We start from the raw sequence: 54173 nt of genomic DNA on the forward strand, positions 1-54173 counted from the left end.
GTGTGGAAAGAGGGAGGAACGGATGGTCAGGTTTGCCGGGAGAGAGACACTGCGGGCCTTTCTCTCTCTTTTGCGTAAAATAGTAAAATATAATAATTATTATTATAATTAAAGGTATTTTTGGATTTAAAGGATGATATGAGGTTTGTTGTGTTGTCAAACGATTCGACAAGTATCTGACAAGTCGACAAACAGGTATGTGCGGTCAAACCGGTAAACCATCTCAACCATATCTCAGAGCTCTACTGAGATATCCTCATTCCAGACAGCAGGATTCTCGTCGATATACTCCTTCATCATACCAATCAGCTCCGGATCATTCAGGATCGTGACCTTCACGTCCCGTGAACGCAAAAAATCGACCTCGCCCGGATAATTCACATCCTCCCCCACGACCACTTCCGGGATCCCGTACAGGACGATCGCGCCGGAACACATGATACACGGAGAAAGGGTGGTGTACAGCGTGCATTCTCTATAGAATGAAGCGGAACGGCGGCCGGCGTTCGTAAGAGCATCCATCTCCCCGTGCAGGATCGGATCGCCTTTCTGGATCCTTTGGTTATGACCCCGGGCAACGATCTCCCCGTTTCGAACGATAACGGCCCCGATCGGGATCCCGCCCTCGCTTCGCCCGGCGAGCGCCTCCTCATACGCGGCCTGCATATACTGATCCATCGACTCCTTCTTACTGAGTTCCGACATATCCAGAAATGGTATTGGAGAAATGATAAACATACGTTTTTCTGCCGGAGACCGCGGACCCTCCCCCAGGAAACTCACTTCAGACCTTTCCTGTACCGAAATACATATGCCTTGCAAAACCAAACCTGTAAAGAATATTTAGATATGACCGTACCCGGGAAAAAGCCCGGCATAACCATATCTGGATGCCGTAAATAGAGTTGGAAAATACGAGGAAAGGAAGGAATACATGAAAGTTATTTACAGCGACGGAACAATCGGCGAGTGTCAAAAAGAAGAAGAACTCCACGTAATACGTCATACTGCAGCCCACGTGCTGGCCCAGGCGGTCAAACGCCTCTACCCGCACGCAGCGTTCGGCTACGGTCCGGCGACCGAGAAGGGTTTCTATTATGACGTAGACCTCGGCGACACAAAACTCTCCGACAGTGACCTTGCCGCGATCGAACAGGAGATGCGGGAGATCATCAAGGCCAATCTGCCGGTAAAACCGTTCATCCTCACCCGTGATGAAGCGGTCAAACTCATGACGGAACGCAACGAGCCGTACAAAGTCGAGCACATCGCCGACCTGGACGAAAACGTGCCGCTGAGTTTCTATGAACAGGGCGAATACATCGATATGTGCACCGGCCCGCACCTTACCTATACCAAGACCCTCAAAGCCTTCAAACTCACCGGACTGTCCGGCGCATACTGGAAAAACGACAGCAAAAACAAAATGCTGACGAGGATCAACGGAACGGCATTTTCGAGCGGAAAGGAGCTTGAGGATTTCCTCAAACTGCAGGAGGAGGCGGAACGCCGCGACCACCGCAAGATCGGAAAAGATATGAAGCTCTTCATGTTCTCCGACGAGGGTCCGGGATTCCCGTTCTTCCTGCCGAACGGGATGATCGTGAGGAATGCTCTGCTCAATTACTGGCGTGAACTTCATGCAGAGAACGGGTATCAGGAGATCTCGACACCTCTGATCATGAACCGCTGTCTCTGGGAAACCAGCGGGCACTGGGATCATTACAAGGACAATATGTATGGAACGAAGATCGATGACGAGGATTACTGCATAAAACCGATGAACTGTCCGGGCGGCGTGATGGTCTATGCAAACGAGCCGCACAGTTATCGGGAACTTCCGATGCGCCTCGCCGAGCTCGGACTCGTTCACCGCCATGAGCTGAGAGGCACGCTGCAGGGACTCTTCCGTGTCCGCTGTTTCACGCAGGATGATGCCCACATCTTCATGAGGAAGGACCAGATCGCCGACGAGATCGCAGGCGTTGTCCGGCTCATCAATGAGGTCTACACAAAGTTCGGCTTCGAGTATTTCCTCGAACTCTCCACCCGCCCGGAAAACAGTATGGGCAGCGATGAGGACTGGGAAGCGGCGACCAACGGTCTGAAGGATGCACTCGACCAGCTGAAGCTTCCCTACACGATCAACGAAGGAGACGGAGCATTCTACGGTCCGAAGATCGATTTCCACTTAAAGGACTGTCTCGGCCGAACCTGGCAATGCGGCACGATCCAGCTCGATTTCCAGATGCCGATCAACTTCGATCTTTCCTATGTGGATGAGAACGATGACAGACAGCGGCCGATCATGATCCACCGGGTCTGTTTCGGTTCGATCGAGCGGTTCATCGGTATCCTGACGGAACATTTCGCCGGCAGGTTCCCGGTCTGGCTCGCGCCGATGCAGGCAAAGGTCCTTCTCGTTACAAAGAAGAGCGAGAGTTACGCAGAGGAGATCTATGCGATGCTGAAGGATGCAAAGATCCGCTGCGAGCTCGACAACCGGAATGAAAAGATCGGCTATATGATCCGGCAGGCGCATTACACCGAGCGTGTCCCCTATATGATCATCATCGGCGAGAAGGAGCTGGAGGATCACACCGTTTCGATCCGCACCCGCGATGGAAAGACGGTGACGATGACGCCGGAAGAGTTCCTGACAAAGATCAAATACGAGATCGAAAACAGAGTCTAGACTCTGAAATTTTTCTCACTTTTTTTATAGAGCTCTGAACACCCGCAGTCGCAGACCTTCGGTTTGCTCTCCGACTCGGGTCTTTGACCCTCGCTTGTTCACAAATCCGCAGTCGCATACCTTCGGTTTGCTCTCCGACTCGGGTCTTTGACCCTCGCTTGTTCACAAATCCGCAGTCGCAGACATTCGGTTTTGCTCTCCGACTCGGGTCTTTGACCCTCGCTTGTTCACAAATCCGCAGTCGCAGACCTTCGGTTTGCTCTCCGACTCGGGTCTTTGACCCTCGCTTGTTCACAAATCCGCAGTCGCAGACCTTCGGTTTTGCTCTCCGACTCGGGTCTTTGACCCTCGCTTGTTCACAAATCCGCAGTCGCAGACATTCGGTTTTGCTCTCCGACTCGGGTCTTTGACCCTCGCTTGTTCACAAATCCGCAGTCGCAGACATTCGGTTTTGCTCTCCGACTCGGGTCTTTGACCCTCGCTTGTTCACAAATCCGCAGTCGCATACCTTCGGTTTGTTCTCCGACTCGGGTCTTTGACCCTCGCTTGTTCACAAATCCGCAGTCGCAAATCAGAGATTTGGCCGCAAGGCAAAAAAAAGGCTAAGTTTCCCCAGCAGTTATGCGGATGCGGATTTTGCCATGAATGCTTCGATGATCGCCACGATACCGAATGCAAAGAAGAAGATGCCCGCGATCTCGATGATCGTAAATGCCGAAATGACCGGGTTGATCAGGAACAAAACACCGAGGATAATCCCCAGGATACCGGAAACGGCGAGAAGACCGCGGTTGAACTGAGCGGATTTTCCCATCAACGCAACGGCAAGATCCGTCACTCCGCCGATCAACGCAGCGGCCGCAAGAACATACATTGCATACACGAGCATGATCCCCGGGATAATCAGCGTAAGGATACCGAACAGGATCACCAGGACACCCAGAACGACGACCCACCAGGTGCGTTTCGCCTCGCCAAAGAAGGTCGTTCCGGCGGTCAGAAGAGTGATACCCACAAAGATCAGCAGGATCGCAAGAAGGATCTCACTCGCAAACAGAGATGCCAGGGTGAAAACCATCAGCAGGATACCGAGAATGATCATCAGTATCCCTTTTGCCAAAAGCGACCCGAAGGTGCTTGCGCACATAGGGCAGGAATTTTCAGTCATATAATGAAAATACATCCGCAAACGTATTAAAACATCGTATACCGTGTTGACATGTATAAATAGTTAGGAGGAGAAACAGTTAACCTATTAGTCTATGTCTCCCGTAGAGATGCACGCAAACGAAGTTCAGCATTACGCATCACCGATCCTTGTCAAGAACCGGCAGTTTTTTGCGACGCTGACAAGCGAACGCCTTATCGTTGAGGGAGGTCCTTCGCCCAGGGAATTCAAGGTCAGCAGCATCCTTTCCGCGGAGCCCTGCAGACTGGAGTCCGGCGAACCGGGTCTGAAACTTGTCGTTTCCACCCCGGAAGGACAAAAGGAGATGATCTGGGCGTTTCCCGTAGGGAATGTCTTCAAGGCGGGCGAGCAGCAGGCCTGGCTGGATCAGATCACCGAAGCGGGCGGCGAAAAACCGTTTGCCGAAGGGGGTGCAGGAGAGTCTGCACAGCCCAAAACTGCGGCTCCGCCGCGAAGTCCTGCCCCGGAACTGAAGATCAAACCGGTTGTTCCGGCACCGGACATTCCGGTGAACACCGTCCGCCCGGAGTTCGTCTCCGGCGAGTCGGTCGTGATCGAAACGGCCGGCGTGCGGGTGAAGCGGACTTTTTATACGATATATCTGACCAATATCCGGCTGATCCTCCAGAATACGGCAGGGAAAATCGGGCGGGAGTTTGCGATCGCCGAGCTGATGGATGCCGCGGCGTTCGAGACGGAGGAGGGAGAACCGGCGATCGCTCTTTCCGTCGGATCCCAGACCGGGGCAAAGCAGATGGTTCTGTCGTTTCCAACCGATTCGGCACGGACCGCCTGGATGAGGGAGCTGAAAGAGCGGCTGCCTTCTCACCAGGCGCTGATCTCGGCCGCGCCTGAGCCGGCGGTGGTGACCTGTACGGGGATATTTTCACCTGAAGCGGGTGAGCGTGTGGTTCTTTCGACGGGCGGCGTTAGGATCAAGCGGAATTTTGTTACGCTGCATCTGACGAACACGCGGCTGGTGATCGAGGGGAAGACCTCGATTATGGGAGAGTTTGCGCTGAATACGCTTTGCCGCGCGATCCGTCTTGCAGGCGAGGTGGGAGAGCCGGGTATCGCTCTGCAGATCGCGGGACGTGAGGGGGAGAAGGAGATGCATCTGCTGTTTTCCGGGATGCCGGACCGGGAGCAGTGGATCCAGAAGCTTTCCGAGCTTCTCCCGGAGGAGGAGCCGATGTATGCCCCGGAGGCCCGGCAGTATACGGTAACGACGGTGGCGCCGCCTTCCCGGAGGAATTCGCAGGATATGTACTGTCCGGCATGCGGGGCCAGAAATCATGTGGATGATGAGGTGTGCGCTTTGTGCGGGACGCTTCTTCATCGAAATGCGGCGGCGTCAGAATCTTCGGATATTTCCCCGCGCCGGGAGAGACGGGCGAACACAGATCGGCCGGCGAAGCGGGAGCGGCGGGAAAAACCGCCGTATAACGGCGGGCTGATCGGATTTCTGACCCGGCCGTCTGATGCGTATTCGTTTTATCTGCATGAGCGGCCGCGGGATGCTCTTTGGATGTTTTTGTTGTCGGGAGCGTTGTGGGCGGTTGTGTCGGTTTTGATGATCGCGTATGCGGCGCCGGCGGTTTTGCGGATCTCGCCTGAAAATTTCCCGATTTTTTCGGCTCTGCAGACCGATCTGATGCTTCTGGTGCTGTTTATTCTGGTTCTGTATCTGATATGGCTGGCAGCGGTGATGATCCGGGCAGTGGTGACCGGGATCACGGCGCGGGTCTGTGAGCCGGATGTCCGGTTTTCAGAGATTACGGCGATCGTGATGCGGAGCACACTTTCATATGCGGTGATTGGCTGGATCCCGATCCTGGGTATGTTTGCGGCCGGTATCTGGTCGGCGGCGGTGACCTGGAAGGGTCTTGTCGCCGGTCAGGATATGCGGACGGGCCAGGCGGCGGTTTCCGCGTTTCTTGGCCTGATCATTGTGTATGTGCTGCTGTTTGCAGCAGGGTCGATGTAGAGGAGGTACAAAAATGATTCTGAAACGATTGATACTGGTGCTTCTCGCGATGTTCCTGGTAATGGGATGCGCGGGGGCAGTGAGCGCGGAAGATATAAGTAATGTCGCAATTTCTGTAACTGAGCCAAGTACCGGAATTCAGCCTAGCAGTGAGGTAAGTATTACTCAAGGGACAGCAGACAGTTTATCATGGAGTCCGGCGGATGCTCTCTTTGCTCCTGGTAAAAATTATCGAGCTACGGTAATGGTCTCTACTGATTTTGGGAATAATTTCACAGAGAGTATAACTGCAACTATCAATAATCATGCAGCTACCGTCACTAGAAATTCAAACATCTCACTTACCGTTACTTATGAATTTGGGGCAACTGAGATGTCGAGTATTTCTACTGTTGATCTTGTTTTGCCCTCTCCGAGAACCGGGGAAAAACCCATTACCGCCTCATCTGACACGAAAGGTGTTGGAACACCAAGTGTATCATGGTCTCCGAGTGCTACCACATTCAACGCCAATGAAGTTTACACAGCTACAATTACGGTTCCTGCAGCACCTGGTTATCTGTTTGGAGACTCTCCAACGGTAAAAGTGAATAATATGAATGGTGAAAAAATAACTGTAGCTGCTAACAAGAAATCGCTAACAGCAGAATGTAGTTTCCCGGAAACCACCTCCATTGAAATTTCTTCCCCTATCGCTCTTACTTTGACTCCACCCACGACCGGAAGTTCACCAACATCGCCGAGTTCAACCACAACAGGAGTTGGAACTCCAACTGTAGTATGGAGTCCGTCAGTCGGTACTTTTGTCGAAGGGCAGGTATATTATGCCAATATAACTATTCCTGTATCATCAACGAATTACATTTTTACAAGTTCATCGGCAGTAACCCTGAATGGAGGTGATGTATCTTCAGAGATTGTCAACAGGACAGGCAACCAAATTATTCTTAACCATTCTTTCGACGCAACCTCACTGAAAACACGCATTGGCTCAGTCAACATCTCCGGAGTTACTGCTCCGGTTTATGGCGCAAATCCGGTTACGTCTGCCGCATCTTCTACTGATGGGATAAGCAGTGTTTCCGTCAGTTGGAGTCCGTTCGTATCTTCAAAATTCGCAGCTGATACAACGTACAACGCTACGATCATTGCTCGGATCACTGACTCCCGTTACGCGTTCAGTACATCAACTCCTTCTGTTTCTTTGAATGGAGCAACAGCATCAACTGCTAATGTCACGAGGAATTCCGACACAGAAATTACCATTGTGTACACCTTCGAAAAAACCGAATCAAAGATCCTGCCGACCATCACGCTTTCCACAAATATTACCAACAATATCGGCACCGTACCGCTGTCAGTTAAATTCACCTATACGGCAACCAATTTTGATAACTGTACATTGATCTATGGTGACGGCGCGTCATCGCATCTCACCTCATCAAGTGGGAATATTACCCACACTTATACAACTGCAGGATCTTATACTGCGAGTCTCATTGCCAAAAATCTCAACGGTACGACATATGAAAATAGAAGTATCACTGTGAATAAAGTAGGGCTCGCCGCCGCTTTTACCGCATCACACGAATCGGGAATGGCACCCCTGGTCGTTTTATTCATTGATAAATCCGCAGGTTCCCCCATAAAGTGGGTCTGGGACTTTGGCGGACTTGGATCTTCAATGGATAAGAATCCCACCTTCAACTTTACCAAGGCAGGAACTTATATCGTCAAACTGACGGTAATCGACAGTACGGGAGCAACGGATTCGTATTCCCGTGTCATTTCTGTGAAGGCTCCGCTCGCTACTTCAACCCCGACCCAGACCGCGGCGGTGAAATCTCTGACGACAGCATCCGCCGAGACAGGCAATATGAGCATGATCCCGGCTCCTCTTGACATCATCAAAGAGTTCATGCATCTCTTCTACAGCATCTTCGATCCGGCAAATTATCTCTTTGCCGTGAACGAGAGCGGAAATACAAGCTGAACGCGGGCGTCCTGACAGCGGCAAAACAAAAATACCTGCCCGGACGGATCCCTCTTTTTTCCCGACCCTGCGCAAATATCTTCAGCCGCACACCTCTCTTCGTCTCCTCCCCCTCCTTACTCTGCTCCCATCCCGAACAGAGAGTTACATAACCCAAAACCGCGAATAGTACCTGCAAGAAATACAATGATCCAGATAAAGCTTCCAGAAGAGGAGATCGCCGGCGTCCCTCTCAAAAATCACATGCTCCTTGCAGCAGGGATCCTCGGGACCACCGGCGCATCATTAAAACGAATGCTCGCTCTCGGTGCAGGCGGCGTCGTCACAAAATCCATCGGCCCAAACCCCATTCCCGGTCATCACGGTCCGGCCCTCATCCCGGTCGACTGCGGACTCATCAATGCCATGGGGCTGCCAAACCCGTCCAAAGACTTCGTCGAAGAGATCTCCCCCCTTAAGGGCGAACCGGTCGTAGTAAGTATTTTCGGCGGCACTCCAGCCGAGTTCGGCGAAGTCGCATCCTGGTTTTCCAATGCCGCCGCATTCGAACTGAACCTCTCCTGTCCCCACGCGGAAGGATACGGCGCCGCCATCGGCGTCGACCCGCGGATCGTACAGGAATGCACCGAGATCGTCAAAACATACAATAAACCCGTCTGGGTCAAACTCACCCCCAACGTAACCGATATCAAAATGATTGGAAAAGCTGCAGAAAAAGGCGGAGCCGACGCGTTAGTCGCAATAAACACCGTAAAAGCAATGAGGATATCCACCGAACTTTGCCGCCCTGTTCTCGGCAACGTCTTTGGCGGGCTCTCCGGCAAAGCGGTCTTCCCGATCGCCGTTCGAAGCGTCTATGACCTTTACGAAGCCGTCGGCATCCCGATCATCGGCTGCGGCGGGATAACGACTGCAGACAATGTCGTAGAAATGATGATGGCAGGCGCCTCCGCCGTCGAGATCGGCAGCGCGATCTACGACTCGGTCAATGTATTCTCCGAAATCGCGGCCGATCTTTACGCCGAAGACGGAATACCCGCCGAAGAGATCGTGGGGTGCGCCCATGTCTGAGATGCCTGAGGTCGTGACGATCACAACAGTCGTCGATGAAACGCCCACCGTCAAAACGTTCGTCTTCGACAAACTCTTTGCATTCCGCCCCGGTCAGTTCTGCATGGTCTGGATCCCGGGAGTCGATGAGATCCCGATGGCATTTTCTGCCGCGAACTCCATCACCGTCATGAAAGTCGGGGATGCCACACAAGCGCTCTTCTCCCTCAAAGCCGGCGACAAACTTGGGATCCGCGGCCCGTTCGGGAACGGATTTTTCCCGAGCGGAAAAGTGCTTGCCGTTGCCGGCGGAATCGGGGTCACCCCGCTCTTTACGCTGGCGGCATCCGGAGAAGTCGACACCTTCATTCTCGGGGCACGGACCAAAGAAGAGCTCGTCTTTGCCGAGGACCTCGAAAAAGTCAGCGATCTAAAAATCGCCACAGATGACGGAACATACGGATTCCACGGATTTGTCACCGGGATCATCGATCAGATCGATATAACATCATATGACACGATCTGTGTCTGCGGTCCCGAGATGATGATGAAAGGCGTTCTTGACCGTCTGGTGGCAAAAGGGATCGAAAACCGCGGCCAGTTCTCGATGCACCGGTACATGAAATGTGCGGTCGGGGTCTGCGGGTCCTGCTGTATGGATGACCACGGACTCAGAGTCTGCAAAGACGGGCCGGTTTTCACCGGAGATCTGATAAAATCCGGCGAGTTTGCGCATCACCACCGCGGACCAAGCGGGAGGAAAGAGTAATGAAATCAGAAGTACAAGTCATCACCTGCCCAAAATGCGGGTCAAAACAGGAGTTCACCCTCTACAGAAGTATCAATGCCGCAAACCACGACATTCGCGAGAAGTTCCTCGACGGATCCCTTACGATGCTCGTCTGCGACAACTGCGGTTTTTCCGGGGCTGTTGAATATCCCCTCCTCTATCATGATCTGAATGAAAAGTTCTCCCTCTATTTCCAGCCGGATTCAACTGAGCGGACGATCAGTCTCCCAAATGTTTTGCCAGCTCATCTTCTATCTGAGATCCGGATGAGACTTGTCCACACGCAGGACGATATGCGCGAGAAGATCTTTATCTTCCGCGACAAGCTGGATGACCGGATCATCGAACTCGTAAAAGATTCGATCCTGAAAGAGATGGAGGCAAAAAAGGAGAAGATCATCCCCGACGCTCTCTATTACGCCGAGGACCGTTTCGCCTGCGAAGGCAGGTCGCTGATCTTTGTCCCCCGTCTCGGGACCGAGTATCTCGATCCGATCAAGATCCCGTTTGATACTTATGAGAAGATCAAGATGCTTATGCATGTGATCTGGGAACGTCCCGTGGAAGGCTACAGCGTCGTCGATAAAGAGTGGATCCGCGTATGATCACCGATGAAGATGTTGTGGTCTGTCCGGTCTGCGGGCATGAACAGACGATCACGATCTGTCCGTCGGTGAACGTGACGACCGATCCGGAGATGCGCGAGAAGGTGCTGACCGGGGAGCTGTTTGAGTTCAGCTGTGATGAATGCAGTTTTGCCGGATATGCCGGTTACCCGTTCGTGTATGAAGATAAGGAGACGAACGGCGGATTTCTGATCTATCTTGAACCGGATTGTGAGGATCGCGAGGTCGGTATCGAAGGAGATATCGCCGATCAGGTGATCTATCACGAACGACCGATGAGGCTTGTTGCGGATATGAATGCGCTGAAGGAGAAGATCTTCATCTTCGAAGCAGGACTGGATGACCGCGTGGTTGAGCTGTTTAAGGTCTTAACGCTTGCAAAGATGCGGGACGATGATCCGGAAAAGATCCCGGATGAGCTGAAGTTCACGAAGCGCGATGTGGTCGACGGCGAGGAGGTGCTGGTGTTTACGGCGTTCCGCGATGAGGAGCTTATGGGGACCCTGGAGCTGCCGTATGCTTTGTATCAGACATGCGTCCTCACCGGAGAGCCGATCTGGGATGTGCCGATAACAGAGTGCGCGGCGGTCGATTCAAAGTGGATCCTGGAACGTCTTGGCGATCAGGACGGTTCAGACGAGGAAACCGTCTGATTTTTTACAGACAGATTGGGATAACCCTTTCTGTTTTTTAGATGAGGGTCCGGTTTTTTCCAAAAAAAGTATGGCATTCGCTGCATTCATTGTCACGCAGCGAGATGATCCCTTCACATTTTTGACAGGTCCATTTTTCCGTTCGGCCGCAAGAAATGCGTCAAGTCCCTGGTCCCTTGCCAGGATGCTGTTTTCGATCAGACTTTCAGCGTATCGATCCCGATAGCGTTTATCCATTTTATATAGCAGGCTGCAGGGAAAATTTTCGCAGGAAAAACAGTAATGGAGGCCTTTTTGCCGGAGGCATGCCAGTATCCTGCAGTTTTTGGAGCCTTCGGTTTTTCTGTCCGCATCCATGAGGCATCCGCCGCAGGATTTTTTTGGCAGACAATGCCTGCAGCAGACCATACAGTTCATCCCGCAGGGGGCAAACATAGCTTGTGGAATTCTGTCAGGCATTTTCATGTACCGCACACCGCACAAGAAAATAGTATTTTTCAGCAGATACATAAAACCATCGTATGCCCCTCTGGTTTCTGGGTATATTAATATAGAATACGGGTGTTTGATTGTGAATATGACATGACTGAAAATATGCACTATTATAATAGTGTGTTTTCAGGGTCGTGAACGCCAAAACCCATTCCCGCTTATGTCCTATCTCTATTCTGGGAAATACGCGTCCGGCCAGGGCTGAATGATCAGATGATCTGCGTGAAAATACCGGCTGCCTGAAAGAATACAACAGAAAACTGCGGGTCGAAGAAACGAATGCCTGTTCCTTCACCGCCGCTAAATGGTTATAGGAACAGGCATTAATTTATACGCTTTGCCAAGGGAAAAAGAAATCGAAAAGAGCACGTCCGCGAAATCTAGGCCGCCTCTTTTTTTCTATAACATCCAAGCTCTTTCACGCCTGTGATCTCCTTCAGTTCGGTGATCGTCTCCTGCCATCCCCGGTTCGTTTCGAAATCGATGAAAAAGACATATCTGCCGATCCCTTCCTTCGACGGGCGCGACTCGATACGTGTCAGATTGATCCCTCTGCGTGCAAAGATCCCCAGGATCCCGTATAAAAGACCCGGCCGGTTCTCTCTTGGGATGATAACGACACTGCATTTTTCCGGATCGTTTGGCTTTGAAACGCCGGCTGTTATCTCAAGAAACCGGGTGGTGTTGTTCTGCGCGTTCTGAATATCTTTTTTCAGGATCGAAAGGCCGTACAATTTTGCGGCGCTTTCCGTTGTTACGGCCGCAGAGCCTTGCACCGATGCCGCCTCTTTTGCGCTTTGGGCGTTGCTGCTCGTATGGATCAGGGAGATATTTTTCAGACTGCGCAGAAAGACGCTGCACTGTTCATGCGACTGGGGGTGGGTGTAGATGACCGATATCTCATCCGGCCCGTATCTTGATACGAAAAAGTGCCGTATCGGCATGTAATATTCTGCGGTGATACTGCATTCTGTCTGCAAAAGGCCGTCCAGGGTCTCCCCGACGCCGCCCGCCTCGCTGTTTTCTACAGGAACGATGCCCCGGATATTTTTCTCGAGAACCGCGGTGAAAACGTCCCGTATCGTCGGATAGAGAAGTATCTCTTCATGTTCTTCCCTGATTTTTTCGGCAAGTTCACAGGAGAACGTGCCTTTCGGGCCTAGTACTGCTAATGTCATTTCATCTTCACCAGAGTTTCGATCAGTCTGTCCGTCTCTTCAGCCGCTTGGGGGATATAGGATCTGAATGCCTCACTGTTTTCCGTAAAGAAGGCGGCGAACTTCTCCGGATCCTTTGATTCGACGATCGTTTTCAGCGAGGCGACCGAATCTGCGAGGGTTTCAAGGACGCCTGCCGTTTCCGGGTTCATCTGCAGGATGTCTGCATAGAGTGAAGGATCCTGTCCGAGTATCCTTCCGACCAGACCGAGTTCGATCCGGTACACCGGGCTCATCACCGGAAGGATTGATTCCAGCGGGATGCCGGTGTTTTTTATCGTCTCGGCGACGGACAGGGTCGTAAAGTGTACAAGACCCTGGACGATGCTCATGATTTTGTCATGCTCCTTTGGATCCATCGGACAAACCTTGGCTCCTTCGTTTGTGAATATCTGATAGAGCATCTCCCGGGTTTTTTCCTCACATCTGGCGGGCGATGCGGCGATCGTCTGACCGAAGATCGTGGAGACCGAAGGGCCGAACATCGGGTGGAGGCCGATGACCTGCGCTTTGGATCTCAGCATCGCTTCGACCGGAGCGGTTTTTATGGAGGTGAGATCGCAGAACACCTGCTCTTCGCTGAGAAGCGGGGCGATCTCTCCGATCACCCGGACCGTGTCGCGGATCGGAACAGAGACGATGACAATATCGCAGGTCAAGGCGATATCCTCATTTGAGACGGGCGTTTTTCTTCCGGAACAGAGGACTTTGTATCCCGCCCTCTCGAAGACAGCCGAGAACAACCGTCCCATGCCGCCGAATCCCCCGATTATTCCGACGGTATCCTTTCGGATCATCTTCTTTTCTCCTGCGGCTGGTTCCATATCCTGCATTCCTGATGATTTTCCGGTTCGTTTTCTCTGTCTTCAATCCTCGGCGAGCAGGATCTCGATCGCTTCTTCTGCAGTTCTGCGTTCATGGACGATCATCGCGGCGGCTCTGACGAATCGGTCCGGGTATTTGTGCTGGAATGCGTTTCGCCCGATCGATACGCCGGCAGCGCCGCCTTCCATCGCCCCTTCGATCAGCTGCATGGTCGCCAGATCGCTCATTTTCGAGCCGCCGGCGATAACTACGGGTACATGGCATCCTTCGGTGACTTCCCTGAATGAATCCGGGTCTCCGGTGTAGACGGTTTTGACGATGTCTGCCCCAAGTTCTGATCCGACCCGGGCCGCGAGTTTGACGGCTTCCTGCATGTTCTCGGATCTGATGTCTTTTCCCCGGGGATACATCATCGCAAGAAGCGGCATTCCCCATTCGATACACTCGATCGCGACCCGCCCAAGGTCGCCAAGCATGTTTGCTTCATTCTCGGCGCCGATATTTACATGCATGGATACGCCGTCTGCTCCCATTTTCAGGGCATTCTGCACGCTGTTGACCAGGACTTTGTTGTTCGGATCGGGTCCCAGATCCGTGCTTGCGGATAGATGCAGGATCAATCCGATGTCAGGGCCGCCTTTCCGGTGACCGTGCAGCGCGAGTCCCATATGGCCGATTACTGCGTTGGCTCCGCCTTTTGCGACCAGATCGACCGATCGTTCCAGATCGATCAATCCGGGGATAGGTCCGCTGGATACGCCGTGGTCCATTGGAACGATGACGGTCGTTCCGGTGTCTCTTTTCATGATTCTTTCGAGTCTGATCTCTTTTCCTCTCATTGTTTTCTCCTCCGTGGTTTTTTTATTCAGGTGATTTGGTAAAAATCCGGTATTCACTGCACCAGAGGAGTTCCCGATAAAAGGCTTGAGTTATTTTATGGAGATCTGTTCTGGTGCAGTTTGACTACTGTCTAAACCAGAATACATAGCTAATGCTGAAAATAACAGCAATGCTGACGTATACAGATACTAGGCCGTCTGCAATCACAGACAGGATATTTTCAAAAGATGCATTGTGCGATGTGCTCTGTACAGAGCTTCTGCTGGCTGCGATCCCTCGCTTTGCCGGCAGACATCCGTCACACATACCAGTACCATTTCACGTGATGGGTAATAAAACCATGTGCCCCGGATGTTTATTCTGCAGAGCAGTTCGATAAAAATCGTAAAAAAAGTGGAGGGGAGATTCAGTTCTTTTTGAACTGGGGCATCATTGCACGAAGTTCTGATCCGACTTCCTCGATCAGATGCTCTTCATCTGCCCGGGTAAGTGCGTTGAAGACCGGTCTGTTGACCATGTTTTCAAGGATCCATTCCTTGGCAAATTCGCCGGACTGGATCTCGTAGAGGATCTCGCGCATTGCTTCGTAGGATTCTTCGCCGATCACACGCGGGCCGCGGGTGATGTCACCGTATTGTGCGGTGTTGGAGATCGCTTCACGCATTTTGGTGAATCCGCCTTCGTAGATCAGGTCGACGATGAGCTTCATCTCGTGCAGAACTTCGAGGTATGCCATCTCGGGTGCGTATCCTGCATCGACGAGGGTGTCGAATCCGGCTTTGATGAGCGAGGTGACTCCTCCGCAGAGAACTGCCTGTTCGCCGAAGAGATCGGTTTCGGTCTCTTCTCTGAAGGTCGTTTCAAGGACGACTGCTCTGGTCGCGCCGATTCCTTTTGCATAGGCAAGAGCGAATTTCTTTGCGTTTCCGGTGTGGTCCTGCTCGATCGCGATGAGTGCGGGGACTCCTTTTCCTTCTTCGTAGGTTCTTCTGACCATGTGGCCGGGACCTTTGGGTGCGACCATGATGACATCGACATTTGCCGGAGGAACGATCTGCCCGAAGTGGATGTTGAATCCGTGGGAGAACATGAGGCATTTGTTCTCTGTGAGGTAGGGCATGATCTCGGCTTTGTAGACTGCCGCCTGGGTCTCGTCGGGGACGAGGATCATGATGACATCTGCTTTCTTTGCAGCTTCGGCGACATCGTAGGTCGCAAACCCGTCTTTCTTTGCGAGATCTCTGCTCTTTCCTGCTCTGATCCCGATGATGACGTCAAGGCCGCTGTCTTTCAGATTCCGTGACTGACCTCTTCCCTGTGATCCATAGCCTATAACCGCGATCGTTTTTCCTGAGAGATCTTTCAGGTCCGCATCCGTTTCATGATATTTTTCCATCATTTTTTTCCTTCCTTTTTTGGTAAATACTGTGTAGTTTAACCTTCTTATGATTAAATAGTTTATCTGTCGAATCCGCCTGAACGGTACACGACATTGAGGGCATTCACCATCGCCTCGGCGGATGCGATCACGATGTCACTGTTTGAAGCAGCTGCATCAAAGATCCTGCCTTTCTCGTCCTCAACTTCGATGGTGACACAGCCCAGAGCATCGCTCCCTCCTGATATCGCCTCGATTTGAAAGCTTTTCAACTGAACTTTTCCCGGCGCGATCGCTAAAAGCGCTTTCATTGCCGCATCCACCGGCCCGTCACCCGTTCTTGAGCAGGTTTTGTTTTCCCCGTGGACCACGACCCGTACGCTTGCCGTCGGGATCGCATGGCTGCCGGTGAATACCGAAATGTCATCCAGCTCGATCATTTTTTTGTCATTATGACTGCCGGTGATGCTTTTTGCGATCTCGAACAGATCGAACTCGGTTACTTTTCGTCCGCGTCCGGAGATCTCCTTGACCTTTGCGACGATCATGTCCAGCTCCGGGTCGGACGGATTTACGTTTACGTCTTCCAGCATCTGCCGGACGGCATGTTTTCCAACATGCTTTCCAAGCTTTAAGCGTCTTCGGTGACCCACCATTTCGGGCGTCATGATGCCGGGTTCAAATGTTCCCGGGTTTGCCATTACGCCGTGGGAGTGGATCCCGCTTTCGTGCGAGAATGCATTGTCGCCCACTACCGGCTGGACAGGGAGTACGGCGATCCGGGAAAATCTGGAGACCAGTCTTGATGTCTCTACCAGTTTTTCTGTCTGAATGTTGGTCTCCATTCCATAGATCGCCTTCAGGATCATGACCGTCTGTGCGAGATCGGCATTTCCCGCCCGTTCGCCGATACCGTTTACGGTGACCTGGATCTGATCTGCTCCACCTTCTACCGCGGCGATCGTGTTTGCGGTCGCCAGACCGAAATCGTTGTGACAATGCACGTCGATTCTGCATTTGACGTTTTCCCGGATCATTGCGACGAGGGGTTTCATCATCGACGGCGTGCTTACCCCGACGGTGTCGGGAATGTTGATGATCGTCACGCCGGCTTCATCTGCTGCTTTACAGACTTCGATCAGCTCTGACGGTTTTGTTCTGGTCGCATCCATTGGTGAGAACATCACAATATCGCACTTTGAACGTGCATATGTAATGATCTCGCGGGTAATGGCCAGGACTTCGGCATGACTTTTTTTGATGGTATAGGTTCTCTGGATCTCAGATGTGGGAATAAACACATGGACCATATCAACGCCGGCCTCGATACAACGATCTACATCCGCTTTTACTGAGCGTGCGAGTCCGCAGATCTTGGGGCGGATACCCTCTTCAGCACAGATCCTCCTGACCGTTTCAAATTCGACATCCGAAGATGCCGGAAAGCCAGCTTCGATCACATCAACGCCGATGTCGGACAGCTGATGCGCAATTTCAATCTTCTGCTCCAGTGTGAATGATACACCGGGAGTCTGTTCACCATCACGAAGGGTGGTGTCTAAAATAGTCACTCGTCTATTCGTGTTGACTGTACTTTCATTGCAATAGAATGCAATCCGCCACTTTCGCAGTGACTGCTCCGATCCCATCTTCCTGAGACATACCACATATCAATGCACCGCGATTATATAATACTTTCTTTTCAGCACTGAAAAACGGCCCCCATATTGCGTATTCTGCGCTATTCGTAAAAAATCATAGTTGGGGGCGCGGATTTCTGCTGATTTTCCAAAACTTATATATACCAATCGAAGTTAGACTATCTAACCGGAGTTTAATCCCATGAGTGATTGTTTTATTTGGCTATAAAAACATCCGTTTCCTGGACACGACCCTTCGTGACGGGGAACAGACGCCGGGCGTCTCTCTGACACCCGTACAGAAACTGAAAATCGCAGAAGAACTTTCCGCAATCGGCGTGAATGTGATCGAGGCTGGATCCGCGGTCGCATCCGAAGGCGAAAGAGAGGCTATAAAGCTGATATCTGATGCGGGACTCAACGCAGAGATCTGCACATATGCGCGGGCCAAGACCGAAGATATCGATCTTGCCGTGAAATGCGGTGTGGATTCGGTGCATCTTGTCGTTCCGGTTTCTGACCTTCATATAACCAAAAAACTCGGGAAAACCCGCGAAGAAGTCTATGTAATGGCAATGGAATCCGTTGCATATGCCAAAGAGAGAGGGCTTACTGTCGAACTCTCGGGCGAGGATTCTTCAAGGGCAGATCAGGAATATCTGGCCCGGCTTTTTAGAGATGGAGTAGCACACGGAGCTGACAGGCTTTGTTTCTGTGATACCGTCGGGCTGTTAACGCCTGAAAGGACCGCAGAGGTCATTCCGCCGTTATGCTTCGCACCCTTAAGCATCCATTGTCATAATGACCTTGGACTGGCTCTTTCAAATACCATCGCGGCGTTACGATCAGGAGCGACCTGTGCCCACACGACCATCAACGGGATGGGAGAGCGTGCAGGAAACGTGCCCTTCGAAGAGGTCGTGATGGTGCTTGAAAAGCTGTACGGCTATGATACCGGGATCGATACGACCAAGATCTATGCACTCTCGACCCTCGTATCCCAGCTGACAAAGATCCCGCTCGCAGCCAATAAACCGATCGTCGGCGGAATGGCATTCACGCATGAAAGCGGGATCCATGCGCACGGACTTATGCGGGATCCGACAACCTACGAACCGATGTCGCCGGAAACGGTCGGAAGAAAACGAAGGATCGTTCTTGGAAAACATTCAGGATCCGCATCGGTCCAGTCGGCTCTTAAAGAGCTCGGGTATGAACCTGGTGAAAAACATCTTGCCGAGATCGTGGCGCGAGTCAAAAAAGTCGGTGATATGGGCATGAAAGTGACCGATGCCGATGTTATGGCGATCGCAGATTCGGTGATGCTTCTGGAATGCAAGCCGGTGATCAGCCTTAAACAGTTTACGGTCGTGAGCGGCAGTAACGCCATTCCAACGGCTTCGGCAACGATGGTCGTAAACGGGACGAAAGTAACCGGCGCAGCTACCGGAACAGGTCCGGTAGATGCGACCGTCAAAGTCCTCCAGCAGTCGGTCGCCCAGTTCGGCGACATCACGCTTGAGGAGTACCATGTGGATGCGATCAACGGCGGAACGGATGCTTTGGTCGACGTAACGGTGAAACTGAGAAAAGACGGGAGGGTTTTGACTTCCCGGGGTGCCAGAACAGATATAATTGAGGCAAGTGTCGAGGCGGTAATAGCAGGCATGAATAGATTACTGAGAGATGAGAATGAAAACAGGCGCAGCAATACTGATTGAAAGTTTAAAAGAAGAGGGTGTTGAAATCATATTCGGCTATCCGGGAGGCGCTGTCCTCCCGATATACGACGAGCTCTATGATGCACAGGTAACGCATATCCTTGTCAGACATGAACAGGCAGCCGTTCATGCAGCGGACGGATATGCCCGGGCCAGTGGACGCGTCGGTGTTTGTCTTTCGACATCCGGTCCGGGAGCCTGCAATCTCATTTCAGGTATTGCCACGGCTAACATGGATTCGGTGCCGATCGTTGCCCTTACCGGTCAGGTTCCAACGGGAATGCTCGGAAATGATGCATTCCAGGAGTCTGACATCACCGGAATAACGCTGCCGATCACCAAACACAACTATCTGGTAAAAGATGCGCGGGATATCAAAATGACGGTGAAATCCGCGTTTTACATCGCAGGAACAGGACGAAACGGCCCGGTCCTCATCGATCTGCCCAAAGATGTTCTGACGGCGAAAGTTGCCGCGGAAGAAGTTCTCTCCGGTGAGCCTGAACTCAGAGGATACAAGCCGACATTAAAGGGGCACGCCAAACAGATCAAAAAGGCCCTTGACCTGATCCTGAGCGCGAAAAAACCTGTCATCTATGCAGGCGGCGGCGTCATCGCAGCCGGAGCGTCGGAGGAACTGATCAGGACTGCCGAGCTCTTCTGCCTCCCGGTCACGACGACCCTGATGGGTCTTGGAGCGATCCCGGCAGATCACCCGTTAAATCTCGGCATGCTCGGGATGCACGGGACAGAATATGCAAATTACGCCGTATCCGAGACCGATCTCCTTATCGCGGTCGGCGCACGGTTCGATGACCGTGTCACCGGAAAGCTGAGCCATTTCGCTCCGCATGCAAAAATCATCCATATCGACATCGATCCCGCCGAGATCGGGAAAAATGTCAATCCCGACGTGCCGATCGTGGGCGATGCCAAATCGGTTCTTGCCGACATGATCTGTATGGCGGAGAATAAAGGTTGTATCTCTGAACCCTGGCTGGAACAGGTGAAATTATGGCGGAAAAACCATCCGTTACGGGTCGTAAACGACGGGAAAGTCCATCCGCAGAATATCATCCGCAAGCTCTCCGAGCTCCTTGACGGCGGCGGGATAATTGTGAGTGAGGTCGGCCAGAACCAGATGTGGGCCGCCCAGCACTACGGATTTACCCGACCCCGCCAGTGGATCAGCTCGGGCGGTCTTGGAACGATGGGGTACGGATTCCCGGCTGCGATAGGGGCCTGGTTTGCGAAGCCCGAAGAAACGGTCGTTGTGATCGCCGGTGACGGAAGTTTCCAGATGAACATCCAGGAACTTGCCACCGTTGCGCAGTACAAGATCCCCGTCAAGATCGTGATCCTGAACAACATGTATCTCGGGATGGTCAGACAGTGGCAGGAACTCTTCTACGACAGAAGATACTCCTACACGGAACTGCCGCCCGTGGACTTTGTCGGGATCGCAAAAGCCTACGGGATCGAGGGAATGCGGGTTGATTCTGTTGGTCAGATCGACGAGGCTCTCAGAACCGCGTTAACGTACAACGGCCCGTATCTCCTGGATTTCAGGATCGAGCGGGAAGAGAATGTCTTTCCCATGGTCCCGGCAGGTGCTGCGATCAGTGAGATGATCGGAAAACATAATCACAACGGAGGATCCGAGTCATGAAACAGCATATCATCAGCGTCCTTGTCGAGAACAAGGCCGGCGTTCTCGCACGGGTTTCCGGTCTCTTCTCACGACGAGGATTCAACATCGAAAGTCTTGCGGTCGGGACCTGTGAAACACCGGGTATGAGCCGGATCACGATCGTTGTCATCGGTGACGAAATGCACATCGAACAGGTCAAAAAACAGCTCAATAAGCTGATCGATGTCATAAAGATCACGGATATCACGGAAAAAGAGCATGTCGAACGCGAGCTCGCGCTGATAAAAGTCCATGCCGAACCGGGACTCCAGCGTTCCGAGGTCATGCAGGTCGCCGATATATTCCGCGCAAAGATCATCGATGTCGGCCCGCAGACCCTTGTTCTTGAGATCACCGGGGATCCGGAAAAGATCTTTGCTCTGGAATCTCTCCTGCGTCCCTACGGCGTATTGGAACTCGTCCGGACCGGCAGGGTCGCTTTGCAGCGTGGATCTTCCGGGTCGTGTCTGAGTAAAAAAGAATGAATTTAGATAAAAAATAAGAAAGTGATGTAAATGGGATTGACCATAACTGAAAAAATCTTCTCCGCCCACTGCAAAAAAGAATGCAGAGCAGGAGATGTAGTAATGGCGCCGGTCGACGGTGCGATGATACATGATATCACAGGCCCTCTTGCGATCAATGTGATGAAAGAGATGGGTGGGGGCAGTGTCTTTGATCCGAAAAAAGTCATCATGCTCTTCGACCATCAGATCCCTGCTGATTCCATCAGCGCAGCAGAAAATCATGTGATGATGAGAACGTTTGCCCGTGAACAGGGCATCCACAACTATGACATAAAAGAGGGGGTCTGTCACCAGGTCGTTCCCGAGAAGGGGCGCGTAAAACCCGGCGATATCGTCGTCGGGTCGGATTCCCATACCTGTGCGTATGGTGCACTTGGTGCGTTTTCGACAGGTATCGGCTCGACTGATATGGCATACGTCCTGAAGTTCGGCGAACTCTACTTCAGAGTTCCGGAAACCATCCGGATCAATGCAAACGGGAAGTTCCAGGATCGGGTCGGTCCCAAGGATCTTATCCTGACGCTAGCCGGCGATATCGGCGCGGACGGCGCGACCTATCGGGCTCTTGAATTCTGCGGGAACGCATTCTCCGACATGGACATTCCCGGAAGAATGACCTGTGCAAATATGGCCATCGAGATGGGAGCAAAGGCAGGCATCGTTCCGCCGGATGAAAAGACCTGGGAGTATCTGCGGGGAAGAACGGACTGCACGCCGTTTTCACTCGCGAGCGATGAGGATGCAAAATTCTTTGAGAAACGAAATTATGATGTCTCCAAGATCAATCCGAAGATCGCCGTCCCGCATAATGTCGACAATGTCGTCGATGTCACCGAAGTCGCCGGCAAACCGGTCGATCAGGTCTTCATCGGGTCATGCACGAACGGCAGATATGAGGATTTTGCTCGTGCTGCCGAAGTATTAGGCGACAATGTCTTCTCAGAAGATGTTCGCGTGATCATGGTCCCGGCATCCAAAGCAGAGTACATGAAGATCCTGAAAGCAGGACTTATCGAGAAGTTCGTCGAAGCAGGGGCACTGGTTGAAGCGCCGTGCTGCGGTCCGTGTATGGGCGGAGCTTTCGGGCTTTTAGCTCCGGGCGAGGTCTCACTCTCCACATCGAACCGTAACTTCCGGGGAAGACAGGGAAGTGCCGAGAGTTTCGTGTATCTTTCCTCGCCTGAAACGGCGGCTGCCAGCGCGGTCACCGGCGTGATCACCGACCCGAGGGAGGTCTGAATCATGGGAAGAGCATGGAAATTCGGTAACGACATCGACACCGACGCGATAATCCCGGGCCGGTTCCTGACGATCTACGATCCAAAAGAGCTTGCATCGCATGCTTTCGAAGGCACGCGCAGAGAATTCTCCAAGGAGGCAAAGGATGGCGATGTGATCGTTGCCGGCAGAAACTTCGGCTGCGGTTCATCGCGTGAGCATGCCCCTCTCGCACTGAAAGGAGCCGGCATCGAATTTGTCGTTGCAAAATCGTTTGCGAGGATCTTTTACCGGAATGCGATAAACACCGGTGTTTTACCGCTCGTTTGTCCGGATACGGACAAAATTGCCGACGGAGCAGAGGTTTTCGTGAACCTCAAGGAGGCATACATCGAAGCAGACAAAAAGAAGTATCCGCTTGAACCGATCCCGGTGTTTATGATGAGAATAGTTGAGGCCGGCGGCCTTGTTGAATACGCAAAAATGCGAGGAAATAAATGACAACATATAATGCGGCATGTATGCCGGGTGACGGCATTGGTCCTGAGATCATTGCCGAAGGAAGAAAAGTACTGGATGCTGCCGGTGAGAAGTTCGGGTTCGATATCAACTGGACCGATTTCGATACGGGAGCTGAAAAGTATCTGCAGACAGGAGAGCTGATCTCGGAGGATGAGTTAAAAGAGCTTGGAAAATTCCCGGCGATCTACTTCGGCGCTATCGGTGATGACCGGGTCAAACCGGGAATCCTGGAGAAAGGCATCCTGCTTGCGATCAGATTTTACTTCGATCAGTATGTGAATCTTCGCCCAATTAAACTCCTGAAGGGAGTCGAGACCCCCCTCGCAAATAAGAAGCCCGAGGACATCGACTTTGTCGTTGTCCGGGAAAACACCGAGGACTTTTATGTGGGTATCGGTTCACGTGCAAAGGCAGGAAAACAGCGGGATCATCTGGAAGTCATCCGCGATCTTTACTCGGTGAAGTTCGGGATCGATGTGGAGACCGATTCGGATGAACTTGCGTACCAGATCGGCGTTGTCAGCCGAGAGGGTTCGAAGCGCGTGATGGAGTATGCATTCGATCTTGCGCAAAAGCGGGAAAAGAAACTGACGTCTGTCGATAAGGCGAACGTGTTAACGGACGTCTACGGACTCTGGCGTGAAGTGTTTGAGGAGACAAAAAAAGGCTACCCGAACGTGTCGACTGAGTACAACTTCGTTGACGCGGTCACGATGTGGTTTGTCAAAAATCCGGAATGGTTCGATGTCGTCGTCACGCCGAACATGTTTGGGGACATCATCACCGATCTCGGTGCGATGATCCAGGGAGGCCTCGGTCTTGCTCCGGGGGGAAACATCAACCCGAAGGGGACGTCAATGTTCGAACCCATCCACGGATCTGCACCGAAGTATAAAGGAAAGAATGTGGCAAATCCGCTTGCAACGATCTGGTCCGGCTCACTTCTGCTGGATTCGCTTGGGGAACACGCTGCGGCATCGGCCGTGGTCAGCTCGATCGAGCATTCGATCCTTGCAAAGGCGGTCACAAAAGATATGGGCGGATCAATGCGGACGTCGGATATCGGCGACTGGATCGCGAAGGATATTCTGAGAGGATAATTCGGAAAAGAAAAAAATGCGGGGGGAGAGCTGAGTTTCCCTTCGCTCTGTTTTTTTTCAGCGCGTGATCCCGAGCTTTTTCATATCCTCCGGCACCGTCGTGTTCGGCTGCACGCCAAACTCCTTCACGAGCATGTTCAGCACATCAGGCGACAAACATGCCGGCAGATTCGGTCCGATCATAATGTTCTTGATGCCCAGAGCCAGCAGTACCAAAAACACCAGGATCGCCTTCTGCTCATACCACGCGATATTGAACGAAAGCGGCAGCTCACCCACTTCGACACCCAAAGCCTTCGCCAGCTCCTGAGCGATCACCACGAGCGAATACGAATCATTACACTGTCCGGCATCCAGCACCCGGGGGATCCCCTCGATATCGCCGAGACCAAGACGGTTATACCGGTACTTCGCGCACCCTGCCGTAAGAATGATCACATCCTTCGGCAAAGCCTTCGCAAACTCCGTGTAATATGAACGCTCCTTGTGCCGGCCGTCGCATCCCGCCATCACCACGAAGTGCTTGATCTTCCCCCGCTTCACCAGATCAAGAACTTTCGGGGCAAGAGCAAGTACCGCGTCATGACCTGCGCCGGTTACGAGATCACCGCACTGCAGATCCTTTGGCGGATCACACTTCTTCGCACAGGCAATGATCGAAGAGAAATCCTTCGATCCGTCCGGTTTCTCCGGGATATGGACTGCATTTGGAAAACCCACCGACCCGGTCGTATAGATCCTGCCTTTATACGTGTCCGGCGGCGGCACCAGACAGTTCGTCGTAAACAGGATCGGGCCGTTAAATGACGGGAACTCTGCCTTCTGGTTCGCCCAGGACGTCCCGTAGTTCCCGATCAGATGAGGGAACTTCTTGAAACACGGATGGGCGTGGGCGATAAGCATCTCGCCGTGTGTATAGACATCAACTCCTTTTCCTTCCGTCTGCCGAAGCAGCATATACAGATCCTTGAGATCATGCCCCGTCACGAGGATGCCGGGATTTTTCCCAACACCGCAGTTCACGTTCGTGATCTCTGTTACTCCGTAGCGTTTGTTTGCCGAATCAAGAAGTGCGAGTACCTGGGCGCCGACTTTCCCGGATTCCATGACGAGAGCCGCGCGTTCTCCAAACGAGTGCTTCTCAAAACGCGAAGCCAGACCCTTATAGATGAAGTTCACGATTGCCGGATCCGTTTTTCCTAGCACCTCGGCATGAGAATAATACGCGCACATCCCCTTCAGTGCAAACAGAAGCAGTGAAAAGAGCGAGCGTTCATTTGGATCCTCGATCGAAAGAAGTCCGATCCCGCCGTCAAGGATGATGATATCCTCACGGGATTTGGGCACCCATGAACACGCTTTGGGCTCTCCCGGGATCTGCGGGTAGGCGTCACGGAATGCTATTGCCTTTTTCAGATATGCGTCGAACCGTGATTCATCAAAGTTGACGTTCGTTAAGGTAGCAAACAATGCTTCAACCACAAATGTATCCTGGGCTGAGGTGTTTGCTGGAATTTTTGCTCCCTTCGGCTGATGGATCCTTCGATACGCGATCCCGGAGAGAACAAAGTTCACGGCATCCTGATAGCATGCCGTATCATTACTTTTACCGCAGACGCCGCCGGCCGTACAGCCGAGGTTTCTGGCGGTTTCTTCGCACTGCTGACAAAACATTTTCAAGCCTTCCTTGTCTCGCGGGGGAAAGCCGAGAGATAATTGATAGATGTATCTTTGAGTATATATAGATTCGTATCTGCGCAAAAAAAGATGAATATTAGGAGTTATGTGGAAATTCAAGCTGAATTATAGTTGATTTTTCTCATCAGATCATTCTGAGCGCCGGTCCGATGCCCAAAATCTGGGAGCGTCAAAAAGCGGCGTGTCGAAAAGGTCCACCGGTCCGGTAAGCCTGCCATTCGCGAGCGAAAAGCCGAGTCCGACCACCGGGATGACCGTTGTTCGAACATTCGACGAATCGCAGAGACTGACTGGGCATATCCCCTGCTGATTCAGACCGCGGCGGGCGAACCTTTCGCAGAACTCGGCTGTGGACGGGAACTCGCCCCCGGCGCGTGTAAGAAACAAAACGCCGTCCGCGAGAGTATGCTGATTCGGGATCATCACTTCTCCCCAAGGCATCATCTCCGACCCGGAGAGGAACAGAAGAAGCGGCTCGTTATCCCGCTCCTCTATTATCATCCGGCAGACCGAGACCGGATCAGGACCGCAGAACAGATGACGTTTTTCTGCGATCTCCTCGGCCGCGGAGAAGACCGCGGCAATAAGCGTGTCCGGCTGGACATCCGGATCATGGACCGCGATCAGGACCAGACGGTCGGCCGTGTGCGTCACGAACGAGTCGGTCAAAATGCCGCCTTCCGCCTTTTTGAGCATCTTTGCCGCGGTCTGGAGGATGTCGGGAAAGACCCGGGTCGTCCCGCATACCCCGCCGACCGGTTTTGCAAAGACCGAGACCGCTGTTTTCATGCTCAGCGGATCGCCTCGATCTTTGCGATCATTCCTTTGCTGCCGACATAGACGGGAGTTCTCTGATGGACCTTTGTCGGCACGATGTCCAGAGTAGAACACTCGCCGTTCGAGACCGCTCCTCCTGCCTGATCCGCGAGGAAGCCGATCGGGTTGATCTCGAAGACCAGCCGCAGTTTCCCGGAGGCGGACTTCTTTGTCGCCGGATAGGCATACACGCCGCCGTACTCCAGGATCTGGTGGAAGTCGGCCACGAAAGAGCCGGAGTACCGGTTCTTTCCGCCTTCGCACTCGATCTCATTCATGTACCGGATGTGTTTCTCGGTCCATTCGGGCCGCAGACCGCCGCTCCCGCAGAGCGTGCCTTCCGGGATTTTTACATTCTCTTTTAGGAGAATGTAGGTCCCTTCCGCGTTGAGCGCGAAGATCGAGACGCCGTTTCCAAGCGAGATGGTCAAGGTGGTCATCGGGCCGTAGAGCATATAGAATGCGGCGCGAAGCTGATTTCCCGCCTGAAGAACGTCGCCTTCATAGATCCCGACGATCGTCCCGACGCTGAGGTTTACCTTGATAAGTGAAGAGCCGTCGAGGGGGTCCATCACGATGGAGTACTTCGCAGAAGAAGACATCTGCACGATATCCTCCTGTTCTTCGGAAGCAACGGCACGTACAAGCCCGCTCTTCTGCAGAACAGACGTGATCCGGGCATCGGCCCAGGTATCCATCTCAGCCTGATCCTCGCCGGAAGAGTTCGTGGAGCCCGCATAATTCTGGTTGCTGATAAACGCGGAACGGATCGGTCCTGCCTGATCCGCGATCAGCAGGATTATTTTTCCCAGATCCTCAGGGGCATGTGAGGCGATAAGATACTCCTGCAAGGTTTTCATAGTACCTATGATATGCGTTTTGGAGGCAAAAAAACGTATCCTGATGTGAAAGATTCGGACCGCGCCGTATCGTGTATATGGTCATCTCATTTGTTCTTTCAGAGATGCGTATCGGAAGCGAAACCCTCTGAAACTCATGCGTGGAACGAACTGCTGCCGGCATGTTCTGAATAAAATTATTCAGGATGACGGGGGTAACGGTCGGAATCGATGGAATACAACACTCTTAGAAAAAGGAATGCGAGGGAAGGGATTCGAACCCTTGAACTCCTAGAGACAGGGTCCTAAACCCTGCGCCGTTAACCTGGCTTGGCAACCCTCGCGATTTTGACTGTAACATATTGACAGGAGGAGAAAAATAACCTTCGCATTAATCTATATGAATGGACAATAGTATTCTATGGTAGTTCAGCACACATGCGGCTTCAAACGCGAGATATTTTGTCGGGAGTGCGGCACCGAACTGACCCAGGACACGCGGGGTAAACTCTACTGTCCGCGGTGCGGCAGGCGGCTTGCGATCCTCTGCCCCCACTGCGGAAAACTCTGGTGATCCGCGTCCTTATGCCGCCGGACCGTTGAGCCACTCCATATACTTCTCCCGGATCAGGTCGACTTCTTCCTTTGTCAGGTCCAGCCGTCCGGTATGAGAGAGATACCGTTTCACCTCTTTTATGAGCACTTCAGCCTCGGAGAAATCGTCCACTTCCAGATACACCGGCACGTTCTGGACCGATATCACCTCACCGCAGACAGGGCAGAGCTTCCACTTTCCATAGTAGTCGGTATAGGTAAACTGATGACAGCCAGGACAGCGGATCACCCGGTAGGTACTCATAGATATCAAATGATTGGCGCAGGGAGTGAAAAAGATTCCCCCGGCATCTAAACCCTTGCTTTTATTAGCCGGCAGGTAAATATGAAGTGTCTATGTCAGTTCATGTAACGGGAATTTCCGGGATCCCGCTCATTCAGAAAGGCGACGATCTTCCGGCAATTATCTGCAGAAATACCACCTTTGAAGACGGAGATATCCTCTGTATCGCATCAACGATCGTTTCGAAGGCAAAGGGCTATACCCGCGCCCTCGCGGATATCACGCCTTCTCCTGATGCATTCCGTATCTCCGGCCTCACAAAAGAGGATCCGCGGTTCATTCAGGCGATCCTGGATTCGTCCACCGAGATCATCCAGGAGTATCCGTTCATCCTCTCCGAAGTCCCCTGCGGTCATGTGGGTGTGCGCGCAGGCGTGGATAACAGCAATATCGAGGGAGAAAATATCATCATCCTCCCAAAAGATCCGTCAGCCGAATGTCGGGAAATACGCGCAGCCATCAAAAAGATCACCGGCAAAGATGTCGGCGTGATCGTAACCGACACCTGCGGAAGAGCGTTCCGCCGCGGTCAGTGCGGAAACGCGATCGGCTGGGCAGGTATGACGGCGATACGGGATTTCCGGGGCGACCATGACCTCTTCGGTCTTGAACTTGAGATCACCGAAGAGGCAGTCGTCGATGAGATCGCGGCCTTCTCCAACTTCATCATGGGAGAAAGCGACAACGGGATCCCTGCAGTGAAGTTCTCCGGCTGCGGCACCTGGAAAGGGCACGACTCGCTCTTCTTCACCAAAGAAGAAGACCTGATCAGAAAGGCAATGAAACGATAAATGGACGTGATTCTTGCAATGGACCTGATGGACGGGTATGTCGTCCACGGGAAAAGCGGCAACCGGGATCAGTACCTCCCCCTGACCTGGGGGCTTTCCCCTTCGGCCGAGCCTCTGTCGTATCTTTCGGTGATGAAGCCGAAGTACGCATACGTGGCGGATCTTGACCGGATCGAACTGTGCGGCGATCACACCGAGACGATCCTGAGGCTTGCCTTGATTCCGGAGAAGCTCTGGGTCGACCGTGGGTGCAGTATCCCTGAGGAGTATCTCCCGGGCGTTGCCAACATCGTCGGGACGGAAACGGCCGATGCCCCCTTAGAGGAGTTTGCCGGCGGGTATCTCAGCGTCGATGTAAAAGACGGCAAGGTCATCCCTTCCGGCCTTGACCCGGTCGAGGTGATCCGCGATGCGGAAAAATACGCCTTTGACGGAATCATTCTCTTAAACATCTCCTCGGTCGGTACCGGATCCGGGATCGATCCCGTGTTTGCAAAGCGGATCCGAGACGCAACGAAAAAACCTCTGATCTACGGCGGCGGCGTGAACTCTCAAGACGATCTTCGCATTCTCTGCGACGCAGGATATGACGGCGTGATCATCTCTACAGCTGTGCATAAAGGAAAGATCCCGATAGAGATCATCCGGGGGGGAACATTTTGCTGATCACGCTCGAAGGGATCGACGGAGCCGGAAAGTCCACGCTTTATGAAGGTCTCGTTTCCCGTCTTGCGGATCTCGCACCGGTGTTTACCAAGGAGCCTGGAAGTTCTCTGGTAAACAAAGCGGTTCGCCGGGAGATCGGGGCAAACCGCGATCCGTTCGCCGAGGCGACACTGTTTGTCGCGGATCATGCCGCTCATCTGACCCAGACCGTGCTTCCGGCACTCGAAGCAAAAAAACTGGTTATCTCAGACCGGTATTCCGACAGCCGATTCGCCTACCAGCAGGTATCCCTTGCCGGCATCATTCCCGATCCGAAAGCATGGCTTACTGCAGTGCATGCGGGCTGGTCGGTCCGTCCCGACCTCACGATCCTTCTTTTGATAGCGCCCAAGACCGCGATGCAGCGTCTTGCCGGCAGACCAGGTAAGGAACACTTCGAGGATCCTGCATTTCTCGAAGAAGTTCAGAAACGGTATCTTGAACGGGCAGCCGAGGATCCGGGCCGATTTCTTCTTATCGACGCAGAGCAGGATCCGGCAACGATCCTCGACTTCGTCGAAAAGAGCATCCGGGACCGGATGTCCGTCTGATCTTTTTTTAATCCGAAAGCTGATATGAGTGCAGAGCATATGTTTCCCCACATGTCGGGTTTCTTCTCTGTATACGGAATCACCACCGGGCTGCTTGTATCCGGTGACGATATACTTGACCGGGTCATCTCCGCCCTCAAAAACACCGAGGCAAAGACGATAGAAGACGGCGACATCCTTTTGTTTGCCGAGTCGCCGCTTTCCACGACCGAAGGTCGGAATGTCAGGCTCGATGACATCACCCCGTCCGCCGAGGCATACAGACTTTCAGAGAAGTATCATCTCGACCCCCGGGTTGCCGAGGTCGTTTTGATGGAGAGCGATACGATCGTCGGCGGCATTCCGGGATATCTGCTTGCCGGAAAATGGAATCTGATCCTCCCAAATGCCGGCGTGGACGAGTCGAACGCGCCAAACGGGTGGGTCACCCGTCTGCCGGCCGATCCGGAAGCCAGTGCCGGACGGCTGAGAAAAGGAATAATGGAGCGCACCGGAAAGGATGCCGCCGTCATCATCATCGACTCCCGGACCCATTCGATGCGTCTTGGGGTGTCGGGAGTCGCTATCGGCTGTTCGGGGATCCTGCCGATCACCGACGAACGGGGTAAACCAGACCTGTATGGAAACAAACTGCAGGTCACCCGGAGGGCGATAGCCGACTCTCTTGCTTCGACCGCCGAACTTCTTATGGGCGAGTCTTCAGAAGGGGTCCCGGTTGTGCTTGTACGCGGATACCCGTATGTCAGATGCGAAAATTGTAAAATCGAAACGATCTCCGCCGAAGAGGATCTCTTCCTCAGTCTCGGCAAATAATTTTTTAGAAAAAAAAGTTACTGGGCAGCCGGGACGCCGCCGCTGATGGCTTCCTGGATCTGCTTTTGGAGCTGGCCCGCTTTCGTGGTCATTGCCTTTTCCTGTTTGTCCAGTGAGCTGATGCGGAGTTCAAGGGAGTCGACCTTCTCTTCGAGTTCCGCTTTGACGGCCGGTTTTTGTTTCTGGATCAGAATCGAACCTACTGCCGAATACATTACTGCGTCTTCCGCTGCCGACTCGATCTCTTCAAGGGCGCGTTTCGTTTCACGCAGCGTCATCTCATACTGCATTTTCTGGGACGATACCTGCTGAAGCTGCTGCTGGATCTGCTGGAACATTCCAAGCTGCTGCTGAATCTGCGGCGGGATACCCGCCGCCTGCTGGGGTGCTGTCATTTTTTACAACTCCAATACTTCATGGGATACATTAACCAACCGCAGCCACATATTGAGGGATGCCCGAAGAGCTGCAGCATCTTCCGCCTCTACAGAGAGGAACACGGATGATTCGCTGCGGGTGAGCCGCACGTTGGATTTTTCTCCCGGATCACTTGCGATCTCCGGGGCGAGAACTTCATACAGTTTTTCTGCAAACCTGGTTTCAAAGACAAAACGGGCGGCGTGGTTCATACCATAACCTGCAGGACATACTGTCTTTTCTGTGTGCCGCAAAAAACGATAGGACCGTCAGCATTCTCATCATAGGTGATGGGAACATGCGGCGAGAGATAATCGAACAGCTCCTTTTCCCGGGTGAGAAATCCTTTGGTAAACGGACCGGTTCGTTCGGACTCTTTTACGTTGCTGATCAGCATGGAAAAAACCAGGGAATCATTCACCATCAAATCGAACACCGGACCCTGCCGTTTCGAGCCTGACAGGAAAATAACACGGGGGTCTTCTCCCCCTATATCATGAATGCCTGCTTTTCCCCGCTGGACAAACGGGAAGTCCAGAGCAAAAGCGATTTCTTTTGCCAGTTTCCGGACCTCCGGTGCTGGTTTGCGCGATGAAGTTACGATCGTCATCTGGCTTTCAGTTCTTTCGTGCCGGCACCGCGGGCCTTGAAAAGGATACGGTGACCGCAGTAGGGACAGCGGATGTTCGTACCGATTTCTACCAGCTGTTTACAGCGGGCGCACTTGTAAGCAACCATTGGGTTATACTCCTTTCGTCTCGATGGCGCGAAGAACAACCTTAAGGCCCGGGGTCTGCGGAACGTAGGCGCCGCCTGCGTATTTGTATCCGCATTTCTTGCACTCCCAGATACCGGTGCCGACACGCTTTACTGCGATCGTGTCGCACATCGGACACAGGTGTTTCGCGCGGGAAATCTTCTCGCTCTCATTGACCATCTTACGGCAGAAACGGCCGTATCTCGGACCAAAGCGGCCGGCACTGCCGGTTACGCGTCCTTTTGCAACATGTTTACTCTTGGATGCCATTTTTTATTCCTCCAGAAATATCTAGTAATATTCGTTCTCAGTTGTTTTAATAGTATGCGTTACTCAAGAATCTTCAGCTGTGCATCGCCTTTCGCTGCGGCATTTGCCAGATTGAAGAACTCCTCCTGCATGCCGGCAGGAATCGTTACGACGCAGATCCATGATCCGTCGCTTTGCCATTCGTTTTTATCCATGGTCACATAGGCCGCGCTCGAGATGGAAGCATAGGCTTTGGCCGCAAAGTCCATCGGGAACTTGGCGGCGATGCGCCGCTCCTCAAACCTTATCGGCAGGATCGGACGCAAAGCTTTGACGGTCTCCTTGACCAGATCATCTACAGATTTGAACGGATCGTAGTTTACCCTGACCTGTTCCAGAGCCATCTCGATCCGCATGACCGGGTGGGGAAGGCCGGTCTGCGGATTGACAGCGTTTCGTGCGATGAACGCGATCACGCGTCTGCGTTTTTCTTCGATCAGATGACGCCGCTGCTCGGTCGTGAGATGGATTTCACCTTTGAGAATGATGTGTTTGGCGACTTCCCGAAAATCAGTGGTCTTGAACACCTTCAGGATATCCTCATCCGGAGACTTGTCTCCGCGCGAGGCGTTCTCATACACATACATCGCTGCAACAACATCTTCAATGTCGAGATCCGCCCCGTGCCGCATTTTGTCGGCAAGTTCTGGATCGACCAACAGTTCAAACTTCAGTCCGTGTGTTTCCAGACGGGCGGTTACTGCATCATCAAGGGAAATCATAGATCAGCTCACTCCTTTTTCGCAGGAGTCGTCTTGGAAAATTTGGCAACAGCTGCCTTTACTTCATCTGCATTCAGTTTTCTGAACGAGAGTGTCGATATTTTTGCTCCGTTTGCGGTCTCAGTCTCCTTTTTGGAAGAGTGCTTCTTGGAATACTCACCGGCAATGCCGATCTCGACGGTGTTCATATCGAACTTGCCTTCAGTGGCGGTGTGCAAAGCCTTGAGGCCGAGCAGAACTGCTTCTTCGGCAGTACAAGTCTCTTTGTACTCCTGTTCAAAGAGTTTGATGACAGCCGGTCTGCCGATACCGATACCGGTTGCGGAGTATTCGAGAAGCGTTCCGGACGGGTCGGTCTCGAAGAGATGATACTTCTGCCCGGTCGGCGACGACTCGGCCCCGGCGATCAGAAGCGCCGTTCCGTAAGGCCGTGCCCCGCCGAACAGCGTGTAGCTCTGCATGTGATCGCAGAGTTTCTTTGCCAGAGTCTCCACATCGATCGGTTCGCCGTAACTGACCCGATTGATCTGGGATTCTATCCGTGCACGGTCAACGAGTATCCGTGCATCTCCGACGAGACCCGAGGAGGCGACGCCGATGTGTTCATCGATCCGGAAGATCTTCTCGATCGAGGAGGGCTCCAGGAGACGGGAGTTCACCCGTTTGTCAACGAGAAGTACAACTCCCGTCTTGCATTTTATGCCGACAGCGGTCGTTCCCCTTTTGACCGCTTCACGGGCATATTCTACCTGATACAGACGTCCATCGGGGGAAAACATCGTGATGGCACGATCGTATCCGCCCATTTGATATTGTTGTGGCTGCATTGTTACTCCTTAATTATATCATCTCTAGTTAGATATCTATGCCCATTCTCTTTTGAAAGATTATTAACCTTCTTACCTGCGCACAGATATCCCGGATACGCGGCATCATCTGCCGCCTCGTGGACCACCTTTTTTTTCAAAGAAAGGATGGTCCCGGAGGTTGCGACCGATCTGAATGCCGCCGGCTCACCGCAGACTTTCGTGACAACGGCCAAAGCTGCGATGAGGGACTTTTCATATCCGCGGGTACATCGGGCGATCGCATATTCACCTTCGGACCAGACGACAGCGGGATGCATTTTTGCCGCCCCCGCATCGCCGAAAAGTGCAGTTACCGATTCAGCCATGGATCGGTACACCTCCTTCTGGGTCGGATTCACGGGCGTGATGATCCGAAACAGGACGTAACGCCGGTTCTCACGAAGTGTCGGCGGAAGGACGCTCATGATCTCTCCTCCACGACCTCGACGGTCTTTTTCGGAGAAAGAATGCCGTCGAGTGAGTCGAGAGCAGATCTGACTTCCTGTTCTGTCATCCCGAAGAGGTCGGCGAGTGCGATGATCTCGGTGATATTCCGCTGTCCGAGACACTCGGATGCGCCGCTTGCGATCAAAAGCGGGAAATGATACTTCCGCTGGAAAGTAAGTATCTCGTCATACCGGGAAAGAGCAGTCCGCCGTGTTTTCGGATCGATGATCCGTGAGAAGTCAAGAACGACGCCGGTGTTCTGCTGTGCCGCAATCTTCGAAACGATGTGATCGAATCCGCCTTTCGGAAGGTCAGAGATGCCGGTCAGAAGATGTACTCCTTTCGTGGTGACGGCCGTGCGGTTGAAACTGTTTTCTCCGACCTGCACGAAGACGACCGTGCCGGCAGGGGTCTTTTTGACCGCGTCGAAGAATGCCTTTCCGCTCAGTTTGCCGATCAGTCTGCCTTTCAGAATAGAAACGCCGGCATACTCGGAGATATCCTCGGCAGGATCGCAGGCGATGATCCGGGAAAAACCGCAGGATGCGGCACTCAGGGCAAAACGACGAAGCGTTGTGTGTGATGAGTTATTCGCATACACGCATGCGTCTGTTATCATAATGAGAAAAAAATGAGAACAGGGTTATTTACCCTGGTTCCTGTGGGAAGTAATGCTGGGCCGGCACTTTTCAGTTCCGGTTCCGCGGTTATGGAGTCCGCGTGCCTTTCTTCCGGCGGAAGTCTTACCACGGAACACACGTCCGCGGGTTTCGGCAACCCATGCGAGGTTCTTGTCGGCGAGAACAGACGGGCTGTTTCTGTCAACAAGGATGATCTCGTAATACTTGCTCTTTCCGTCCTGGCCTACCCAGTAGGAGTTCAGAACTTCCATGTTCGGGTAGCGGGTTGCGGCGCGCTCTTCTGCGATCGACTGCAGGTTCTTGCCCGGGGTTGCTTTGCGCATTCCCATACGGTTGGTTCTGCGTCCGCGGATATATCTCGATTTTCTGCGGCCACCGCGGCGGATGGATGCGCGAACAACGATGATGCCCTGCTTTGCTTTGTAGCCGAGCTCCCGCGCTCTGTCGATACGGGTCGGGCGCTCAAGCCTGACAACGGCGCCCTGACGGCGCCAGGTCTGCATTCTCTCCCAGAGGAGTTTCTTTACTCCGGACTCTGCGGGCTTTTTCCACGCGTCACGGACATATCCATACATTGATTTCGACATGTGTTGGTTTCACCTCAGGTTCAGCCGTATAGGCTACATTCCTGTGATATACAGACCGCACTGGATGCGGCTAGCTGTAAACTGTATATTATTGGGGCTACGTTGTATAAATACTCCGTGATGACCTAAGGAGCCTTTACTGCGGAACGCCCTTTTTCTTCTCTATGACGGAGATCCCGTCGATCCGGGTCACCGGATACTGACCGGCCTCGTCCTTTTCCGCGGACTTGACCATATCCCAGATCGTCAGAAGTGCGAGTGAGACTCCGGTCAGGGCCTCCATTTCGATACCGGTCTTCCCGTAGGTTTTTACCCGGCAGAACGCCTCGATGTACTCGTCCGTCTGTTCAAACCAGATCGTCACCCCGCCAACCGGAAGGGGGTGGCACATCGGGATGAGTGCCCATGTCTGTTTTACCGCGAGCGTTCCCGCCACTTGGGCAGTTGCAAGCACATTTCCTTTCAGGACCCGGCCTTCGGCGATGGCCGCGAGCGTTTCAGGCCGCAGATAGATCCGTCCCTTTGCGGTAGCTTCACGTGAAACATCGGGTTTTGGCGTCACATCCACCATGTGGACTTCATTATTTTCATTCAGATGAGTAAAAACCGGCATTTCATTTCTCCTTATACACTATGTATGCAAGGTGCCTGAGTAAATCGCTTGCGATTAAACCGTCCCCGGTGTCTTCATCAGCCAGTTCCCCGGCCAATCCCGCGGCATACACCGCGGCGCAGGCGGCCTCAAAGGCATTCATTCGTGAAAGAAGTCCGCCGCATACGCCTGAGAGAACATCGCCGGTGCCCCCCGTGGTCATACCCGGGGCGCCGGACCGGTTGAACTTCACCCGGGCGCCGTCCGAGATCACATCGATCGCCCCTTTTAGAATGACTGTCCCGCCGGCACGTTTCGCCGCTTCCCGTACGACGACCCCCCTATCACTGAGCTTCTCCGGGACCGGACAGAAGACCCTGGCAAACTCGCCTGCATGCGGCGTGTAGATCGTCTGCTCCCGTGCTTTCGGCAGAGGATTACGCAGGAGATCGGCGTCCACCACGGCACGTTTCGCGGCGGAGACCACCTGCGAAGCCACCTCGAGACTTTCCGGATCGGCACCAAGACCAGGGCCGGCGATCACCACATCCGCGTTCTCTGCTAATGCAAGCAGCCGGTCCAGATGCTCTTTGCCCACTTTGTTTCCCGGCAGTCTCTCAAGGATCAGATCCGGCATGAATCCGTCAACGGGGGCCGCTACGCGGACGACATCCGCGCCCGAGCGGAGAGCGGCGCAGCCTGCAAGGAACGGCGCGCCCTGATACGGCCCCCCGCCGATCACCAGCACATTGCCTGCCCATCCCTTGTGCGCCCCGGACGGCTTTTTTGGGACTGAAAGAAGATCCCCTTTCCCGCAGAAAATCTCTGCGCCGAACGGGATCCCGATACTGTATGCCTCGGCGCCTTTTGTCTTTGCAAGATGAAATGCGATAACCCGGTCCGCCCTTGCCCCGGGAGTCGGCATATCGCAGGCAAGAACCCGGCCCTTTGCCGCGTTCATCAGATCCACAAGGGAGGCATACGGCTCTCTGAGCGGGAGGGATGCACCGGTACCAAGCAGGGCGTCCACGATCACATCGGCGGAGAAATCCTCAGGCTGCCAGGTGGAAGAAAGTTCCGCCGGGCACCCTTCCAGTGCAAAAAACGCCGCCCCTGCCTCCGGCGTCTTCGGCTTTCCGGTGAAGACCACCTTTACCGAATACTCCTTTGCCAGATGACGGACGCACACAAATCCGTCTCCTCCGTTGTTTCCTGTTCCGCAGAGGATCAGAACGGATGCAGGAGATTCGGATCGGACGGCGGCGGCGAGTACGGATCCCGCGCTCTCCATGCGCTCGGCCGCGGAGATGCCGTAATCATCCGCGTTTTTATCAATGACACGCATCGTCTCCGGTGAAATAACGCCGGAGAGACCGAACTGAATCAGATCCCGCATATATGTTAGTGTGTGTCTGCACTGGTAATGATTTTTCCCCACATACATCCCAACAGATAAGGAATGGGATTCGTTGAAGATGTCAGCCGCGCCGCAAAGATAATTCTGGAAGCTGACGCCGCCACCCTCATCTCGCACATAGATGCCGACGGAATCTCCAGCGAAGCGATCATCTCGCAGGCCGTCACCCGGCTGGGGATCCCGGTAAACCCGGTCTTTGTCCGCCAGCTCGAGCCGATGACCATGAAGCATATCCCGGATGACGACACGCTGAAGATCTTCACCGATCTTGGCGGGGGTCAGCAGAATCTTCTGGAAGAAGCAGGCATCACGGCAGACAGTGTCCTCATCCTTGACCACCACATAAGTCAGCCGGCACCCGGCGGCACAGAATACTTTCAGGTGAACTCCCAGTTTTATGGGGAGGATTACGTAAAATGCAGCGCCGCAGGCATTGCTTATTTGGTCGCAAGAAAGCTCGACCCGGCAAATACTGATCTGGCAAAACTTTCCGTCGTTGGAAACGTCGGCGATATGATGGCGCGGGAAAATCACGGACTGGTTGGTGTTGCCAGATGGATAGCAGAGGACGGAGCTGACAGCGGGCATATCCGGATCAGGCGCGGGATAAACTGTTATGGCCTCTCAACAAGACCGCTTCACATCTGTCTCTCGAATGCTGACGATCCGCAGATACCCGGCATCTCAGGAAAACCTGCAGAAGCAGCCGCGCTGCTCTGCCGGATCGGGATCTACCAGTCACCGTCTGACCAGAGGGTTTGGGAAGAACTCTCTTCCGAAGAGGAAAAAAGACTTGCCAGCGTTCTTGCAGAGCAGATCATTGCCAACGGCGAGTCATCAGACGGGTTTATTGCCGAACATTACTTCTTCCCTGATGAGATGGAAAAAACGCCGCTGAGGAATGCGTCTGAGTATGCCACGATGCTGAATGCCTGCGGCAGATGGGCCAAGCCGAAGATCGGCGAGGCTGTCTGTTTCGGCGACCGGGGGCAGAAGTACCGTGAGGCCGAGCATATGCTCAGACATCACCGATCCATCATCCGCGAACTCTGCGAGTACATCATCGAAACGGGCGTGGAAGATCTCGGATCGATCCAGGCGATCCATACCGGAGATAAGTATCCGGATACGATCGCCGGGATCGGAGCAGGCATGGCTCTCTCAAAACTCGACACCAATAAGCCAATCCTCGTAATGTGCAGCGTCTCTGACGAACCCGATCTCATCAAAGTCTCGATGCGGACCTATGAAAAAGTTCTGCGCCGCGGGGTCGATCTGCAGGAAGTTCTGGTCACGGCCGCCGTCGAATCAGGGGGAGCAGGCGGAGGGCATAATATTGCAGCCGGCGCATATATCCCCAAAGGATGCGAGCATGATTTCACCAGAAGAGTTAACGAGCTTGTCAAAGGGCAGTTTGCAGCGGGTCAGAAGGATCGCTGACTTCCAGTTCGGGCGGGGGGCAGGAGAAGCGCTCTTTCCCGACCAGGTCACGTTTTCATACTCGACCACAAAGCGGGTACGGTACGTGAGCCTGGCCAAAGAACGGCTGGTCACTGTCCGGGCGAATGACGGGCGGTTCACGCTCGGCTATCCCGGAGCACAGGCTCTGCATGCATTTCTGCCGGCTCCGGCAAACCGGGTCGTGATCATGGAAGAGGCGGTACCTTTCGTGGCCGACGGCAAAAATGCGATGGCAAAACACGTAATATCGAGTGATCCAAATATTCACGCAGAAGACGAAGTGTTTGTCGTCGATGAATCGGACAATCTGATCGCCACCGGGATGGCAGTACTCTCCGGAAGCGAAATGATCGGATTTAATTACGGAACAGCAGTAAAAGTTAGACAAGGAAGGAACAAAAAATGATGCCAGGAGTAAATCCCAAACAGATGAAAGCAGCGATGAAGAAGATGGGTATGAAGATGGACGAGATCGCCGATGTCTCGAAAGTTGTGGTCTACACAGCGTCCGGAAATTATGTCTTTCTGAATGCCGAGGTCGTCGGCATCACGATGCAGGGTCAGACCTCATATCAGCTTACGGGCGAGGTCCACTTCGAAGAAGCCGCAGTCGAGATCCCCGAGTCGGATGTCGAGCTGGTTGCTTCACAAACTTCCGTCTCGCCGGACGCAGCCCGCGCCGCTCTCACCGAGTGCAAAGGGGATATTGCCGAGGCAATTTTAAAACTTACCGCGGTATGATCGGACCAAACAGAGTCATCGTCCGCGGACACGGACGCGAGTATTATGTGAAGGCCGGCGAGGGAAAACTCTCGACGGATCTTGGCATGATCGATCTTGCGGAGGTCGCGGGACTGGAGGATGGAGCTGCCGTCCTGACCCATCTCGGAAAAACGTTCCACGTCTTCGTCCCGAAAGCAACAGACTTTTTCTCGCACGGAAAACGGACGGGAGCCCCCATGATGCCAAAAGACATCGGCATGGTCATGGCCTACACGGGAATGTGCCGGCGTGACCGCGTGCTGGATGCCGGAACCGGATCGGGGATCGCGGCCATCTTCTTCGGCGGATGCGCCGGCTCGGTCGTCACCTGCGAAGCACGGCCCGAGTTCTCCAAAATAGCGGAGGGAAACATCCGGGACGCCGGGCTCGACAACGTCGAGTGCCGGGCCTGTGATGTTCTGGAGGTCACGGACGGACCCTACGATATCATCCATCTGGATATGCAGATCCAGCCCGAACATGTCAGACACGTATACCCGCTCCTGAAGATCGGCGGGTACTTCGCGACCTATACGCCGTTTCTGGAACAGACATTCTGCGTGATGGACACTGCCCGGGAACTGTTCGGCGAGGAGTCGGTCCTGACGTTTGAGTGCATGGAACGTGAACTCACCCGAAGTAAAAGGGGCACGAGACCGTCGACACGCGTCTCCCACACGGGATACCTGACGGTCTGCCGCAAACTCTGAAAACACTTTTTTTCAAATAGGATTTACGCGGTGTGATCTCAACCGAAAAAACTGATGTACTTCTAAGATGTGCTTCGATTTCGTGTATGGCATTCATGTGGACATAAGAAAAAAACCAACCGCGAATCGGCGCGAATCCCGCAAGCCGTTGGCTTGCTCCCAGAATCGGATTTGCTTATCCTCACTTTCGCAATCCAGCTTCGCTGTCTTGCTCATCCCTCATCGGGACCGTTCGGGCAAATCCTGTCGCCGCCCCAGCGGCTCCCAATGGTAGTTTGCCTCTCGATTTCATATCAATATTGTTAGTAAAAGGCCATTTTTTCCATATATTGGACTAATCAATAAATCTCTCTCACGGGAGGCGCTGGGGCGCCGACAGGATTTGCCCGAACGGTCCCGATGAAGGGACGAGCCGTCGTGGCTGAAAGACACGACGGGCGAGAGTGAGGAAAAGCAAATCCGATTCGCTTCGCCCGAAGGGCGGATTCGCGCCGATTCGCGGTTGGTTTTTCTCATGCCTCCACACCCAGCCATACCCTTCCCGAATTGGCTTGAAACTATCACCGCGTAAGTCCTATTTCAAAAAAGTGAGAGATGAACCGAGCAACTCTCTCAGACTTTAGTCATCGAAACGGTCACTCCTTCCGGAGTCAGCAGTGTTGCCGAGTTACCTCCCGTAAGCGAGAAAAGATAGATGCCAAGAAGTTGGGCATCCATGGAATATTCGTTTCCTGATTTGACGATTTCAGCAGAGATCGAGTATTCGATAGTACTGCTCGAGAACCCGTCCTTTATCTTTTTCACATAGGCAACGTTTCCCGCGGTCGCATTTTCCACAGTGATCGTGTAGGTAATCGTCGTTTGTTTGGTTCCGTTCTGATCATTCCATACACCCGTCCAGTTACCTGCAGCCGGATCATATGAGACAGAAGGCGCAGTCGAAGTCGGGACCGGCGTTTTGGATGTCGTCACGGAATCGATACACCCTGCGGTAAAAATCACTGCACATACACAGAGAGCAAGGAGAAAAATGAAGGACAGTTTCATTCCAACCTCTTTGACGGTATGTTCCGATATATTTTTGCCTTCCTCTGTCGGGAATATCCATATCTTTGAAGAGCCCATACTTCTTGTATGAAATGCAGCAGGTGCAGCAGAGAAGCGGCCGTGATCCAGCCGTACTCGGGTCTCTCTCTTTGCGAATATCACGCTGCTGCCGACATAGCGGCAAAAGCCAAAAAAGAGATCCGGCATCAGGGAGGGTTTCCCTCAGGCACACGACTCTTTGTCGAAGAAGACAAAACGTTTCGCAGTTTTGCCCTGCGGATCTTTCTGGCGGAAATGCTTGCGGCCCGGACCGATCTGCTCTTTTTGAAAGAGCCAAAGGATGCCGACGTGATCCTCGAGCCGGCCACATTGGACGACGCGGCGCTCTATGTCCTGGAGTCCGTCTGCGCCGGGACCCAGGACAGGCTGGTCGGTTCCGACAAGGGGCGGCGGATCGCTCCCTTCTCGGTGATACCGGCGGAAGAGGTGTTCTGGTATGCACAGAGGCATGGATATCCGGGACCTGCGCCGGAGATCAGCGGGGACGTGGCGGAATTCCTGGATGGGTTTTCCACGGACCATCCGGGAACACGTTATGCGCTGAAAAATCTTCATGACGCATTAAAAAAGGTGGATGAATGACCGAAGTAACCTGCGATTGTATAGGATGCGAGATCGTAAAAATCAAAGATCTCATCAGACAGACAGTATGGGGAGCACATGCCCGCGGGATAGTTGTCGGTATTTCCGGCGGGATCGATTCGGCGGTCGCCTGCTCGCTCTGTTGCAAAGCGCTCGGACCTGAACGGGTCTTAGGCGTGAATATGCCGGTCTCTTCCAATGATCCGGCGGATCATGACGATGCGGAAGAACTGTGCCGGAGCATGGGCGTCGAGCTGATCACAGTCCCCTTAGAAGAAGTCAGATCAGCATTTCTTGCAGCCCCTCACATCACCGACACGCCGATTCTGCGGGGGAACATCGCAGCCCGTCTCAGAATGACCACATTATATAATATCGCCGCGGCACGCAGTCTCCTTGTCTGCGGAACATCAAACAAAACCGAGTATATGATCGGATACTCAACGAAGTGGGGAGACTCCGCAGCCGACATCCAGCCGCTCCTCCATCTCTGGAAAAAGGATGTGTTTCTTCTCGCAAAGGAGCTTGGTGTCCCTGATTCGATCATCAGCAAGCCTCCCAGCGCAGGATTCTGGGAGGGGCAGAGTGACGAAGGGGAACTTGGCATGACCTATGCCGAACTGGATGCAGCGCTGATCTCTTTGGAAAGGAGCGGCGGCATCCCTGCGAATCCTATTGAGGAGAAGGTGCTTGGATTTGTCAAATATTCCATGCACAAACGTGCCCCGGCGGCAAATCTGCTCACCACCTGAAATGATACGGGGGAGAGAGCCGAGACATTGGATTTTATGAGAATGGAGAACCAATAGTAACTAATTATGGGTGAACTGATTCACACACATGCGGTGACCGAGATACGGCGTGTTCTCGAGACCGCCGGATATGACTGTGAGATTGAAGAGGGGCCGTTCAATCTCTCGGCGGTACGGGATACAAAATGCATCCTGGTCATGTCTTCTGACGACACGGGTCTTCTTCAGCGTTTCGACATGACCCCCTACACGATAACACTCAACGGAACCAAAGTCCGCTGCGACAAAATCATTTTTACCGGGAGTTCATACTTCCAGCCAAAGGAGTCGGACCTCTGGACGAGGGAGAAACTGCTCAAATACATTGGCGATGCGGCAGCTGCACGAATCTGGAGTATGCCGTTTGACCTCGTCGGGGGACCGAGTTATGCATACACGAATGTCGGGATCCGTCAGCCGCCGATCGGGTATGATCTTGTGCTTCCGCTGCGAATCTCCGGTCAGGAAGCGGCCCGTGTTGCCCGCCAGCAGGGAAATACGGTCCTGCGTATGATCCCTTACTGGTATTACCAGTATAAAAGCGGCGGAGAAGCGACCTATAAAGGAAAGAGTGTCTCTTTTGATGAAGAAGGGTCAGGATGGATCAATGCGATCAATGATCTGCCCGGCCAGTTTGGTGATGTCGTTCCGCAGGAGGCGGAGCTCCCGCAGGATGCCGAGGTCATGGCGCCGGTCACCAGCATGGACGATGCAAAAGAACGGGTCAAAGCTGATCTGATCAAAAAGCTCACCCGCCGGGTCAGAATCAAAACAACCGCCGGCGATGCGATATTTGCCGAGGAGAAAGACTTCCGTCCAAGCGATGAGAACATCGAACTGGTCTTCAAAAAAGTATACGTCCCGGTCTGGCAGGTCAGAGGAAAGAAAGACATCGTGGAAGTGAATGCATACTCCGGTGAGGAACTTACCCTTCCATCCGACGAAGGCTGCGAAGTGTTCTGAAATGATCTACGTTATCGGCGCAGGACCTGCCGGGAGGATGGCATCCCTCCGCCTCGCCGGAGCAGGAAAAGAAGTCACCCTTCTTGAAAGGAAGGCGATCGGCGGAACATGCATCCATGACGGATGCATGCTCGTCTGCGGGCTGAACGATGTCGCCCGCAGTATCAATACCCTATCTTTTTTGAAAAAATCAGGCGTCGTCGAGGGAAGTGCCTCAGTCCGGTTCCCGGAAGTTATCCAAAAACTTGAAGAGGTCCAGAAAAAACTCGAGTTCATCCTTGAGCGGGAGACAAAAGCGGCCGGGGTCGTGATCGAATACGGAGCCGAGGCAGAGATCAGGGACGGAAAATTGGTCGTGAACGGGGAGATGCGCGAAGCAGAAAACATCATCATCGCCGCCGGGGCAGGCATTCATGTTCCAGATATCCCGGGAAACGATCTTCCCGGAACCTACACGGCAAAAACGATCCGGACAATGCCTGTGCTTCCAAAAAGGCTCGCAATTATCGGCGGGGGGATCTCCGCCGCCGAGTTCGCCTACATCTTCAGAGCCTTCGGGTGTGAAGTTACCATCTTCTGCAGGAGTGTGTTCCTGCCGGTACTCTCCGAAGCAATGATGAAGGCAGTTCGCCGCGATCTAGCCGATGTCACTATCAAATACGGGACAATAGAGCAGATCACCGGCAAAGATCAGGTTGAAGGCGTCATCTTAAACGGTGAGAAGATGCCCTTCGATGCCGTTCTTTTCGCGACCGGGATGAGACCGGAGACCTCAATTTTCACCGGTATGGCGAAAAATCCTGACGGTTCGATCAAGGTAAACGAAAAAATGGAGACCTCTATCCAGGGCATATATGCCGCAGGCGATGTGACCGGCGCTCCGTATTTTACCCCGGTTGCCCGTCTCCAGGGTTTTGCGGCTGCGGATTCGATCCTCGGCCTTCCCCGCAGAGTGGACCTTGAGCAGTTCCCTTATACGATCGTTCTTGGGCTGGATTATACAGTATGCGTTCCGAAAAAAGACGCGGAAGGCGTAACATTTTCCTCACCCAACATCGCCGGACCCGAATCATTCTGGCATGTAGCGGACGGATCGGTCGGCTCGATGCATCTCACCGTATCAAAGGATGACGGGAAGATACTGGGATTTGCCACCTCAGCGCCCGGAACAAGCATCGTCGGGACCTATCTCGGGTATCTGGTACGCAAAGGCGTGACGGTCCATGAATTCTCTTCGATGCTGGAAGTCCACCCTACCCCGGACGGAATGTACTCAATGATCCGTCTCGCGGCAGACGCATTGGACAAAGAGTAGACGCCTTTATCACTTCCTATTAACTATATATTTAGATAATATGTCGTCCCTGGCACTATTTGACCCGGAAATTTTCCAGCTGATAAACAAAGAACACAAGCGCCAGGTTGAGGGGCTTGAACTTATCGCATCGGAAAATGTCGTCGCACGCGAAGTAATGGAGGCAATGGGTACAATTCTGACGAATAAATATGCAGAAGGATATCCGGGAAAACGTTACTACGGCGGCTGTGAATTTCATGATCAGATCGAAAACCTGGCACGCGACAGGCTCTGCAAACTTTTCGGCGCAGAACACGCAAATGTCCAGCCTCACTCAGGCAGTCAGGCAAACGAAGCCGTCTACCTTTCATGTCTGAAACCGGGAGACAAGATCCTCAGTCAGAGCCTGAACAACGGCGGCCATCTTTCCCACGGCGATCCGGCAAACATGTCCGGCAAATTTTTCGACATCTCATTTTACGGTGTTGATTTTGACACTGAAATGCTCGACTACGGCGTTATTGAGGAACTCGCACGAAAGACCCGCCCCGACCTCATCGTCTGCGGCGCATCGGCATATCCGCGTGAGATCGACTTCAAGGCATTCGCGGAGATCGCGGAGGGTGTTGGCGCCCGGTCCATGGCGGATATCGCCCACATCTCCGGACTCTGCTGCACCGGCCTGCACAACTCCCCGGTCGGCGTCACCACATACACCACGTCTACGACCCATAAAACCCTCCGGGGACCACGCGGAGGCGTGATCATGTGCAATAAAGAGTATGCAAACTCGATCGACAAGGCAGTCTTTCCAGGCATGCAGGGCGGACCTCTTATGCACGTTATCGCCGCCAAAGCAGTGTGTTTCCGCGAAGCGCTCACCGAAGACTACAAAGAGTATGCAAAACAGGTCGTGAAAAACTGCAAAGTACTCGCCGCGACCATGGAAGACAACAACTTCCGGCTCGTCTCCGGCGGAACCGACAACCACCTTTGTCTGCTCGACCTCTCCGACCACAATATATCAGGTCAGCAGGCCGAGGTCGCTTTAGGAAAAGCCGGGATCACCGTCAACAAGAACACGATCCCGCGGCAGGCGCTCTCTCCCTTCGAGACATCGGGTATCCGGATCGGAACCCCGACCATCACCACCCGCGGAATGAAGGAGGATCAGTGTAAACAGATAGGAGACTGGATCGCCAAAGCCCTCAACCACATCGGGGATGAGAAGGTCCTTGCATCGGTCAAAGCTGAAGTCACGGCACTCTGTCTGAAATATCCGCTGTATCCTGAGATCCGGACCTTATAATGGAAGTCAGCATTAGAGGGATTGGCATCGGAGGTGCCAATCCGCCGCGGCTCATGGGTGTGCTGAACATCAGCCCGGAATCCTTTTTCTCAGACTCATTCACCCCGCTCGACCAGGTAACGACCCGTGTCGAAGAGATGATCAGGGCAGGCGCCGACATCATCGACATAGGGGCGCGAAGCACAGCTCTTACCGCGCCCCCCATATCTGTAGCCGAGGAAAAGGAACGCGTTATCCGCACGTTGCGGAATCTGGATGACTCCGGGGCCGTCTTTTCTCTTGATACGATGTATCCCGAGGTCCTTGAAGCAGCGCTCAGATATGATATATCTGCCGTGAACGATATCGGCGGACTTGCAAACGAACGGTATGCAAAGATCGCAGCGGACAGCGGTCTTCCGGTGATTGCCATGGCGGCGCACAAAATCCCCGGAGACCCAACCGACATCAGCTCCACGCATGAAGCCCTGAAAAAGATCATCCTGCGGGCGGAGAACTACGGGATCGATCAGCTCATTCTGGATCCGGGCGTGGGGAAGTGGGTGACGGAGCGGTCGAGCGAAGCGGACTGGGAACTTTGCCGGAGATTTTCGGAACTGAAAACATACGGTTTTCCTCTTCTCGCCGCCGTGTCCAGAAAGACGTTCATCGGTGACTGCCTGAATCAACCGCCGCATGAACGGCTGTACGGCTCTCTTGCTGTATTATATGGTCTGCTTACGGGAGGTGCGGATATCTGCCGCGTCCATGATGTCGGACCATCCCGCGATATCGTTAAAATATTTCAGATGATGCATCCTTAGGGAGAAAAGTATCTATCATAAAAAGACCCCAATTAGTAGTAACAATGTACTTCCACGCCCTGATTCCGTTCAAACCGGTCAACCCGAAGACGCGGCTTTCGTCTATTCTCACCCAGGAAGAGCGCGAAGAGTTTGCGAGGATAATGCTGGAAGATGTGATCCTCGCGGTCAGACGAACAGGATGCAGCGCCACACTCCTCTGCACATCGAAGTATGAGTGCCGGGATGCCCTCGTGGCAGTACGAAAAGAGGGGCTCAATGAAGCGATCAACTGGGCCCTTCCGCAGTTCCACTGCCCTTCCCTGATCATCATGTCGGATCTCCCGATGGTGACTCCGGGCAGTCTCCAGCGGGTCATCTCCACCAAAGCTGATATGGCGATCGTCCCGGGCCTCGGCGGCGGGACGAACGTGATCTTTGTTAAAAAGCCCGAGAAGTTCCATGTGGAATACTATGGATTCTCGTTCCGAAGGCATCTTCAGATCGCCGAGGAGCTCGAACTTACTGTTGAGATCATCGATTCCATGCGGATGTCAACTGACGTGGATGAACCGGCCGATCTGGTCGAACTGATGATCCACGGACACGGAAATGCCCGTGAATGGCTGTATGAGCACGGATTCACCCTCTCGGTAGAAGAGGGGAGAGTAAAGGTCCACCGGGATGGTAAGGAAGTTGTCTGATTTTATTGAAAAAGCAGAGGAGCTGGCTCTCTCCGGAAAGTTTGAGGAGGCACTCGCAAAATACGGCGAGGCGATCGGAGAGGACCCGGCCGATCCGCTCACGTATGTCGGAAAAGCCTCAATATTGAAAGCGCTTGGCCGATATGCTGAGTGTGCTGACTGTATGGACACAGCCATCCGGATCCTGCCAGAATGGAAAGGTGCGGATGTAGACAAAGCCTCAGACCTCGCCTCGATGCTGCTCGTCCTCAAGGCCGAGGCACAGCTGTATGCGGAAAAACCGGAAGAGGCGCTTCTCACAGTGGATGAAGCAGACAAAATCAGAGAAGCAGATGCGGCATCTCTGGTCGTTCGCGCCCAGGCATATGCCCAGCAGAAAAAATACGAGGAGGCGGGCAACTGTCTGTACCGTGCGGAGGAGTGGTGTTTTCTGCATGACGACGCAATGCTGACCCAGATCTGGCTTTCAAAAGTCCATATCGCAAAAGAGTCCGGCAAAGCTTTTGCTCCGCCGTATGCTGCCGAAGTGTACAAATCCGGGAACTGGCGAAAACCCGCGGGAACCGCAGAGGAACTGTTCGAGCGGGGAAACAATCTTCGCGGCGAAGGACTGCTCTACGATGCACTCAGATATTACGACGCCTGTCTTGCTGCCGGACCGGAAAACCGCGCACTCGTCCTGTTCTTTAAAGGGATCATCTTTGAACAGTTGAAAAACTTTACCGAAGCATACTCCATGTACTCGGATGCGTTGGCAGCCGGACCGGCACCAGAGGATGAGTTAAAGATCCGGGTAAGATGGATGAACGCAAAAAGCCTGCGTGTCTGAAATCCATCATCTTTTTTTTAACCGTTCGGTCGGAAAAGTAATACAAAAAATCGCTAAAAACAAAACGCCCAAGTCGGAATTCGAATCCGAGTCGCAGCCGTGACAGGGCTGCATGATAGGCCACTACACTACTTGGGCAACACGCCGCACGTCAATCCCGCACAATCAAAACGAAAGAAGAAGCGCCCAAGTCGGAATTCGAATCCGAGTCGCAGCCGTGACAGGGCTGCATGATAGGCCACTACACTACTTGGGCATTGATTGCGTCTTGAAAATGGTCCCGACTCCCGGATTCGAACCGGGGACATCGCGGTAGCCGCGCAGTACGCCCGCAGGCGTTAATTTCTTTCTACAGCCGCGCACTCTACCATCTGAGTTAAGTCGGGATTGACTGCTTTAACTAGAAGGATTTGTAAAAATATAAACATGCCGGTTTGAGAGATGTCTGGCCGCAGAGCATTCCCTTTTAATATCCGAAAAATCAAGAAAATAGACAATTGCAGAAGATGGGAATACCATGATAAACAAAGACGGATTTGCCATAGTGGGCTGTACAAAATGCAGAAGGATGCAGGTTGCCGATCTCTCGTATGCCACAAAGACCTGTGTTTGCGGAAACAAAATCGATCTTGCAAAAACAAAACTGCTTGCCGTCGTTTCATCGGCAGATGCAGCAGGCGAACTCCTCAGACACATGCAGACCGCAAAAAATTCCGGGTTCACCTCTGCGGACCGGTTCACCCAATCAGACAAAAAATAGATTAGTCAAAGGGTACTGCTTCAAGAGTTGATGCAAGCTCCCATATCCGTGTCCGTGCATGGATCGGCATATTTGAGTCATTGCTGACCTCATCGATCATCGAAAGGGCACTTGCGGCTCTCAGACCAATCGTCTTCTTCTCATCCTGGAGAACCTTCATCGTCTCATCGGCCACGCGGCGGATATTCCGCGGAATCGTTGAATCTTCACTCATTGCATGCAGCATCATAATGCACTGCCTGATCATATCTTCCGGATTTGCCATATTTAGCTCCCATCCCCAAAATCTGTAACTCATGTTATACCTCCGCAAAAATAAAGACTCCCTTTATTCTTGAGACATTATATACTCTGAAAACTAATCTGTTAGTACGAGAAAACCAGCCATGACAAAAAAACCCGAGGATATAATGACGGAGTATCTCCTAAACGGAGCCAAAATGCTCTCGGAACCCTGCCCCGTATGCGACGCTCCGCTGTTTGATGTGAAGGGAAAGAAGATGTGCGTGGTTTGTGCCAATACACCAAAAGAAGCGCCAGCGCAGAATACTTCTGAAGAAAAGATTCAGATGATCGTCCCGAAATATGCCGCCGCGGATCAGACCACGTCGCCTGCCCCGGAAAATATTCTCACAGGCTTGGATGACCTGATCCTCAAGCTCTGTACCCGTGCCGCCGCCGAGACGGAACCGGAACGCTGCCGCATCCTCATTGAGTGCATACGGACCGCCGCCGAAGCAAAAACCATACTCTCGAGATAATGAAGGTCGTCGGTGTTGTCGGATATCCCGCAAGCGGGAAAGGCGAATTCTCACTGATCGCCGATGAACTGGGGATACCGGTCATAGTTATGGGAGATATGATTAGGAGAAAGGTCATACAGGAAGAGCTCGCGTTGACCGATGAGAACATCGGAGCGGCCGCACGGAAACTCCGCAGCGAACTCGGTATGGACGCCGTGGCAATACTGACGGCAGAGGAAGTGCGAAAACTCAGTTCAGCTATCGTTGTTATCGACGGGATCAGGGGGGACGCCGAAGTTGCCTACTTCAGATCCGTGTTCAGCGACTTTTCGCTTCTCGCGATCACAGCCGGTTTTGAGACCCGCCTTTTGAGAATGCAGAACAGAGGAAGGAGCGATGACACCGCTACGCCGGAGACGCTTCGCTCCCGCGATGAACGGGAGGAATCATTCGGACTTGCCCGTGCCATATCACTGGCGGACATGCGGATCGAAAACGAATCGAGCCGCGATGAGTTCATTTCCCGGATCAGAAGTTATCTTGGGGGTCTGTCGTGAAGATCTTCTTTGCCTCCTCCTCAAAGGTGTGGGAAGATCCGTCATGGGTCGCGGAGATCGCGGAGGTAGGATTCGACGGATGGGAGATCTCGGCTGACGGAAACTACCGGCTGGACAAACCGGAGACGTTCTCTGCAGTCAGAAAAGTTTTCGAAGAAACCGGACTGGACGTCTCGGTCCACGCCCCGTTCAGCGACTTAAACCCGGCATCCATCAACATGCCGATCTGGGAGGAGACCGTCCGACAATTCACCGTCTGCATCGAACAGGCAGCACAGCTCACCGACACGGTGGTTCTCCATCCGGGGTATCTCTCCCCTGTGAGCAGATTCGACGGAGCTTCCGCGTGGAACAATCACAAAAAGGCATGCATCCGTCTTGGGGAGACTGCAGAGCGTGTCGGCGTTACGGCGTGTCTTGAAAATATGCCGAACCTTGATGACTTCTTCTGCCGGGATCCCTACGAACAGGAAGGATTTGTCGATGGTGTGCCCGGGATGGGACTCGTGCTTGACATCGGCCACGCCAACACGACAGGGAACCTGGATGAGTTCTGCAAGATCATTCTGCCTAAGGCGCATCATCTCCACATCCACGACAATCACGGGAAATACGATGAGCACCTCTCCCTTGGGAGCGGCACCATCAACTGGGATAAGATCATGCCGAGGATCGTGAAGGAATATAAGGGAAAGATCATCGTCGTCGAGGGACGCAACCCGAAAGAAGGGAAGAAAAGCCTCGAGTTTTTACGGAAGTGGATATAAATGGCCGGTGAAACACTCTTCGTGCATTTTCTCGGAACTGCGGGGGCTCTCCCGACGCCGCTTCGAAATCCTTCCTGCATCATGATCAGGCGCGGATCCGACACGCTCCTTTTTGACTGCGGAGAGGGAGCTCAGCAGCAGATGATGCGGCTGAAGACCGGATTTACCGTAAATGCCGTTTTTATAACCCACTGGCACGCCGACCATTATCTGGGCATATTCGGGCTCATCGAGACGATGGCATTCAATGGAAGGGCCGAACCGCTGACCCTTTACGGACCGCGGGGTATCGACTGGTTCGTGAATATCATCCATCAGCTGACGCCGAAGATCCCGTTTCAGCTTACGGCCGTCGAAGTATCCGACGGGGATGTGATGATCTTTGACGGCTACTCGGTAGCGGCATTCAAAACATTTCATGGAATGGAAAGTGTCGGCTATGTCCTGGAAGAGGACATGCGCCCGGGGAGGTTCGACCGGGAAGGCGCTATTGCTTTAGGCGTAAAACCCGGGCCGCTCTTCGGGAAACTCCAGAGAGGTTCGCCGGTCACTATTCAAAAAGACGGTGAGGAGGTGACCATCACCCCGGAGATGGTCATGGGAGAACGGCGCCGCGGTCGAAAAGTTGTGTACACCGGAGACACACGGCCGGTAAAAAACCAGCCTGATCTTTTGGGCGATGCGGATCTCCTGATCCATGAAGCGACCTTCGATGAAGAGGAGGGAAGAGAACGGGCGAAGGAGGCCTGGCATTCAACAGCGGGCGAAGCCGGACAGGTGGCGGCTCTTGTGAAGCCGAAGACCCTGGCGCTCGTACATTTCAGTTCGCGCTACATCACCGCTGCAAGCCACATCAGGGACGCAAAAGAGTTCTTCAGCGGAGAGATCATCGCGCCAAATGATCTGACCACCGTGGAGATCCCCTTCAGCGACGAATAACACAGATCCGCATACCGGCCCGGACAAAGGTGCCGGTTTCCCAATCTACTTAAGACGGGGGGGTAAAACAATACAGTAAGCGACAGCCCATGCCAGAACCGGACAGCAAAGAACCCCTGAATATTTACTCGAAAAACGGTACGGTGATAACCGTACGCAGTCCGATCAGAAACAAGATCCTCACCCTGCTTGCAGAGGAGGGGCCGGTCTCTTTTTCCCGGATCATGGAGTATACCGGGCTGTCAAAATCCACGGTGTCCGGGTATGTCTGTTCTCTGGAGATGAGGGAACTTATCTCAGTTGTGCCGGATCCGCGGGATGCCCGAAAGAAGACCTATGTGATCACCGCATCGCTTATCGGGGATATCACCCCAAGCACCCAGAACGGGACTTCCGATTTTCGCGAACTCATCAGACAGGCGTATGCAAAATACGATAAGATCGATTACAAAGAGATCCTCCCCCACATAATCAAGGTGGCTCTCGGTGAAGCGGGCATCAACATCGACCCGGTGATCATGCGCGGCGGGGAGATCCTGGGGCAGGCGGTCGCCGTTTATCTGGTCGCCGACACATTGGAAAAAACACTGGCGAACATCACCGAGTTTTGGAAACATTACGGATTTGGGGAGGTGAAGGTCCGATCCGCGGATCCTCTGCAGATCGAGGTCTATCACTGTTATGAATGCATGATCATGCCCAAGGACTCCGGGAAAAACTGTGCGATCTCCTGCGGTATGCTCAAAGCGATCTTTTCCGCGTTTTACAATGAAAAGATCAATGTGACCGAGATCCAGTGTATGACAGAAGGATATGACTGCTGCTGTATCGAGATCATACGGCCTGAACGGTGATCTCCGGTTTTTTGATCTCGGATAGAGTTTTCACCAGGCAACCGGTTTGACCGCACATACCTACTTGTCGACTTGTCAGATACTTGTCGAATCGTTTGACAACACAACAAACCCCATATCATCCTTTAAATCCAAAAATACCTTTAATTATAATAATAATTATTATATTTTACTATTTTACGCAAAAGAGAGAGAAAGGCCCGCAGTGTCTCTCTCCCGGCAAACCTGACCATCCGTTCCTCCCTCTTTCCACAC

The 54173-nt window shown here is 53.1% G+C and carries 62 protein-coding genes and 4 tRNA genes; 36 read left to right on the top strand and 30 right to left on the bottom strand.

Translation table 11 applies throughout. The features are described from left to right. Window positions 1-234: 234 nt before the first annotated feature. Complete coding sequence (locus EYA77_RS09135) at window positions 235-705, bottom strand: nucleoside deaminase (RefSeq protein WP_245241242.1); 471 nt, start codon at window positions 703-705, stop codon at window positions 235-237. Window positions 706-934: 229 nt separating this feature from the next. On the opposite strand from EYA77_RS09135, the gene thrS reads away from it, so the two are divergent. Further along, the gene (thrS, locus tag EYA77_RS09140) at window positions 935-2695 is read left to right on the top strand and encodes a threonine--tRNA ligase (protein ID WP_042699222.1); all 1761 of its coding nucleotides are present in this window, start codon (window positions 935-937) and stop codon (window positions 2693-2695) included. A 619-nt stretch (window positions 2696-3314) separates the two neighbouring features. On the opposite strand, the gene EYA77_RS09145 is transcribed toward thrS, so the two are convergent. Beyond that, window positions 3315-3863 carry an HdeD family acid-resistance protein gene (locus EYA77_RS09145; RefSeq protein WP_167816514.1) on the bottom strand — a complete coding sequence of 183 codons (549 nt, stop codon included), beginning with the start codon at window positions 3861-3863 and terminating at the stop codon, window positions 3315-3317. Between the two features lie 94 nt (window positions 3864-3957). Here EYA77_RS09145 and EYA77_RS09150 point away from each other — a divergent pair, with 94 nt between their 5' ends. The 6 genes from EYA77_RS09150 to EYA77_RS09175 all read left to right on the top strand — a co-directional run bounded on the left by EYA77_RS09150 (window position 3958) and on the right by EYA77_RS09175 (window position 10983). Beyond that, on the top strand, window positions 3958-5871 hold the full coding sequence (locus tag EYA77_RS09150) for a YIP1 family protein (RefSeq protein ID WP_167816515.1): 1914 nt from the start codon (window positions 3958-3960) through the stop codon (window positions 5869-5871). 13 nt (window positions 5872-5884) lie between these two features. After that, a complete protein-coding gene (locus tag EYA77_RS09155) occupies window positions 5885-7864 on the top strand; it encodes a PKD domain-containing protein (RefSeq protein WP_167816516.1) in 1980 nt (659 codons plus the stop codon). A 186-nt stretch (window positions 7865-8050) separates the two neighbouring features. Continuing rightward, a complete protein-coding gene (locus tag EYA77_RS09160) occupies window positions 8051-8935 on the top strand; it encodes a dihydroorotate dehydrogenase (RefSeq protein ID WP_042698696.1) in 885 nt (294 codons plus the stop codon). Further along, window positions 8928-9683: a dihydroorotate dehydrogenase electron transfer subunit gene (locus tag EYA77_RS09165; RefSeq protein WP_167816517.1), complete on the top strand. Its 756-nt coding sequence runs from the start codon at window positions 8928-8930 to the stop codon at window positions 9681-9683. Before EYA77_RS09160 ends, EYA77_RS09165 begins: the two co-directional genes overlap by 8 nt. Next, window positions 9683-10309, top strand: a complete 627-nt coding sequence (locus EYA77_RS09170; protein ID WP_167816518.1) for a CpXC domain-containing protein — start codon at window positions 9683-9685, stop codon at window positions 10307-10309. Before EYA77_RS09165 ends, EYA77_RS09170 begins: the two co-directional genes overlap by 1 nt. After that, window positions 10306-10983: a CpXC domain-containing protein gene (locus EYA77_RS09175; RefSeq protein WP_042698703.1), complete on the top strand. Its 678-nt coding sequence runs from the start codon at window positions 10306-10308 to the stop codon at window positions 10981-10983. The genes EYA77_RS09170 and EYA77_RS09175 overlap by 4 nt, the downstream gene beginning before the upstream one ends. Here EYA77_RS09175 and EYA77_RS09180 read toward each other — a convergent pair. From EYA77_RS09180 to EYA77_RS09205, 6 genes are all read right to left on the bottom strand, one after another. After that, window positions 10963-11442, bottom strand: a complete 480-nt coding sequence (locus tag EYA77_RS09180) for a DUF3795 domain-containing protein (protein ID WP_209315049.1) — start codon at window positions 11440-11442, stop codon at window positions 10963-10965. The genes EYA77_RS09175 and EYA77_RS09180 overlap by 21 nt on opposite strands. 413 nt (window positions 11443-11855) lie before the next feature. Then, window positions 11856-12653 (bottom strand): prephenate dehydratase, encoded by a 798-nt coding sequence (gene pheA, locus EYA77_RS09185; protein ID WP_167816519.1) that lies wholly within the window; start codon window positions 12651-12653, stop codon window positions 11856-11858. Continuing rightward, window positions 12650-13516, bottom strand: a complete 867-nt coding sequence (locus EYA77_RS09190) for a prephenate dehydrogenase/arogenate dehydrogenase family protein (protein ID WP_245241243.1) — start codon at window positions 13514-13516, stop codon at window positions 12650-12652. Before EYA77_RS09190 ends, pheA begins: the two co-directional genes overlap by 4 nt. A 42-nt stretch (window positions 13517-13558) precedes the next feature. After that, the gene (locus tag EYA77_RS09195) at window positions 13559-14356 is read right to left on the bottom strand and encodes a 2-amino-3,7-dideoxy-D-threo-hept-6-ulosonate synthase (protein ID WP_042698709.1); all 798 of its coding nucleotides are present in this window, start codon (window positions 14354-14356) and stop codon (window positions 13559-13561) included. A gap of 407 nt (window positions 14357-14763) precedes the next feature. Beyond that, window positions 14764-15756, bottom strand: a complete 993-nt coding sequence (ilvC, locus tag EYA77_RS09200; protein WP_280841938.1) for a ketol-acid reductoisomerase — start codon at window positions 15754-15756, stop codon at window positions 14764-14766. 59 nt (window positions 15757-15815) lie between these two features. After that, window positions 15816-17384 (bottom strand): 2-isopropylmalate synthase, encoded by a 1569-nt coding sequence (locus EYA77_RS09205; protein ID WP_167816520.1) that lies wholly within the window; start codon window positions 17382-17384, stop codon window positions 15816-15818. Between the two features lie 197 nt (window positions 17385-17581). Between EYA77_RS09205 and EYA77_RS09210 the strand changes: the two genes are divergently transcribed. Genes EYA77_RS09210 through EYA77_RS09235 form a run of 6 tightly spaced genes read left to right on the top strand, consistent with a single transcriptional unit; the run spans window position 17582 to window position 24153 of the window. Further along, the gene (locus EYA77_RS09210) at window positions 17582-19096 is read left to right on the top strand and encodes a 2-isopropylmalate synthase (protein ID WP_095642653.1); all 1515 of its coding nucleotides are present in this window, start codon (window positions 17582-17584) and stop codon (window positions 19094-19096) included. Then, window positions 19068-20765, top strand: coding sequence for a biosynthetic-type acetolactate synthase large subunit (ilvB, locus tag EYA77_RS09215; protein ID WP_042698722.1), 1698 nt, complete (start codon window positions 19068-19070; stop codon window positions 20763-20765). Before EYA77_RS09210 ends, ilvB begins: the two co-directional genes overlap by 29 nt. Further along, entirely contained in the window at window positions 20762-21271 is a 510-nt protein-coding gene (gene ilvN, locus EYA77_RS09220) for an acetolactate synthase small subunit (protein ID WP_042698724.1), read from the top strand. The genes ilvB and ilvN overlap by 4 nt, the downstream gene beginning before the upstream one ends. Before the next feature lie 30 nt (window positions 21272-21301). Further along, on the top strand, window positions 21302-22552 hold the full coding sequence (locus EYA77_RS09225) for a 3-isopropylmalate dehydratase large subunit (RefSeq protein ID WP_167816521.1): 1251 nt from the start codon (window positions 21302-21304) through the stop codon (window positions 22550-22552). Window positions 22553-22555: 3 nt separating this feature from the next. Beyond that, a complete protein-coding gene (locus EYA77_RS09230) occupies window positions 22556-23032 on the top strand; it encodes a 3-isopropylmalate dehydratase small subunit (protein WP_042698729.1) in 477 nt (158 codons plus the stop codon). Next, entirely contained in the window at window positions 23029-24153 is a 1125-nt protein-coding gene (locus EYA77_RS09235) for an isocitrate/isopropylmalate dehydrogenase family protein (protein ID WP_167816522.1), read from the top strand. Before EYA77_RS09230 ends, EYA77_RS09235 begins: the two co-directional genes overlap by 4 nt. A gap of 57 nt (window positions 24154-24210) precedes the next feature. Here the strand turns inward: EYA77_RS09235 and hcp are convergent, their stop codons facing one another. From hcp to EYA77_RS09255, 4 genes are all read right to left on the bottom strand, one after another. Continuing rightward, the gene (gene hcp / locus EYA77_RS09240) at window positions 24211-25827 is read right to left on the bottom strand and encodes a hydroxylamine reductase (RefSeq protein ID WP_167816523.1); all 1617 of its coding nucleotides are present in this window, start codon (window positions 25825-25827) and stop codon (window positions 24211-24213) included. A 153-nt stretch (window positions 25828-25980) separates the two neighbouring features. Then, window positions 25981-26640: a fructose 1,6-bisphosphatase gene (locus tag EYA77_RS09245; protein WP_167816524.1), complete on the bottom strand. Its 660-nt coding sequence runs from the start codon at window positions 26638-26640 to the stop codon at window positions 25981-25983. Window positions 26641-26642: 2 nt separating this feature from the next. Then, window positions 26643-27527: a class 1 fructose-bisphosphatase gene (locus EYA77_RS09250; protein WP_167816525.1), complete on the bottom strand. Its 885-nt coding sequence runs from the start codon at window positions 27525-27527 to the stop codon at window positions 26643-26645. Window positions 27528-27766: 239 nt separating this feature from the next. Then, window positions 27767-27850, bottom strand: a tRNA-Leu gene (locus EYA77_RS09255). Window positions 27851-27927: 77 nt separating this feature from the next. On the opposite strand from EYA77_RS09255, the gene EYA77_RS09260 reads away from it, so the two are divergent. Beyond that, a complete protein-coding gene (locus EYA77_RS09260; RefSeq protein ID WP_042698742.1) occupies window positions 27928-28080 on the top strand; it encodes a DNA helicase PriA in 153 nt (50 codons plus the stop codon). Between the two features lie 9 nt (window positions 28081-28089). Here the strand turns inward: EYA77_RS09260 and EYA77_RS09265 are convergent, their stop codons facing one another. Beyond that, window positions 28090-28365 (bottom strand): DUF1922 domain-containing protein, encoded by a 276-nt coding sequence (locus EYA77_RS09265; protein ID WP_095642646.1) that lies wholly within the window; start codon window positions 28363-28365, stop codon window positions 28090-28092. A 92-nt stretch (window positions 28366-28457) separates the two neighbouring features. On the opposite strand from EYA77_RS09265, the gene EYA77_RS09270 reads away from it, so the two are divergent. From EYA77_RS09270 to cofE, 4 genes are read left to right on the top strand one after another with little or no spacing between them, the layout of a single operon-like run. Further along, window positions 28458-29195, top strand: a complete 738-nt coding sequence (locus tag EYA77_RS09270; protein WP_095642645.1) for a coenzyme F420-0:L-glutamate ligase — start codon at window positions 28458-28460, stop codon at window positions 29193-29195. Continuing rightward, window positions 29196-29861, top strand: coding sequence for a HisA/HisF-related TIM barrel protein (locus EYA77_RS09275; RefSeq protein WP_167816526.1), 666 nt, complete (start codon window positions 29196-29198; stop codon window positions 29859-29861). It abuts the gene before it with no gap. Next, on the top strand, window positions 29855-30451 hold the full coding sequence (gene tmk, locus EYA77_RS09280) for a dTMP kinase (RefSeq protein ID WP_095642643.1): 597 nt from the start codon (window positions 29855-29857) through the stop codon (window positions 30449-30451). The genes EYA77_RS09275 and tmk overlap by 7 nt, the downstream gene beginning before the upstream one ends. 24 nt (window positions 30452-30475) lie before the next feature. Beyond that, window positions 30476-31264, top strand: a complete 789-nt coding sequence (gene cofE, locus EYA77_RS09285) for a coenzyme F420-0:L-glutamate ligase (RefSeq protein ID WP_245241245.1) — start codon at window positions 30476-30478, stop codon at window positions 31262-31264. Window positions 31265-31281: 17 nt separating this feature from the next. Here the strand turns inward: cofE and EYA77_RS09290 are convergent, their stop codons facing one another. The 12 genes from EYA77_RS09290 to EYA77_RS09345 all read right to left on the bottom strand — a co-directional run bounded on the left by EYA77_RS09290 (window position 31282) and on the right by EYA77_RS09345 (window position 37980). Beyond that, the gene (locus EYA77_RS09290; RefSeq protein WP_042698756.1) at window positions 31282-31659 is read right to left on the bottom strand and encodes a prefoldin subunit beta; all 378 of its coding nucleotides are present in this window, start codon (window positions 31657-31659) and stop codon (window positions 31282-31284) included. Window positions 31660-31662: 3 nt separating this feature from the next. Beyond that, complete coding sequence (locus EYA77_RS09295) at window positions 31663-31893, bottom strand: KEOPS complex subunit Pcc1 (RefSeq protein ID WP_042698759.1); 231 nt, start codon at window positions 31891-31893, stop codon at window positions 31663-31665. Beyond that, complete coding sequence (locus tag EYA77_RS09300; RefSeq protein ID WP_042698762.1) at window positions 31890-32291, bottom strand: hypothetical protein; 402 nt, start codon at window positions 32289-32291, stop codon at window positions 31890-31892. The genes EYA77_RS09295 and EYA77_RS09300 overlap by 4 nt, the downstream gene beginning before the upstream one ends. Then, window positions 32288-32419: a DNA-directed RNA polymerase subunit P gene (locus EYA77_RS09305; RefSeq protein WP_011833307.1), complete on the bottom strand. Its 132-nt coding sequence runs from the start codon at window positions 32417-32419 to the stop codon at window positions 32288-32290. The genes EYA77_RS09300 and EYA77_RS09305 overlap by 4 nt, the downstream gene beginning before the upstream one ends. Before the next feature lie 4 nt (window positions 32420-32423). Then, a complete protein-coding gene (locus EYA77_RS09310) occupies window positions 32424-32708 on the bottom strand; it encodes a 50S ribosomal protein L37ae (protein ID WP_042698765.1) in 285 nt (94 codons plus the stop codon). A 59-nt stretch (window positions 32709-32767) separates the two neighbouring features. Further along, a complete protein-coding gene (locus tag EYA77_RS09315) occupies window positions 32768-33469 on the bottom strand; it encodes a ribosome assembly factor SBDS (protein WP_042698768.1) in 702 nt (233 codons plus the stop codon). A gap of 8 nt (window positions 33470-33477) precedes the next feature. Next, a complete protein-coding gene (psmA, locus tag EYA77_RS09320; RefSeq protein WP_042698771.1) occupies window positions 33478-34296 on the bottom strand; it encodes an archaeal proteasome endopeptidase complex subunit alpha in 819 nt (272 codons plus the stop codon). Window positions 34297-34298: 2 nt separating this feature from the next. After that, window positions 34299-34742 carry an Rpp14/Pop5 family protein gene (locus EYA77_RS09325; protein WP_095642640.1) on the bottom strand — a complete coding sequence of 148 codons (444 nt, stop codon included), beginning with the start codon at window positions 34740-34742 and terminating at the stop codon, window positions 34299-34301. Beyond that, a complete protein-coding gene (locus EYA77_RS09330; protein WP_167816527.1) occupies window positions 34739-35383 on the bottom strand; it encodes an RNase P subunit p30 family protein in 645 nt (214 codons plus the stop codon). The genes EYA77_RS09325 and EYA77_RS09330 overlap by 4 nt, the downstream gene beginning before the upstream one ends. Before the next feature lie 24 nt (window positions 35384-35407). Further along, on the bottom strand, window positions 35408-35992 hold the full coding sequence (locus tag EYA77_RS09335) for a 50S ribosomal protein L15e (protein WP_042698778.1): 585 nt from the start codon (window positions 35990-35992) through the stop codon (window positions 35408-35410). Between the two features lie 136 nt (window positions 35993-36128). Next, the gene (gene moaC, locus EYA77_RS09340) at window positions 36129-36605 is read right to left on the bottom strand and encodes a cyclic pyranopterin monophosphate synthase MoaC (RefSeq protein ID WP_167816528.1); all 477 of its coding nucleotides are present in this window, start codon (window positions 36603-36605) and stop codon (window positions 36129-36131) included. A 1-nt stretch (window position 36606) separates the two neighbouring features. Continuing rightward, complete coding sequence (locus EYA77_RS09345) at window positions 36607-37980, bottom strand: NAD(P)H-hydrate dehydratase (protein WP_167816529.1); 1374 nt, start codon at window positions 37978-37980, stop codon at window positions 36607-36609. Window positions 37981-38043: 63 nt separating this feature from the next. Here EYA77_RS09345 and EYA77_RS09350 point away from each other — a divergent pair, with 63 nt between their 5' ends. Genes EYA77_RS09350 through EYA77_RS09365 form a run of 4 tightly spaced genes read left to right on the top strand, consistent with a single transcriptional unit; the run spans window position 38044 to window position 40934 of the window. Continuing rightward, a complete protein-coding gene (locus EYA77_RS09350; RefSeq protein ID WP_167816530.1) occupies window positions 38044-39441 on the top strand; it encodes a DHH family phosphoesterase in 1398 nt (465 codons plus the stop codon). Beyond that, window positions 39374-39868 carry a PUA domain-containing protein gene (locus EYA77_RS09355; protein WP_095642636.1) on the top strand — a complete coding sequence of 165 codons (495 nt, stop codon included), beginning with the start codon at window positions 39374-39376 and terminating at the stop codon, window positions 39866-39868. Before EYA77_RS09350 ends, EYA77_RS09355 begins: the two co-directional genes overlap by 68 nt. Further along, the gene (locus tag EYA77_RS09360) at window positions 39865-40203 is read left to right on the top strand and encodes a nascent polypeptide-associated complex protein (RefSeq protein WP_167816531.1); all 339 of its coding nucleotides are present in this window, start codon (window positions 39865-39867) and stop codon (window positions 40201-40203) included. The genes EYA77_RS09355 and EYA77_RS09360 overlap by 4 nt, the downstream gene beginning before the upstream one ends. Beyond that, window positions 40200-40934 carry a protein-L-isoaspartate carboxylmethyltransferase gene (locus EYA77_RS09365; protein WP_167816532.1) on the top strand — a complete coding sequence of 245 codons (735 nt, stop codon included), beginning with the start codon at window positions 40200-40202 and terminating at the stop codon, window positions 40932-40934. Before EYA77_RS09360 ends, EYA77_RS09365 begins: the two co-directional genes overlap by 4 nt. A gap of 612 nt (window positions 40935-41546) precedes the next feature. On the opposite strand, the gene EYA77_RS09370 is transcribed toward EYA77_RS09365, so the two are convergent. After that, window positions 41547-41981: a hypothetical protein gene (locus EYA77_RS09370; protein ID WP_167816533.1), complete on the bottom strand. Its 435-nt coding sequence runs from the start codon at window positions 41979-41981 to the stop codon at window positions 41547-41549. Between the two features lie 87 nt (window positions 41982-42068). On the opposite strand from EYA77_RS09370, the gene EYA77_RS09375 reads away from it, so the two are divergent. The 8 genes from EYA77_RS09375 (at window position 42069) to EYA77_RS09410 (ending at window position 49298) form a co-directional block, all read left to right on the top strand. After that, window positions 42069-42623 carry a hypothetical protein gene (locus EYA77_RS09375; RefSeq protein ID WP_167816534.1) on the top strand — a complete coding sequence of 185 codons (555 nt, stop codon included), beginning with the start codon at window positions 42069-42071 and terminating at the stop codon, window positions 42621-42623. Further along, a complete protein-coding gene (gene nadE, locus EYA77_RS09380) occupies window positions 42620-43375 on the top strand; it encodes an NAD(+) synthase (protein ID WP_167816535.1) in 756 nt (251 codons plus the stop codon). Before EYA77_RS09375 ends, nadE begins: the two co-directional genes overlap by 4 nt. A 66-nt stretch (window positions 43376-43441) precedes the next feature. After that, window positions 43442-44377 carry a hypothetical protein gene (locus tag EYA77_RS09385; protein WP_095642632.1) on the top strand — a complete coding sequence of 312 codons (936 nt, stop codon included), beginning with the start codon at window positions 43442-43444 and terminating at the stop codon, window positions 44375-44377. A gap of 1 nt (window position 44378) precedes the next feature. Next, the gene (locus EYA77_RS09390; protein WP_167816536.1) at window positions 44379-45692 is read left to right on the top strand and encodes an NAD(P)/FAD-dependent oxidoreductase; all 1314 of its coding nucleotides are present in this window, start codon (window positions 44379-44381) and stop codon (window positions 45690-45692) included. Between the two features lie 40 nt (window positions 45693-45732). Further along, entirely contained in the window at window positions 45733-46983 is a 1251-nt protein-coding gene (gene glyA / locus EYA77_RS09395) for a serine hydroxymethyltransferase (RefSeq protein WP_042698811.1), read from the top strand. Continuing rightward, entirely contained in the window at window positions 46983-47786 is an 804-nt protein-coding gene (folP, locus tag EYA77_RS09400; protein ID WP_042698814.1) for a dihydropteroate synthase, read from the top strand. The genes glyA and folP overlap by 1 nt, the downstream gene beginning before the upstream one ends. A 44-nt stretch (window positions 47787-47830) precedes the next feature. Further along, window positions 47831-48469, top strand: a complete 639-nt coding sequence (gene cofC / locus EYA77_RS09405) for a 2-phospho-L-lactate guanylyltransferase (protein WP_095642630.1) — start codon at window positions 47831-47833, stop codon at window positions 48467-48469. Next, window positions 48462-49298, top strand: a complete 837-nt coding sequence (locus EYA77_RS09410; protein WP_167816537.1) for a tetratricopeptide repeat protein — start codon at window positions 48462-48464, stop codon at window positions 49296-49298. Before cofC ends, EYA77_RS09410 begins: the two co-directional genes overlap by 8 nt. 65 nt (window positions 49299-49363) lie before the next feature. Here the strand turns inward: EYA77_RS09410 and EYA77_RS09415 are convergent. The 3 genes from EYA77_RS09415 to EYA77_RS09425 all read right to left on the bottom strand — a co-directional run bounded on the left by EYA77_RS09415 (window position 49364) and on the right by EYA77_RS09425 (window position 49684). Next, window positions 49364-49436, bottom strand: a tRNA-Asp gene (locus tag EYA77_RS09415). Window positions 49437-49481: 45 nt separating this feature from the next. Continuing rightward, window positions 49482-49554, bottom strand: a tRNA-Asp gene (locus tag EYA77_RS09420). A 19-nt stretch (window positions 49555-49573) separates the two neighbouring features. Next, a tRNA-Tyr gene (locus EYA77_RS09425) sits at window positions 49574-49684 on the bottom strand. A gap of 131 nt (window positions 49685-49815) precedes the next feature. On the opposite strand from EYA77_RS09425, the gene EYA77_RS09430 reads away from it, so the two are divergent. Beyond that, window positions 49816-50058 carry a DUF1922 domain-containing protein gene (locus EYA77_RS09430; protein WP_167816538.1) on the top strand — a complete coding sequence of 81 codons (243 nt, stop codon included), beginning with the start codon at window positions 49816-49818 and terminating at the stop codon, window positions 50056-50058. 1 nt (window position 50059) lies between these two features. Here the strand turns inward: EYA77_RS09430 and EYA77_RS09435 are convergent, their stop codons facing one another. Next, window positions 50060-50323, bottom strand: coding sequence for a UPF0147 family protein (locus EYA77_RS09435; RefSeq protein WP_042698825.1), 264 nt, complete (start codon window positions 50321-50323; stop codon window positions 50060-50062). 121 nt (window positions 50324-50444) lie between these two features. On the opposite strand from EYA77_RS09435, the gene EYA77_RS09440 reads away from it, so the two are divergent. From EYA77_RS09440 to EYA77_RS09460, 5 genes are all read left to right on the top strand, one after another. Then, on the top strand, window positions 50445-50819 hold the full coding sequence (locus EYA77_RS09440) for an Sjogren's syndrome/scleroderma autoantigen 1 family protein (RefSeq protein WP_167816539.1): 375 nt from the start codon (window positions 50445-50447) through the stop codon (window positions 50817-50819). Next, window positions 50819-51358, top strand: coding sequence for an AAA family ATPase (locus tag EYA77_RS09445; RefSeq protein WP_042698828.1), 540 nt, complete (start codon window positions 50819-50821; stop codon window positions 51356-51358). The genes EYA77_RS09440 and EYA77_RS09445 overlap by 1 nt, the downstream gene beginning before the upstream one ends. Beyond that, the gene (locus tag EYA77_RS09450; RefSeq protein WP_167816540.1) at window positions 51355-52125 is read left to right on the top strand and encodes a sugar phosphate isomerase/epimerase family protein; all 771 of its coding nucleotides are present in this window, start codon (window positions 51355-51357) and stop codon (window positions 52123-52125) included. The genes EYA77_RS09445 and EYA77_RS09450 overlap by 4 nt, the downstream gene beginning before the upstream one ends. Further along, window positions 52126-53064 (top strand): ribonuclease Z, encoded by a 939-nt coding sequence (gene rnz / locus EYA77_RS09455; protein WP_042698832.1) that lies wholly within the window; start codon window positions 52126-52128, stop codon window positions 53062-53064. An 89-nt stretch (window positions 53065-53153) separates the two neighbouring features. After that, window positions 53154-53918 carry a V4R domain-containing protein gene (locus tag EYA77_RS09460; RefSeq protein ID WP_042698834.1) on the top strand — a complete coding sequence of 255 codons (765 nt, stop codon included), beginning with the start codon at window positions 53154-53156 and terminating at the stop codon, window positions 53916-53918. The last annotated feature ends 255 nt before the right edge of the window (window positions 53919-54173 follow it).

The organism is Methanocorpusculum sp. GPch4 (genome assembly GCF_012062385.1).
GTDB classification, from domain to species: Archaea; Halobacteriota; Methanomicrobia; order Methanomicrobiales; family Methanocorpusculaceae; genus Methanocorpusculum; species Methanocorpusculum parvum.

Excerpts from the sequence above, each read along its gene's own strand:
- EYA77_RS09135 (WP_245241242.1), bottom strand. The coding sequence starts at position 705 with ATGTCGGAACTCAGTAAGAAGGAGTCGATGGATCAGTATATGCAGGCC.
- thrS (WP_042699222.1), top strand. The coding sequence starts at position 935 with ATGAAAGTTATTTACAGCGACGGAACAATCGGCGAGTGTCAAAAAGAA.
- EYA77_RS09145 (WP_167816514.1), bottom strand. The coding sequence starts at position 3,863 with ATGACTGAAAATTCCTGCCCTATGTGCGCAAGCACCTTCGGGTCGCTT.
- EYA77_RS09150 (WP_167816515.1), top strand. The coding sequence starts at position 3,958 with ATGTCTCCCGTAGAGATGCACGCAAACGAAGTTCAGCATTACGCATCA.
- EYA77_RS09155 (WP_167816516.1), top strand. The coding sequence starts at position 5,885 with ATGATTCTGAAACGATTGATACTGGTGCTTCTCGCGATGTTCCTGGTA.
- EYA77_RS09160 (WP_042698696.1), top strand. The coding sequence starts at position 8,051 with ATGATCCAGATAAAGCTTCCAGAAGAGGAGATCGCCGGCGTCCCTCTC.
- EYA77_RS09165 (WP_167816517.1), top strand. The coding sequence starts at position 8,928 with ATGTCTGAGATGCCTGAGGTCGTGACGATCACAACAGTCGTCGATGAA.
- EYA77_RS09170 (WP_167816518.1), top strand. The coding sequence starts at position 9,683 with ATGAAATCAGAAGTACAAGTCATCACCTGCCCAAAATGCGGGTCAAAA.
- EYA77_RS09175 (WP_042698703.1), top strand. The coding sequence starts at position 10,306 with ATGATCACCGATGAAGATGTTGTGGTCTGTCCGGTCTGCGGGCATGAA.
- EYA77_RS09180 (WP_209315049.1), bottom strand. The coding sequence starts at position 11,442 with ATGCCTGACAGAATTCCACAAGCTATGTTTGCCCCCTGCGGGATGAAC.
- pheA (WP_167816519.1), bottom strand. The coding sequence starts at position 12,653 with ATGACATTAGCAGTACTAGGCCCGAAAGGCACGTTCTCCTGTGAACTT.
- EYA77_RS09190 (WP_245241243.1), bottom strand. The coding sequence starts at position 13,516 with ATGGAACCAGCCGCAGGAGAAAAGAAGATGATCCGAAAGGATACCGTC.
- EYA77_RS09195 (WP_042698709.1), bottom strand. The coding sequence starts at position 14,356 with ATGAGAGGAAAAGAGATCAGACTCGAAAGAATCATGAAAAGAGACACC.
- ilvC (WP_280841938.1), bottom strand. The coding sequence starts at position 15,756 with ATGATGGAAAAATATCATGAAACGGATGCGGACCTGAAAGATCTCTCA.
- EYA77_RS09205 (WP_167816520.1), bottom strand. The coding sequence starts at position 17,384 with ATGGGATCGGAGCAGTCACTGCGAAAGTGGCGGATTGCATTCTATTGC.
- ilvB (WP_042698722.1), top strand. The coding sequence starts at position 19,068 with ATGAAAACAGGCGCAGCAATACTGATTGAAAGTTTAAAAGAAGAGGGT.
- ilvN (WP_042698724.1), top strand. The coding sequence starts at position 20,762 with ATGAAACAGCATATCATCAGCGTCCTTGTCGAGAACAAGGCCGGCGTT.
- EYA77_RS09225 (WP_167816521.1), top strand. The coding sequence starts at position 21,302 with ATGGGATTGACCATAACTGAAAAAATCTTCTCCGCCCACTGCAAAAAA.
- EYA77_RS09230 (WP_042698729.1), top strand. The coding sequence starts at position 22,556 with ATGGGAAGAGCATGGAAATTCGGTAACGACATCGACACCGACGCGATA.
- EYA77_RS09235 (WP_167816522.1), top strand. The coding sequence starts at position 23,029 with ATGACAACATATAATGCGGCATGTATGCCGGGTGACGGCATTGGTCCT.
- hcp (WP_167816523.1), bottom strand. The coding sequence starts at position 25,827 with ATGTTTTGTCAGCAGTGCGAAGAAACCGCCAGAAACCTCGGCTGTACG.
- EYA77_RS09245 (WP_167816524.1), bottom strand. The coding sequence starts at position 26,640 with ATGAAAACAGCGGTCTCGGTCTTTGCAAAACCGGTCGGCGGGGTATGC.
- EYA77_RS09250 (WP_167816525.1), bottom strand. The coding sequence starts at position 27,527 with ATGAAAACCTTGCAGGAGTATCTTATCGCCTCACATGCCCCTGAGGAT.
- EYA77_RS09260 (WP_042698742.1), top strand. The coding sequence starts at position 27,928 with ATGGTAGTTCAGCACACATGCGGCTTCAAACGCGAGATATTTTGTCGG.
- EYA77_RS09265 (WP_095642646.1), bottom strand. The coding sequence starts at position 28,365 with ATGAGTACCTACCGGGTGATCCGCTGTCCTGGCTGTCATCAGTTTACC.
- EYA77_RS09270 (WP_095642645.1), top strand. The coding sequence starts at position 28,458 with ATGTCAGTTCATGTAACGGGAATTTCCGGGATCCCGCTCATTCAGAAA.
- EYA77_RS09275 (WP_167816526.1), top strand. The coding sequence starts at position 29,196 with ATGGACGTGATTCTTGCAATGGACCTGATGGACGGGTATGTCGTCCAC.
- cofE (WP_245241245.1), top strand. The coding sequence starts at position 30,476 with ATGAGTGCAGAGCATATGTTTCCCCACATGTCGGGTTTCTTCTCTGTA.
- EYA77_RS09290 (WP_042698756.1), bottom strand. The coding sequence starts at position 31,659 with ATGACAGCACCCCAGCAGGCGGCGGGTATCCCGCCGCAGATTCAGCAG.
- EYA77_RS09295 (WP_042698759.1), bottom strand. The coding sequence starts at position 31,893 with ATGAACCACGCCGCCCGTTTTGTCTTTGAAACCAGGTTTGCAGAAAAA.
- EYA77_RS09300 (WP_042698762.1), bottom strand. The coding sequence starts at position 32,291 with ATGACGATCGTAACTTCATCGCGCAAACCAGCACCGGAGGTCCGGAAA.
- EYA77_RS09305 (WP_011833307.1), bottom strand. The coding sequence starts at position 32,419 with ATGGTTGCTTACAAGTGCGCCCGCTGTAAACAGCTGGTAGAAATCGGT.
- EYA77_RS09310 (WP_042698765.1), bottom strand. The coding sequence starts at position 32,708 with ATGGCATCCAAGAGTAAACATGTTGCAAAAGGACGCGTAACCGGCAGT.
- EYA77_RS09315 (WP_042698768.1), bottom strand. The coding sequence starts at position 33,469 with ATGATTTCCCTTGATGATGCAGTAACCGCCCGTCTGGAAACACACGGA.
- psmA (WP_042698771.1), bottom strand. The coding sequence starts at position 34,296 with ATGCAGCCACAACAATATCAAATGGGCGGATACGATCGTGCCATCACG.
- EYA77_RS09325 (WP_095642640.1), bottom strand. The coding sequence starts at position 34,742 with ATGAGCGTCCTTCCGCCGACACTTCGTGAGAACCGGCGTTACGTCCTG.
- EYA77_RS09330 (WP_167816527.1), bottom strand. The coding sequence starts at position 35,383 with ATGATAACAGACGCATGCGTGTATGCGAATAACTCATCACACACAACG.
- EYA77_RS09335 (WP_042698778.1), bottom strand. The coding sequence starts at position 35,992 with ATGTCGAAATCAATGTATGGATATGTCCGTGACGCGTGGAAAAAGCCC.
- moaC (WP_167816528.1), bottom strand. The coding sequence starts at position 36,605 with ATGCCGGTTTTTACTCATCTGAATGAAAATAATGAAGTCCACATGGTG.
- EYA77_RS09345 (WP_167816529.1), bottom strand. The coding sequence starts at position 37,980 with ATGCGGGATCTGATTCAGTTCGGTCTCTCCGGCGTTATTTCACCGGAG.
- EYA77_RS09350 (WP_167816530.1), top strand. The coding sequence starts at position 38,044 with ATGGGATTCGTTGAAGATGTCAGCCGCGCCGCAAAGATAATTCTGGAA.
- EYA77_RS09355 (WP_095642636.1), top strand. The coding sequence starts at position 39,374 with ATGATTTCACCAGAAGAGTTAACGAGCTTGTCAAAGGGCAGTTTGCAG.
- EYA77_RS09360 (WP_167816531.1), top strand. The coding sequence starts at position 39,865 with ATGATGCCAGGAGTAAATCCCAAACAGATGAAAGCAGCGATGAAGAAG.
- EYA77_RS09365 (WP_167816532.1), top strand. The coding sequence starts at position 40,200 with ATGATCGGACCAAACAGAGTCATCGTCCGCGGACACGGACGCGAGTAT.
- EYA77_RS09370 (WP_167816533.1), bottom strand. The coding sequence starts at position 41,981 with ATGAAACTGTCCTTCATTTTTCTCCTTGCTCTCTGTGTATGTGCAGTG.
- EYA77_RS09375 (WP_167816534.1), top strand. The coding sequence starts at position 42,069 with ATGAAATGCAGCAGGTGCAGCAGAGAAGCGGCCGTGATCCAGCCGTAC.
- nadE (WP_167816535.1), top strand. The coding sequence starts at position 42,620 with ATGACCGAAGTAACCTGCGATTGTATAGGATGCGAGATCGTAAAAATC.
- EYA77_RS09385 (WP_095642632.1), top strand. The coding sequence starts at position 43,442 with ATGGGTGAACTGATTCACACACATGCGGTGACCGAGATACGGCGTGTT.
- EYA77_RS09390 (WP_167816536.1), top strand. The coding sequence starts at position 44,379 with ATGATCTACGTTATCGGCGCAGGACCTGCCGGGAGGATGGCATCCCTC.
- glyA (WP_042698811.1), top strand. The coding sequence starts at position 45,733 with ATGTCGTCCCTGGCACTATTTGACCCGGAAATTTTCCAGCTGATAAAC.
- folP (WP_042698814.1), top strand. The coding sequence starts at position 46,983 with ATGGAAGTCAGCATTAGAGGGATTGGCATCGGAGGTGCCAATCCGCCG.
- cofC (WP_095642630.1), top strand. The coding sequence starts at position 47,831 with ATGTACTTCCACGCCCTGATTCCGTTCAAACCGGTCAACCCGAAGACG.
- EYA77_RS09430 (WP_167816538.1), top strand. The coding sequence starts at position 49,816 with ATGATAAACAAAGACGGATTTGCCATAGTGGGCTGTACAAAATGCAGA.
- EYA77_RS09435 (WP_042698825.1), bottom strand. The coding sequence starts at position 50,323 with ATGGCAAATCCGGAAGATATGATCAGGCAGTGCATTATGATGCTGCAT.
- EYA77_RS09440 (WP_167816539.1), top strand. The coding sequence starts at position 50,445 with ATGACAAAAAAACCCGAGGATATAATGACGGAGTATCTCCTAAACGGA.
- EYA77_RS09445 (WP_042698828.1), top strand. The coding sequence starts at position 50,819 with ATGAAGGTCGTCGGTGTTGTCGGATATCCCGCAAGCGGGAAAGGCGAA.
- rnz (WP_042698832.1), top strand. The coding sequence starts at position 52,126 with ATGGCCGGTGAAACACTCTTCGTGCATTTTCTCGGAACTGCGGGGGCT.
- EYA77_RS09460 (WP_042698834.1), top strand. The coding sequence starts at position 53,154 with ATGCCAGAACCGGACAGCAAAGAACCCCTGAATATTTACTCGAAAAAC.